General features: G+C 57.6%; 28 protein-coding genes and 10 pseudogenes. 16 read left to right on the top strand and 22 right to left on the bottom strand.

The annotated features are described in order from the left end of the window. Positions 1-135: 135 nt before the first annotated feature. Positions 136-399 (bottom strand): annotated as a pseudogene (locus AC0L2Y_RS30960) (transposase); the annotation flags it as partial. 267 nt (positions 400-666) lie between these two features. Here AC0L2Y_RS30960 and AC0L2Y_RS30955 point away from each other — a divergent pair. Both AC0L2Y_RS30955 and AC0L2Y_RS30950 read left to right on the top strand, forming a co-directional pair. Continuing rightward, positions 667-822: pseudogene (locus tag AC0L2Y_RS30955) on the top strand (IS5/IS1182 family transposase); the annotation flags it as partial. 423 nt (positions 823-1245) lie between these two features. After that, a pseudogene (locus tag AC0L2Y_RS30950) lies at positions 1246-2558 on the top strand (IS256 family transposase). Here AC0L2Y_RS30950 and AC0L2Y_RS30945 read toward each other — a convergent pair. Together AC0L2Y_RS30945 and AC0L2Y_RS30940 are read right to left on the bottom strand one after the other, a co-directional pair. Then, positions 2473-2844, bottom strand: coding sequence for a CapA family protein (locus tag AC0L2Y_RS30945; RefSeq protein ID WP_473561708.1), 372 nt, complete (start codon positions 2842-2844; stop codon positions 2473-2475). The pseudogene AC0L2Y_RS30950 and the gene AC0L2Y_RS30945 overlap by 86 nt on opposite strands. Before the next feature lie 225 nt (positions 2845-3069). Next, positions 3070-3345, bottom strand: coding sequence for a CapA family protein (locus AC0L2Y_RS30940; protein ID WP_473561706.1), 276 nt, complete (start codon positions 3343-3345; stop codon positions 3070-3072). Between the two features lie 339 nt (positions 3346-3684). On the opposite strand from AC0L2Y_RS30940, the gene AC0L2Y_RS30935 reads away from it, so the two are divergent. After that, positions 3685-3837, top strand: coding sequence for a hypothetical protein (locus AC0L2Y_RS30935; RefSeq protein WP_473561705.1), 153 nt, complete (start codon positions 3685-3687; stop codon positions 3835-3837). A 252-nt stretch (positions 3838-4089) separates the two neighbouring features. Here the strand turns inward: AC0L2Y_RS30935 and AC0L2Y_RS30930 are convergent, their stop codons facing one another. The 7 genes and pseudogenes from AC0L2Y_RS30930 to AC0L2Y_RS30900 form a co-directional block, all read right to left on the bottom strand. Continuing rightward, positions 4090-4590, bottom strand: coding sequence for a response regulator (locus AC0L2Y_RS30930; protein ID WP_473561703.1), 501 nt, complete (start codon positions 4588-4590; stop codon positions 4090-4092). Continuing rightward, entirely contained in the window at positions 4571-5875 is a 1305-nt protein-coding gene (locus tag AC0L2Y_RS30925) for an amidohydrolase family protein (protein ID WP_473561701.1), read from the bottom strand. Before AC0L2Y_RS30925 ends, AC0L2Y_RS30930 begins: the two co-directional genes overlap by 20 nt. Before the next feature lie 183 nt (positions 5876-6058). Beyond that, positions 6059-7030, bottom strand: coding sequence for a glycine betaine/L-proline ABC transporter substrate-binding protein ProX (gene proX, locus AC0L2Y_RS30920; RefSeq protein ID WP_473561699.1), 972 nt, complete (start codon positions 7028-7030; stop codon positions 6059-6061). A 577-nt stretch (positions 7031-7607) separates the two neighbouring features. Next, positions 7608-8181 (bottom strand): annotated as a pseudogene (locus AC0L2Y_RS30915) (HupE/UreJ family protein). A 53-nt stretch (positions 8182-8234) separates the two neighbouring features. Further along, positions 8235-10832, bottom strand: a complete 2598-nt coding sequence (locus tag AC0L2Y_RS30910; protein ID WP_473561697.1) for a CehA/McbA family metallohydrolase — start codon at positions 10830-10832, stop codon at positions 8235-8237. 121 nt (positions 10833-10953) lie between these two features. Then, positions 10954-12201, bottom strand: a complete 1248-nt coding sequence (locus AC0L2Y_RS30905) for a M24 family metallopeptidase (RefSeq protein ID WP_473561695.1) — start codon at positions 12199-12201, stop codon at positions 10954-10956. A 115-nt stretch (positions 12202-12316) separates the two neighbouring features. Next, complete coding sequence (locus AC0L2Y_RS30900; RefSeq protein WP_473561693.1) at positions 12317-12538, bottom strand: tautomerase family protein; 222 nt, start codon at positions 12536-12538, stop codon at positions 12317-12319. A gap of 320 nt (positions 12539-12858) precedes the next feature. Between AC0L2Y_RS30900 and AC0L2Y_RS30895 the strand changes: the two genes are divergently transcribed. From AC0L2Y_RS30895 to AC0L2Y_RS30885, 3 genes and pseudogenes are all read left to right on the top strand, one after another. Next, a complete protein-coding gene (locus tag AC0L2Y_RS30895) occupies positions 12859-13620 on the top strand; it encodes an SDR family NAD(P)-dependent oxidoreductase (RefSeq protein ID WP_473561691.1) in 762 nt (253 codons plus the stop codon). 9 nt (positions 13621-13629) lie between these two features. After that, the gene (locus AC0L2Y_RS30890; RefSeq protein WP_473561687.1) at positions 13630-14442 is read left to right on the top strand and encodes an SDR family NAD(P)-dependent oxidoreductase; all 813 of its coding nucleotides are present in this window, start codon (positions 13630-13632) and stop codon (positions 14440-14442) included. A 156-nt stretch (positions 14443-14598) separates the two neighbouring features. Further along, a pseudogene (locus AC0L2Y_RS30885) lies at positions 14599-16573 on the top strand (hydantoinase/oxoprolinase N-terminal domain-containing protein). Between the two features lie 202 nt (positions 16574-16775). On the opposite strand, the gene AC0L2Y_RS30880 reads toward AC0L2Y_RS30885, so the two are convergent. From AC0L2Y_RS30880 to AC0L2Y_RS30860, 5 genes are all read right to left on the bottom strand, one after another. Then, entirely contained in the window at positions 16776-17831 is a 1056-nt protein-coding gene (locus tag AC0L2Y_RS30880) for a GlxA family transcriptional regulator (RefSeq protein ID WP_473561685.1), read from the bottom strand. Between the two features lie 180 nt (positions 17832-18011). Further along, a complete protein-coding gene (locus AC0L2Y_RS30875; protein ID WP_473561683.1) occupies positions 18012-19532 on the bottom strand; it encodes a trimethylamine methyltransferase family protein in 1521 nt (506 codons plus the stop codon). A 110-nt stretch (positions 19533-19642) separates the two neighbouring features. Then, positions 19643-20695: a quaternary amine ABC transporter ATP-binding protein gene (locus AC0L2Y_RS30870; protein WP_473561681.1), complete on the bottom strand. Its 1053-nt coding sequence runs from the start codon at positions 20693-20695 to the stop codon at positions 19643-19645. Positions 20696-20769: 74 nt separating this feature from the next. Continuing rightward, the gene (proX, locus tag AC0L2Y_RS30865; protein ID WP_473561679.1) at positions 20770-21804 is read right to left on the bottom strand and encodes a glycine betaine/L-proline ABC transporter substrate-binding protein ProX; all 1035 of its coding nucleotides are present in this window, start codon (positions 21802-21804) and stop codon (positions 20770-20772) included. 19 nt (positions 21805-21823) lie between these two features. Then, positions 21824-22813 (bottom strand): ABC transporter permease, encoded by a 990-nt coding sequence (locus tag AC0L2Y_RS30860; protein WP_473561677.1) that lies wholly within the window; start codon positions 22811-22813, stop codon positions 21824-21826. A 352-nt stretch (positions 22814-23165) separates the two neighbouring features. Here AC0L2Y_RS30860 and AC0L2Y_RS30855 point away from each other — a divergent pair, with 352 nt between their 5' ends. Further along, entirely contained in the window at positions 23166-23456 is a 291-nt protein-coding gene (locus tag AC0L2Y_RS30855; RefSeq protein ID WP_473561675.1) for an SDR family NAD(P)-dependent oxidoreductase, read from the top strand. 165 nt (positions 23457-23621) lie between these two features. On the opposite strand, the gene AC0L2Y_RS30850 is transcribed toward AC0L2Y_RS30855, so the two are convergent. The 4 genes and pseudogenes from AC0L2Y_RS30850 to AC0L2Y_RS30835 form a co-directional block, all read right to left on the bottom strand. After that, positions 23622-24620, bottom strand: coding sequence for a LysR substrate-binding domain-containing protein (locus tag AC0L2Y_RS30850; protein ID WP_473561674.1), 999 nt, complete (start codon positions 24618-24620; stop codon positions 23622-23624). A gap of 35 nt (positions 24621-24655) precedes the next feature. Continuing rightward, positions 24656-25294, bottom strand: a pseudogene (locus tag AC0L2Y_RS30845) (SDR family NAD(P)-dependent oxidoreductase); the annotation flags it as partial. 223 nt (positions 25295-25517) lie between these two features. Continuing rightward, positions 25518-25817, bottom strand: a pseudogene (locus AC0L2Y_RS30840) (NAD(P)-binding protein); the annotation flags it as partial. Between the two features lie 108 nt (positions 25818-25925). After that, positions 25926-26969: a GlxA family transcriptional regulator gene (locus AC0L2Y_RS30835; protein WP_473561672.1), complete on the bottom strand. Its 1044-nt coding sequence runs from the start codon at positions 26967-26969 to the stop codon at positions 25926-25928. Positions 26970-27144: 175 nt separating this feature from the next. On the opposite strand from AC0L2Y_RS30835, the gene AC0L2Y_RS30830 reads away from it, so the two are divergent. From AC0L2Y_RS30830 to AC0L2Y_RS30795, 8 genes and pseudogenes are all read left to right on the top strand, one after another. Continuing rightward, positions 27145-27849: a GntR family transcriptional regulator gene (locus AC0L2Y_RS30830; RefSeq protein ID WP_473561670.1), complete on the top strand. Its 705-nt coding sequence runs from the start codon at positions 27145-27147 to the stop codon at positions 27847-27849. A 37-nt stretch (positions 27850-27886) separates the two neighbouring features. Then, positions 27887-29374, top strand: a complete 1488-nt coding sequence (locus AC0L2Y_RS30825) for an aldehyde dehydrogenase (protein ID WP_473561668.1) — start codon at positions 27887-27889, stop codon at positions 29372-29374. A 1-nt stretch (position 29375) separates the two neighbouring features. Further along, positions 29376-30263 carry a dihydrodipicolinate synthase family protein gene (locus AC0L2Y_RS30820; RefSeq protein WP_473561666.1) on the top strand — a complete coding sequence of 296 codons (888 nt, stop codon included), beginning with the start codon at positions 29376-29378 and terminating at the stop codon, positions 30261-30263. Beyond that, entirely contained in the window at positions 30263-31600 is a 1338-nt protein-coding gene (locus AC0L2Y_RS30815; RefSeq protein ID WP_473561664.1) for an NAD(P)/FAD-dependent oxidoreductase, read from the top strand. The genes AC0L2Y_RS30820 and AC0L2Y_RS30815 overlap by 1 nt, the downstream gene beginning before the upstream one ends. Before the next feature lie 94 nt (positions 31601-31694). Beyond that, positions 31695-32305, top strand: a pseudogene (locus tag AC0L2Y_RS30810) (electron transfer flavoprotein subunit alpha/FixB family protein); the annotation flags it as partial. A 350-nt stretch (positions 32306-32655) separates the two neighbouring features. After that, positions 32656-34443, top strand: a complete 1788-nt coding sequence (locus AC0L2Y_RS30805; RefSeq protein WP_473561662.1) for a ThiF family adenylyltransferase — start codon at positions 32656-32658, stop codon at positions 34441-34443. Then, a complete protein-coding gene (locus tag AC0L2Y_RS30800) occupies positions 34431-34931 on the top strand; it encodes a Mov34/MPN/PAD-1 family protein (protein WP_473561660.1) in 501 nt (166 codons plus the stop codon). Before AC0L2Y_RS30805 ends, AC0L2Y_RS30800 begins: the two co-directional genes overlap by 13 nt. A 458-nt stretch (positions 34932-35389) precedes the next feature. Continuing rightward, on the top strand, positions 35390-36112 hold the full coding sequence (locus tag AC0L2Y_RS30795; RefSeq protein WP_473561658.1) for a LuxR family transcriptional regulator: 723 nt from the start codon (positions 35390-35392) through the stop codon (positions 36110-36112). 398 nt (positions 36113-36510) lie between these two features. Here the strand turns inward: AC0L2Y_RS30795 and AC0L2Y_RS30790 are convergent, their stop codons facing one another. Next, positions 36511-36792, bottom strand: a complete 282-nt coding sequence (locus tag AC0L2Y_RS30790) for a DNA -binding domain-containing protein (protein WP_473561656.1) — start codon at positions 36790-36792, stop codon at positions 36511-36513. A gap of 116 nt (positions 36793-36908) precedes the next feature. On the opposite strand from AC0L2Y_RS30790, the gene AC0L2Y_RS30785 reads away from it, so the two are divergent. Beyond that, positions 36909-37142: a helix-turn-helix domain-containing protein gene (locus tag AC0L2Y_RS30785; RefSeq protein WP_473561654.1), complete on the top strand. Its 234-nt coding sequence runs from the start codon at positions 36909-36911 to the stop codon at positions 37140-37142. Between the two features lie 620 nt (positions 37143-37762). On the opposite strand, the pseudogene AC0L2Y_RS30780 reads toward AC0L2Y_RS30785, so the two are convergent. Next, positions 37763-40068: pseudogene (locus AC0L2Y_RS30780) on the bottom strand (S9 family peptidase). Positions 40069-40666: 598 nt separating this feature from the next. Then, a pseudogene (locus AC0L2Y_RS30775) lies at positions 40667-40871 on the bottom strand (hypothetical protein); the annotation flags it as partial.

Genomic DNA, 40871 nt, shown 5'->3' with positions numbered 1-40871 from the left:
TTATTGGGAACGGCGTGCGCGGATCTCATCATGGCCTGGCTGCAACAGCAGTCCACTCGCGAGAGGCCGGATACATTATGCAACTGGAATCGTCATCGGCGATGTCGCGAACCCTTGCACGGACGGGGCGGACCATACATTCTTTCCCACAAGATCCTTCAACGCGGCATTGTCGAGCATGGCGTCGGCCAGAAGCCGCTTCAGCCGCGTGTTCTCGTCCTCCAGCGCCTTCAGTCGCCGAGCCTCGGACACATCCATCCCGCCGAAGCGGGCCTTCCAGTTGTAGATCGAGGCGTCGCTGACCCCGTGCTTGCGGCACAGATCGGCAACCGATACCCCGGCCTCGTGTTCCTTCAAAATTCCGATGATCTGCTCTTCAGAGAAGCGGCTGCGTTTCATGTCCTGGTCCTCTCGATGGGCCAGAACGAACTTCAAACCGGATTAGATCAGAGGGGCAAGGTCAACGGCATGCCGATCCTGGAGCCGTTGCAGGCCGGGCTACATTCCTCCACCGCGAGGTCTGCAAGAGAGGCGCGCAACGCCTTCTTCGGGCGGGTGCAATCTTGCATTCTGACGGGGACGGATCCGCCACCTGCGACGGCACAAAGGAGATTGCTGCGCCTGACCGCAAGCTCCATGAGAAAGGTGCGCGCGGGGACTGCTACCGAGGTCGAGATGTTGTTCCCCCACCTCAAGCGGATCCTGAAGTTCGATAACTTCTGATTGCGAGGACCGAATGGTGCCGAGGATGAGTTCCACCTCGCAGCCGCAGCCCAGAACCTCCGCAAGCTCCCGAAACTGACCCTGATGCCGACTCCCTAACTCAGTCCGCCTAGGTTCTTGGCGATCAGGCTATAGGCCTCCTTATTCATGTCTAGCTTAGTCCCAAACGGCCGGGAGAGGGCTGCGAAGCGCTCGAGAATGATTGATGCCATTTCACCTGAAGCCCGTCTCGGCCTGCCCCGGCGATGACGAGCTTCGCCGAGACCCAGCCATACTGGGTGGACAGTCTGGGAAACGAGCTCATGATCTTGAAATTTCGCAGATTGGTAATACAGTCTGCCAATATCGAGGATATGCAGGAAATCCGATGCGGTCACTATCGGTAGGCTTTTTGATTAAGGATAGTGTCCTGAAGGTTCTGCAAAAGCTCTGGAGAGAGAACAGCCCTTACTCTGAGGCGAGGGGCGGCCATGGCACGCTGGTGACGTTGCGATCACCGATTCCCGTGGAAGGGTAAGTGCCATGACCAAGCGAGACGTTAGACTGAGCAGAGGCGAGTTGAAAGCGTTGCTGTTGTCGGATGAGGACGGCTTCCGCAGAGTTTTGCAGACTGTGGTGCAGGAGACTTTGGAAGCCGAGATGACGGAGGCGATCGGGGCCGAGAAAGGCGAGCGGACGACGGAGCGGGTTGGTTACCGGTCCGGCTATTACGAATGCAAGCTTGTGACGCGGGTTGGCGTGCTGGAGCTTCGGGTTCCGCAAGATCGGGCCGGCCGGTTCTCGACGGAGTTGTTTGAGCGTTATCAGCGCTCGGAGAAGGCACTGGTATCGGCGCTGGTCGAGATGTACGTGCAAGGTGTGTCGACCCGGAAGGTCAAGGCGATCACCGAGGAGCTGTGCGGCCATTCCTTCTCGGCCCCGACGGTAAGCCAGGCGACGGCGCGGCTGGATGAAGCCCTGAAGGCGTTCTTTGAGCAGCGGCTTGCCGAACCTTACCCGTACCTCATTCTGGATGCGCGCTACGAGCGGGCGCGCGAGGCCGGCGTGATCGCCAGCCAGGCGGTCTTGGTGGCGATCGGGGTCGACTGGGAGGGCCGGCGCCAGGTGCTCGGTGTCGAACTGGCCAACCGGGAAAGCCATTCGAGCTGGCGCGCGTTCGTGGCAGGGCTCAAGCAGCGCGGGCTCGCCGGCGTCGAGTTTGTCGTCTCCGACGAACATCCGGGGCTCAGGGCAGCGATCCGGGAAGTCCTGCCCGAGGCTGTCTGGCAGCGCTGTTACGTGCACTTCCTCAGAAACGCGCTCGATTATGTGCCGCGCAAGGTCGATGACGACTGCCTGATGGAGCTCAGATGGTTCTATGACCGGCGCGACCTCGCGAGGTCAAGCGCGACCTGGCGCAGTGGATCGCCAAATGGCAGGCCAAATACCCGAAGCTGGTGGATTGGGTGGAGAACAACATCGAGGAGACGCTGAGCTTCTATCGGCTGCCGCTGCCGCATCACAAGCACATGAAGTCGACGAACATGCTGGAGCGGCTGAACCAGGAGATCAAGCGGCGCACCCTGGTCGTTCACATCTTCCCCAACCCGCAGAGCTGTTTGCGGCTGGTTCGGGCATTGGCGGTGGAGATCCACGAGAACTGGCTCGAGGCGACCCGCTTACCTCAACATGGATCATCTGCGCGAGCACAAGAAGGAGAACCTGAGGGCACTGGCCGCCTGAGACGCGGCCGCCATGTCCGCCGCTCCGCTAAACACGGGGGCTGCGCGGCGGACACGCCAACATCACCGCTGAATGCCACGCCATTTTTGCAGAACTTGACGCACACAACTTGATTAAGCCGCCAGGTGTAAGGTTTTCCTCTACCCGGAAGTGGCCATACGAATCTCCTGGCAGACTCTGTACTAGCTCATTCTGCCCGATAAAATTTCCGAGGCTGTAAAATATCGGTTTCTTCTTATAGAACTCTAGGCCTCTTACAACGTGCGGTCCATGACCTACAAAGACATCGGCCCCGGCATCTATACACGCATAAGCAAACTTAGAAATAAATTCAGCAGGTTCATCTTCAGCCTTCCCCTGTTCGTGCGCGTGTATGCTCACTGATACTATGTCATACATGCGTCGCGCCTCTTCGACCCATCGCAAGATATCGAAAAGATCCTGCTTGTTGGGCTTCTGGAGATGCCTGAGCTGAGCACCTGCCCGGAAATTCATCCCATTGAATGGAAAAATGTCGACTGGCGCCTGGAAGCCAAAACCGAGATCGAATCGAGGCGCCGGAGCTGCTCAATCTCCAAATCCAGAGCGATGCTCTTTATTTGCTCAAGCTGCTCTGGTGAGACCTCATATAGGTTTTTCAACGCGAAGCGGGTTCAGACCAGGCCTTCTTTGCATAGCCCTCGTCTGCCTACTTGCCTGTTGCCCTCTGGCGAAAGTCGAAGCACACGCAACCATTCCTACAGTTGCGGATGGCGTTGTGAGGTACGAAACCTGTCTGGCTTCCTCAAGATGCCGACCACAACCGGCGTGACAAAGATGTCGGCGGTCTAACTGATCAAGGGCATATTCGAGGCCGGAAATGCTGTAGTCCAAGCTATGATTGGTCGACGTGGCGAACATGTCAAAGCCGGCCTCCACCAACTCGTCAAGCACCCAGGCCGGTGCGCCGAAATGTGATCCTCCGCTGTCAAACGCAGGATCACCTCGATAATCGTTGGCAGGACTTCGAGATTGGTGAAGGCAGCATCGGCGTCACGAACGATATCGAACAACGGAACAAGATCGGGGTCCGTGGTACTGTTCAGTCGCCTTTGGATGATGCTGTCGCCGGTGAGGGCTAACGTTGTCATTCGACAGTGGTCCTTGTTTGATCTGGTGGATTAGAAGATCTGGCGTTGTCCGCCTTCGGAAACGGATCGCCAAGTTCCCTGTGGGCTGGGCGTCCTTGCTGATCATCGCATGATCGTGCTTGATACGGCCTTTTCCAATGATATCCGCCAAGCGTGGACGGTCCGCGCATTCCCCGGCGGCTATCTCATCAACGCCGCGTCGAACGGACATTTCGTGAGATTGTCAACGCCGCTCTCGGTTACTGATAAAGTCAGGCGGTGACCTCGACGGCCAGGTGACGAAACTTCGCGACTGAATGCATGCTGACTCCGTTGTATATGTCTATCTAGGGGCCCTCGGAGGGTCATGTGGTTCGCCATCATATTCAGAGAAAGGGCGAACCACTTCACAGCCGGCAACCAGAAAGGACATAAGGTCTTACCCACATACAGATGTCGACCTCGCATCTCGCATCGACAATATCCTCGGTTTTCCTATGCCATCGCCTGCTTATTCAAATGATGCCACAGAGCGTCAGGCTTTTAATCGGGATGCTGTCGGGCAAATCGTCGGAATCTGCACCATGGCCAAAGCTGAAGAGAAGCTCTGCTCCCGCACGCTAATCGCGAGATATGAGATCAGGTTCTCCAACACCCCTGTTAGATGGCCGATGTTGACAGGCTTTTCAAAGCGATCCGTATCGCCGAATACCTCAGGGAAATCATTAGGACCTACGAGGAATACGAACGGTATTTGACGCCGCACCAGGTGCTCGGCGGCTGCGAACGTCGTTTCTCCTTGCAGGTTCACACTGAGAACGGCACCGTCAATAGAGGACGAGGACATGATGACGTCCAGGGCGTCCTCAATCGTATCGGTCGGATAGATGACGGTCGCACCTGCCTTGACAAGGGCGTCAGTCAATTCGAGGTCCAGCGTATAATTATCGTCTGCGATAAAGATGCTGCAGTCCTGAAGCCTACGACTTTCCACTTTATCTCGCACTGGGCCGCCCTTACCCACAATTGGCGCCATTGGAGAATAATTCCTCTGCATTGCGGTGCATGAGACGGGCAATCAAGTCGGGGACTGCGCCCCGGTCAATCCAGCCGCCATGAACCATTGCTGAAATAGCTTCCCCGATGCCTCGGCGGGCGATCTTACTATGACCGACAATATTTTCCGCGATGATATAATCACCGCCGAACGTGAGAATCTTGTTGGCTGGCACTGAGACCATAAACTCTGCCAGGAAACGAGCAGAAGCGACCGGGTTGATAATCCATGCCCAGCACATGTCGACATACGCATTGCTGTATTGTTTTGAAAGCGCAATATATTCGTCTTGGTATGGATAGCCGATATGCATAAGTACAAATCTGATCTGTGGATAAGACTGCAGTAACCTACAGGCATCATTTGCGTTCTCCCGGACTCTGGCGAGAGGCATAGCATTTTTGCCGGCATGATATCCTGTGTGGATTTTCACAGGCAACCTATAGTCCTGAGCCTTCCTGAGACAGTAGTGAAACAGGTAATCCTCAAGTGCCTGAGCGCCTTCTGGGCCGATGAAGGGACGTGGTGCGATGAGTGTAGAAAAATGACGCTCCGCATCATGACGATCGACCTGTGCGAAGTTTAAGGCCCTGTAATACGCCCCTACGTACTTCACCGCGACGGCGCTCCTTCCAAAGCGCTCGAAATAGCGGTCGATTGCCGCCAGCCAATCACCGAATGAATTAATCTCGACGCCAAGCTCTGCTTTGACCTTCACAATGTCTGCAAGACTGCACCGGCTCAGCTCCATAATGCTAAGGTCTTGCTGGAGGAGAGATGGTTGAGCCGTCTCCATGTAAATCCGCTCCAAGGAATTCACTTGACATAGCGAAATGCGACAAACTCTCTTCAAAATATGCTCGTAAAAACCAGGCTTCTTTATTGCATGATATTGGTGGGCGAGCAGATCGATGTTTTCAAGAGTAAACGACTTGACGCCGTAGAGGTCCTTGATCGTTAGACTGAATGCCTGAGCATAACCTGTGTGTTGAACCCGCTCCCAAAAGGGCGAGACTATATTGAACTTGACCGCTGCGGAAACCTCCGGATCATAAAACCGCCGCTCGGCCGCCAGGCTCATTCCCGCTGAATGAAGATCGTCCTGAAGGTATTCTCTAAAGAGCAAAGACCAGTCATCGCAGGGTAGAAGCCAATCGCTTTGGTGAGATGTGCGCCTGGATTCCTCAACCAAGTGCTCATGGGTGTCGGCGAGAACGGTCTCGCCAACTTGGTCAGATATCCAAGCCGCGGCTTCAGAGCCCATCATTCCCATCCCTCAGTCATTCCTGTATCTGCCCAATATACGAGGCGCCCACGGGCACGATGCCGGACACGAGGTAAGTTCTCGTAGGGCTTCCTGAGTATGCGACACCCCGCTGTGCGTCGGCTCGAAAGGCTGGCGGACGGCGGTCTACCGCGGCGAATGGCTGGCGGCGCCGCTGTCTAACTACTTGGCCGCCTTTGCCTCCGAAATCCACATATCCCATTGGGATTTGTGGGCGGCGATCCAATCTGTCGTGTGCTTCATGATCTGTTCGTTGGATTTTTCGCCCTTGGATATGAGAAGGTTCTCAGCATTGATGTCCTCAATCGGAATCTGAACAAGCTCGAAAAACTTCTTGGCCGAAGGATTGGCTTTGAGGAACGCAGTGTTTGCGATCACCTTCACGTCATTCACCGGGAAGCCCAGATTTCCGAGCCCGGGCACTATCGTATCGCCTGTCTGGCCATCGGGAAGCTCGGTATGCTTAACGTTTAACCATACTACGTCTTTGCCGGGTTGCAGCACAGCTGAAAGCCAAAAAGGCGTCCAGCTGTAATACAACACAGGCTTGCCTTCCTTGAAGTGCTGAATCATGTCTGCAATGATTGTGAAATAACCACCCTGCAGATGCTCGACAGTGCCTCGAAGACCATAAGCGTCGAGTTGGTGTTCGATGACGCGCTCGCATCCCCAACCTGGGTCGCAGCCGTAAAGGTCCGCTTTTCCGTTTCCATTTATGTCGAACAGCTTCGCCTTGGCTGGATCCTGCAAGTCTTCAAGGAACTTGATCCCGGCTGCATCAGCCGTCTTCTTGTCAATCAGGTAGCCCTGCACAGCACCGCTAGACAGCTTCCCGACGCGCATGAGCTTGGCATCTCCACCGGCCTCCTTCCAAAACGCGTCATGAAGAGGCTCCCAATGCTCCGCGTCGAAATCAAGGTCGCCGTTACCTATGGCAACGTGATATAATTCAATTCCGAGCTGGCTCGGTTCGGCCACGTCGTAGCCAAGGTCTTTTAGCCCCTGCATTACCGCGTAAGTTTGAAAGAGACCTTCGGTAACCCCATCCCAAGCAGGTCTGACTTGTTGAGCCGCATGGGAAATGCTGGACATACCCAACAGAAGCGAGGCAAGAATTGCAGTCTTGATCTTCATAGCTAAATTCCCTTCTTTTTAGCTGCTCGAATACTGGAATCAGAGTCCGTTGGGCCCGGCGCGTCAATTAGGCGGACTCCCCACCCCCCCCATCCAGCGGTACTTACCTTATGCGCGGCGTCTAGCCACATCGATCTGGCATTTGTCAACAATGACCGCTAGATAGACACCATCCATTGTCGAGTTGGAACACATTCCGTCGCGGTCAACTATGAGCCTCCGGAACCTCATGCCTAGAAAGCCGGCCTACAGCGATGCAGAAACCTTGGGGTTAACCTGTACGCTCTGGGGAAGAGCCCATCAAATGAGTATTAATTCTCGCCTGGATAACCACAGGTAATGACCGCGTCTGGGGATAACTTCCGAAGTCGACGAAACAAGCGCGGTGAATCGTCAAATGGCGCGCCTCCCCCTTGAAGCCTGTTGGAGGAGTTGCGGGACGCCGGCGGAGCCGTTCAGTTGTGCACATCAGTGGATCTACGCGCACTAAACACGGAAGCCTTCCTCGAGCCCAAGCCGATCCTTCCGGCCGCCCAGAATATCGGTGAAAGCTCGCTGCCGCGGCAAGGACCGGTCGCTATCGCGCACCCACCATAAGACCTAGGCCTGCTGCGACGGTCGCGGCGCCCTCCAGTCGCACCAGGCCGCGCAGCCGCCGGCCCCGCGAGAGCGCAAAACCGACGCCGGCGCCGTGCAGGAGCGCCGTCGCAAGGGCGAAGCCGGCGAAATATTCGAGGCCCCCCGCCGTGGTCGGAATCTCGGTGCCGTGTGCGTGGCCATGAAAAAACGCGAAAAGGCCGACGACAATCGCTCCTACTGCAACCGGCAGGTCCACTGCGTTTGCAACTAGCAGGCCAAGCGTTACCAGTGAGGCAAGAATAACGGGCTCGACGAAGGGGAGTGGGACATCGAGCACTCCAAGCGTGCCGCCACAGATCATGAGGCTAACAAACGCAGCCGGCCAAGCCAACATCGCGCGGCCACCCTTTAAAGCCGCCCACAGGCCTACGGCAACCATGGCCGTAAGGGTGAGCAAATCCAGCAGCAAAGGAATTGGCTGATCCGATCCCGATATGCGATAATGCAGGTCTGCATGCGGCTACAAGAACGATTGCCACCAAGGCGAGTCTGAGGGATTTGGCTCGTATCATCGGATCTCCATAATGCTCTCTCCCGATATCTGTAGACGCCTTACAGTAAGCTGTCATTCATCATGCTCTGAATGGTGCGTGGCGACATTGTGGGCGTGATAAACTCCCATTTGATGCATACGATTGTGAAGACGCCGATGCGCGGACTGGAGCATCAGTCGCATCTCCTTATACCGTGACGTTTCTGCTCGCGTTCCAATAGTTTCAATGTACGCCATGGATCCCTCAATCTGGTCCAGGATCGTCAGTGCGTCAGCCGCCGCGAATAGTGCAGAGCCCTCAACGTTGATCATGATTGCCGATGAGTGTGCGGCAATCACCTCAGGTTTATCGTCGTATCTCGCGCGTACCAGCAATGCGATCCAGGAGCTTTTTGTGACACGGAAAGACCAGCTACCAGCATCCTCCCCAGGCTTAACGGTACGGCTTTCTCTGACTTCGCCGTTGACAATCAGGTCAACCTTGGTCATCGGCATAATAACGCTTGCTACGTTCCAACAGACATCGACCAATCCACCCGATGAAGATAGATTTATGGTGCTGCCCATTGGAGCGCCGTTAACGTTGAAATCCAACAGCGGTCCATACGTTATAAAGGTATGGCCAACGCGGACAGAATCCATCCATGTTTCATAAGTAAATTGTAAGTTATTTGGAATCTTTGAGTAGGTTCGTACTGTGCCTATGGCGAACTCTGCGGACATCTTGTCGGTTCCGGCCACTGCCGGTATCAGAAATCCATTGTTTAGATATCTGTACCAGTCGGAGATGGAGTAGGGATCTATGCCACTGTAAAAGTCTGCAAATGATGCCATCTCGACGGCGTCAGCTTCTCCCAAAATTATTGTAGCGGCATTCTCCATTCTGGGATCCGGGAAGTGGGGCAGAACAACTAGTCCTCCTTGCCTCCGACATTGCTGAGCCCATTCGGTAAGAAGGACATTAACGGGATCGCCAATGGCCGACTCCTCCGGGCCTCCGGCGCACAACGGCGTGATGATATTGCCCGAGTATCCTAGCAGCGATATGTGACCGAGGACGCGTTGTCGGTTCTCCGTACCAACGCGGAGGAGGAACTCACCGTCACCCCCGCTAGCAATACTTCCGAACGTTGTCGAACCGTCGAAGTCGGCGACATTGGCCATCATTTCTCCCATCTGCGTAGCTAGGAGATTGACGACGTTCACGCCCTCAGCCGCGCCTTCCAGCGAAGCTGTTGCCGGTGCAAGGAAATGGACATGTGTATCGGCCGTAACCCACCCATCTTCGCGCCAGCGAAGCACCTTTTCCAGCTCTAGCGTCACCTGCTCTGTTTGCCGAGTGACCGTCAACTTCCGCCGGATTGGTTTGATCTCAAATCCTTTGGTAATCTCTAGGTAAATGTCACCCAATGGCAATTCGATCGCCGTTTCGCCTGAGATGTATGTGGAAAGATGTGGGCCGTGCCATTGCTCCATGCTATAATTTTCGAGCACTCTTGGGCTCGGATTGCGGTTGCGGTCAATCGGAGCCAGATATTCGCCTATAGAGCCATGCACGTGGAGCTTTACCGGAACGGGCTTATTCTCTCCCTTTTCGACGACACGAAGGACGACACGTTGGTCCGCTGGAATGATCGACTGCAGCGTGGTCTTGCTTTGCGGAATGACGGCGTCAAGATCTCCAACTGAAATAGTTTCGGTTCCGAGGACATGGAAGCGGGCATCCGGATGCGCCGAATATTCAACGACTATTTCGTTCGGGCTCATTTCTGGTTGAAGGTTTTGGCGAGTATTTTCCCAATCCTGTGATGGGTACACTAACCTAGGTTTGGCTGAAATAACTTGTCCGAGATCGAGTTGAAGCTGGCTTAGGAGACTGTGCTCGTCAAGCTTAGGGTCAAAGCTGAATTCGGACGGCATTCTGAATAAAGCTTTTTTGCGCCTATTCCAACGAAGTGGCATTGAGTGGGTGTTGCCTGCGGAAACCCCAGAGACAATCAAGCTGCCACACATGGGTTCAAACCGAATCGCTTCCACGGCCTTCTCTGGGCAGGGGTTTTCGAAGGCCCAGAGAAAATTCATCCATTGTCCGTCCTCGAAAATAACCTGCTGCTGGCGAATTCCCCACTCGATTGGGTGTCGATAGGCGGACGCGTCGCTAATGGGCCTCGGCTGGCCAGCCTCATTGATAGCTAAAGGACGTGGCTTGATTGCCCCGACGGCACGGGTGCAATGCTCGCCCCATCTAAAATGAAACGACCCCACCTGATGGCGCCGCCGGATTTTGGCCCCTTCCTCTGAGCCGTCGTTGTAGATCAGAAAATAATTAGCCGCATGTTCGCTTAGTTGGCCAATTCCTCGCATTGGAGAGATCATGCCGGTCCGGTCAGGTGTAAGCGGACGAATGTCAGAGGCGTGCATGAACACGAACCACCGAGCCGTCACAGACGGAATCTCGACTGTAATTGACTTGTTATAGACTATAAGTGGGCGTTCGATCTCGAATGGTATACCCCAGGCCACACAAGATCCTGAATGTGCAAAGGGGACTGCCTTAGCTAAATCGGCGGATACGGCTTCATGCTTTGCAAGGTCCTCAAACGTTAATGTGCCATCAAATCGCACAGGTCGGAACAGCGGCGATGCCGGGCCGTCGCGTAGAGCGCTCATAGCTTTATCCTCAATGCTCGGGGTCCTGAGCTGCCGAAATGTGATTTCATCTCTCTAGGGCAGGAATTGAATCTTCCTTTGAGGTTGACGGGAATTCACGTTGGGTCCGGTCTTGTTAGATTTAGTTCAGCAGGCGCTCTTCGAAAGGGTAAGTCGACAGCAATTCGTACCCGTCAGCCGTTACCAGAACCTGTTCCTCAAGCTTCACACCATCACGTTCCCCGACTGCGCCAATGTAGGATTCAACGCAAATCACCATGCCAGCTTCAAGGGTCGCTTCGTAGGCGATGGGCCCTCTAAAGATTGGCTTAACTTGCGGATATTCGTCGCACATTCCGACTCCGTGAATTAGGCACGTGTAAGCTTGCTCTTGGAACTCTTCCGGCACTGGCCAAGCCTGCGCTTGCAGGTCCTTCATGGTGAGACCCGGACGGATGAGCTTCATGTTGGTATGCAACTCATCATAGGCATACCTGTAGAGTTGGCGCTGCCGGGCGCTAGGCCGGTCTTTCCCGTAATAGAATGTCCGGGAAACATCGCAGAAATAGCCGAATGGACCGACCATGTCGGTATCGAATCCGACCAGGTCTCCGGGTTCGATGACCCGCTGGGTGGCTTCCTGAAGCCACGGATTGATCCGCGGGCCGGACGCCAGCATGCGCCCCTCGTGCCAGCCGCCCTGGTTGGCCAAGTTGGTGTAGTTTAGGATCCCCCAGAGCTGAACTTCAGTTACCCCAGGCCCAATGCTTTCCTGCATCCGTGCTATGCCGTGCTCGGCAACGGCACACGCCCACCTGATGCAGGCGATTTCGTCGTCCGACTTGATGATGCGAGCCCCTTCGACGATGTCGACGGCGTCAATGACCTCCAGCCCGCGCTGCAGCAGCGCCTGGGTAATACTCGGGTTCACATATTCCACCGCCACCTTGCGGTTGGTGGTGCCGATTTCACTCAGAAACTCCACGATGTCGTCGGCGAAAAGCCTCGCGGCCTCTGGCAGTTCGTACCCGCCCTCGAAAAACGACAGGGGCCTGCCAGCTGTGACCCTGTCTGCGGAAGAGCCGCGGCTGTAGGCCTGGTGAAGGGTAATCGGCCCGTCGAGGGGCAAAAAGAGATATGTGACCGGGATATGCGATTGGAACAAAGGGAAGGTATTGTAGTCAATTGCGTAACGGATTGTGATCGGGCTCACCAACACACACATGGCAACACCGGACTCGCGCATTGCAGCTCTAAGGCGATCCTTACGGTAGTTATCGAGCCGTTGAAAGTCGATGTCCGGCATTTGCCGAAACTGTCGCAGATCACTCCAGGTGTCTCGCAGAAGGAACCCGTCGGGATCTGGTGAAATCAATTCGAGATCGGTCATGGATTCCTCTTCGGTGTTCCCATCCAGCCGTGGTCTATCCCGCTGTGCTGTCAGGCTAAGGGACCAGATTGCCGACGTGACGGCTGCCTGTTGGGTGTTTCAGACGCTGATCAAACTACATCCGTGACCAGAGCTTACCGCCGGTGGCCCAGTTATTCGGCGCGTACTCGTCGAAAACCACATGAACCTGTTCTGGTTTTAGGTCAGACTTCTCGCAGAATAATTTGGTGATCTCGGCCGCGATTTCTGCCTTCTTGTCGTCGTCAGCTTTGAACGTTTCGATGTGGATAACCGGCATAGCACGCTCCTTGTTTGGTCTGCGGATGAGCTTGATCATAGCTCGTCAGAACCACTGCGCGGATCGCAGCACGAGCCAGGCAGCATGCGCGGCCACGCAGAACGCCGCGATATAGCGAGCTATAGGCGGCGGCGGACCTTCATTCAAATAAGTATTACTGCCGGGCTGGATAACTAGGAGTCATGACCATGTCTAAAGTCTGTGATAGGCTCAATCGCCGCTGTGGAGGCGTCATGACTTCAGCTTGTCCGACGCATGACTTTTTGGTCGCTTGCGAAGGAGCGGTGTGGGGGCCTAGATCACGAAGTCTGCCCGGCGGCACTTCCGTCAGGCCTAATCGTTTTACGGGCAATCGGCATATGACGCATTCCAAGAAGACAGTTATCGTCACGGGCGCTACGTCCGGAATAGGCGAAGCCATCTCAGAGGCCTTCGCCACAGCGGGGGCGTCACTGCTACTGGTTGGCCGCGATCGGGACCGGGGTCACCGAGCCTTGGAGGTTGTCGAGAAACTGGGTTGCACTGCACAATTGATGCTAGGGGATGTGGGTGACTCGGCGTTCGCGGACCATGTCGTGAATACTTGCGTAGAACACTTTGGCAAGGTTGATGTGCTGGTTAACAGCGCCGGCATCATCAGGCGTGGAAAGGCCGTGGACACTACGGATAACGACTGGCTGCAGACCTTTGAGGCCAACGTCAACGGCGTGTTTTACTTCAGCCGCGCCGCCGTGAAATCCATGCGAACGACCGGCGGCGGGAGCATTGTCAATATAGCTTCAAATGTTGGTTTGGTTGGCTGCCCAGGGCTGGTTGCCTACTGTGCCTCCAAGGGTGCGGTCGTTCTAATGACTCAAGCCATGGCCCTTGACCACGCCAAAGAGCAAATCACCATCAACGCCGTGTGCCCTGGTGCCGTTGATACACCGATGCTCATCTCGGCCCATAACAAGCCTGTTACTGCCGAAGAAATCCTGCAGAGAAATGTCGATTCCATACCGCAGGGACGTGTGGCGACCGCCAGGGAGATTGCATGTTTGACGCTTTTCCTTGCGAGCGAGGGTGCCAGGCACATCACGGGGGTAGCTATTCCGATAGATGGCGGTTTCACGGCAGGATAGGAGGACGTTTTGGGTAATCGGGTATCAGGCAAGGTGGCCATCGTTACAGGCGGCAACCAGGGCATTGGGCGTGCGATCGCGGAGAGGCTTGCTGACGAAGGCGCCATCGTTGTGGTGGGCGATCTGCGCGACGATCGGCCTTCCGAAAACGGCGGCGCTGGTGGAATTACGACTATCGGTCTCGACGTCTCAAAAGAGGTTTCAATCCGCACCTTTGTCGATGACGTCCTGCAGAAATGCGGGAGCATCGACATTCTGGTGAACAATGCGGGCTTGGTCATCCACAAGTCCATTGATGACCAGACAGCCGACGAGTGGGACCGGCTCATGGCGGTCAATCTGCGCGGACCCTTTCTGATGACAAAATACGTTGTCCCTGAAATGAGACGGCAGGGCGGAGGGACCATCGTCAACATCGGCTCGGTCGAAGGCTACATGGTCAACCCATGGCATACCGCCTACGCGGCCTCGAAAGCCGGCGTGCATGGGCTGACGCTCGGCCTGTCCGTGGACCTGGGGCCTGATGGTATCCGTTGTAACACGGTCTGCCCGGGTTGGATCGACACCGACCTAAATCGTGCCTACGTCGAGATGCATCCCGACCGGGATTTGATCGAGCGCGAATTGGGGCAGCTTCACCCGGTGGGGAGGATTGGAGCTCCTAAGGAGGTAGCCAACGCAGTCCTGTGGTTGGCAAGTGACGATTCCAGTTTCGTGAGCGGCGAAATGATCTCCGTCGACGGTGCGCGCACCAAGAAAATTTCTTTGCCCGCCATCTTGGATGAAGAGTATCGGGCCAAGCTGACAAAAGCCCAAGCATAGCGGTGTGCGGGTGCGTCATGGAACAGGTTACGGCGGGTCGTCCGGCTCGCTGAGGAACTTATCGATGCCCGCCATGTGCGTTTTGCAAAACGGCGGATTTGCTGCGTCCGAACTGAGGCGTGAGACCGGCGGATCCCAGCCGAATGGCTATCGGTCGTGAGGACCAAGACCAAGGCTAAGCCGCTGTTCCTCGGCATCGACACTGGCGGCACATACACTGATGCCGTGCTGTGGTCTGAGACCGAGGGTCCCCAGCTAGGGCCCAGCAAGGGCAAGGTCTTGGCCAAGGCCAAAGCGCTGACGACGAGGCATGATCTCGCCGTCGGCATCGCCGGCGCTGTCGACGCCGTTCTGCAGAGGGCGGGTACCGATCCGACCGATGTCAAACTGGTCTCGATGTCGACGACTCTTGCGACCAACGCGCTGGTCGAGGGCCAGGGCGGCCGCGTGGCCCTGATTATGATCGGCTTTTCCGAGGCCGATCTTGCGCGTGACGGGCTTGGGACCGCCCTCGGCACCGATCCGGTCGTGTTTTGTCCGGGAGGGCACGACGTTCACGGCAATACTGCAGGACTAGACCTATCAGGCCTGCAAGCGGCATTGCCAGAGCTTGGCGGCTCGGTCTCTGGTTTCGCTGTCTGCGCATATTTCGCTACGCGCAACCCTGCGCATGAGATCGCTGCCCGAAACATGATCCGTGAGAAGACTGGGCTACCGGTCACCGCCAGCCATGAGCTCTCAGCTAAGCTCGGCGGCCCGCGCCGGGCGCTCACCACATTGCTTAACGCCAGACTGATCTCAATGATCGACCGCTTGGTGGCGGCGACCGAAGGCTTTCTCGAGCAGCGCAATATATCCGCTCCCCTGATGGTGGTTCGTGGTGACGGTGCGCTGGTGTCGGCGGCCTTTGCCCGCCAGCGGCCGATCGAGACCATCCTCTCCGGTCCCGCTGCCAGCCTGGTAGGCGCCCGCCACATGACCGGGCTCGATAACGCAGTTGTCTCCGACATCGGTGGTACCACAACCGACGTCGCGGTGCTGGACAAGGGCCGTCCGCGGCTTGATCCCGAAGGCGCTACCGTCGGCGGCTTCCGCACCATGGTCGAGGCGGTGGCCATGCGCACTTTCGGCCTTGGTGGCGATTCCGAAGTTGCGCTGGAAGAGGGCGTGCTCAACCCAGAAATCCTGCTCGGGCCGCGCCGCCTGGTCACCCAATCCCGGCCGTGCAGACGGGCGCTTTGCCGTGCGCACGGGCATGCCGGAAAAGCTCGCTGCCGGCCTTACTGCACCCGAATCCCGACTTTACGAGGCAATCGGCGCCACAGCGGTGGCTTTGGACAAACTGCTCACCGCAAATGCCCGAAACGCCACACTCAAGCGGCTGGTGGCCCGCGGATTGGTGCATGTCTCCGGCTTCACGCCCTCGGATGCCGCCCATGTGCTTGGCAAGCAGTCGAACTGGGATCCTTTCGCTGCCCGGCTGGGTGCGGAACTGTTTGCCCGCAAGCGCGACGGCCGCGGCCATCCCATCGCCGCCTCCCCTGAAGCGATCTCCGAGCGCGTGCTGGTGACGCTGACACGCTGGTCGGCCGAAGTGATCCTTGAGACCGCCTTCGCCGAGGACGGGCTCAACGGTGCCGCGACCGTCGCGCACGCGCTGGTGCAGCGCGCTGTCGACGCGCACCCCGGCATAGCCCGCTTATGCGTTGCGCTCGACCGTCCAGTTATCGGACTCGGTGCCTCGGCGCCGTTGCACTATGCAGGGTTGCCGCTGCTCATCGGCAACGACTGCTTGGTGCCGGAAGACACCGACGTCGCCAATGCTCTTGGGGCTGTTGTCGGCCAGGTGCGTGTGTCGGCCGAGGCACAGGTCAGCCAGCCCAAAGAGGGACTTTTCCGCGTGGCTTCTGGGGGGAGAGTTCGCGATTTCCTTTACGAGGCTGCGGCCATCGCGGCCGCCGAAGCCGATGTCCGCGCTATTGTCGCACAAACGGCAAGCGATGCAGGCACCGACAGTGCTGAGATCGACACCGCTATCGAATATCGAGTTTCGACCGTCGAGGGTCAGCGTCTCTTCATTGATGCGCAGGTCGTAGCGGTCGCGTCGGGAAGGCCCAGGATTGCGGTGTAGGCAGTCTTGCTGGCCAAAGTCTGTAGCCAACTGCTCCGCTTGATGCTTGTTGACGCCATGCACCTAACGTCGGTACGCAATTTGAAGGTGAATACGACATCGGATGCATAGTCGTTGCTTTCGCTGCAATTTCACCGAGTTGAGTTATCCCATGGCTGCCGTCGCCACCGACGGTATTGCGGATCGCAGGCGGCCGAGTCAATCAACCTAAGCCAGGCCCGACCCACGCTGGTAACGCGATACGGCATTGCTGCGGAGAGACACCGTGGAAAGTCCTGAAGCACTTTGCAAAGTGCGACGCAGAAATGAACCCGCAGGCAATTGCGATGTCTATTATGGGCAGGCTTGTGCCTTCGATCAGGCGCTTAGCGTGCTCGACACGGATACGAAGGTAATGACGTACAGGGGGCATATGCACGTGATTTGCAAACAAGCGCTCCAATTGACGTCGCGATATGCCGACTCTACGCGCAACTTCACTCATGCTCAGTGGATATTCCACGTGCTCTTCCATCAGCCGCATGGCCATCAGAAGCTTATCGCTCGCACCGGCAAAGGCCAAACCTGACGGGCCGGTCTGGCGGTTCGTACCTGAACGTTGACCTTCCACCGTCGCGTACCGGCAAACCTCCTGGGCGGCCAACCCACCGACATGACCGGCGATCAGATCGACAGCCAGGTCGAAGGCCGCAAGTTCCCCGGCACATGTCGAAAACTGACCGTCTTTCACAAATAGTGCATCACGGATCTGGGTTTGACTGAACATCTCTGAGAATGCAGCCAGTCGCGACCAATGAATGGTGCACCGGGTGCCTGCAAGCAAGCCCGTTTGCGCCAGAAGCCAGGTGGCTGTTCCAAGCGCAGATATTGCAATTCCGCGCCGTGCAAATGTCCGCAGGACGTTGTTGATCTGGGCCGGTAGCCGCCTCACCACCGGCTCGCCTGCGATGATTGCAAGATGATAGGGTCCCCGGCCGCCGATACATGTGTCCAATTCGTCGATCGTCATATCAACGGCCACCGAGATGCCGCTCGCGCCCTCGACCGGGCGCGAGTCAAGTCCAGCTATTCGCCAGCGGAACAGCTTTGCCTTCCCGAGCATATTGGCTATGCGAAACGGCTCAAGGAACGCGTGGAGTGCCAGCTGCGAAAACCCTGGCACCAATAAGACAACAAGCTCGACCGGTTGGCCACCGCGCAACTGATCGTCAAGCGTGAACAACGGCTTCATGGCATTCATGTCGGGAGGTGCGTTCATCAGGTTCGTCCATACCTTTCGGAAGGACTTGCCGAGCTTTTCCCGGCAAGCCTGGTGCGATTTCGGTTAAATCTAGAGCAGGCGGTTCATGGGCGGGCAGGGGCAGCCATTCGTCGTCTGCGGCCTATGATCGTTTTCATGCCCGCAGTACGTCCCTATGCGTACCTCCGGCCTGCCTGCCTAAAGGACAGCGTCGCCGATTTGAAGTTCCTTGCGTTTCATGAAGTCGAGAAGCTCGTCATCAATGGCTTGGTCGAGCGGCGGGGTCTCATATTCTCTGAGTGCTTTTGCAGCGGCGTCCCGTCCGCGCGTATCAGCGTCCCTTGAACCTGCGAACGACCATTGCTCGTAACTGTCGTGGTTCATGAGATCAGGTACAAAAAACGCCTGTTCGAAATTCTTTAGCGTATGCGCGGTTCCGAGATAGTGGCTTCCCGGCTCACTCTGTCGGATCGCATCGAGCGTCTCATCCAGTTCGCTCTTCACCAGGCCCTGCCCAAGCTTGTAGAACATCACCATCTGCTCCGCATCCAGCATGAACTTGCTGTAGCTTTGCGTGAGGGCGCCCTCGAGATAGCCGGTGGTAGAGAGAACGAAGTTCGCACCCGCGATCAGCACGCCGTACATATTGCGGGCGGCCTCGTATCCCGCCTGGGCGTCTACGAGCTTCGAACTCGTGCACATGCCGCTGCAGCGCCATGGCAGCTTATAGTGTCTCGCGAGTTGGCCGACCAACATGTTCATGTGATCGATTTCCGGCGTTCCTGCCATGGGCGCGCCGCTCTTCATTGAAACGGTCGCCAACCACTGGCCATAGATGGCAGGGGCTCTAGGCCGGACGAGCTGCGCGAAGGCAACCCCGGCGAGGGCCTCGGCATTGAGCTGCGCGACGGCCGCCAGAGTGCTTGCCGGCGTGCTGGCGCCGGCAAGCACGAACGGGGTGAACAGGATCGCCTGATTGCTCGCCGCATAGACTTTGACCGCATCGAGCATCGTTGAATCCCACACCAACGGCGAATTGCAGTTGGCAATTGATACGGTCACGGTGTTGTTGTGGACAAATTCCTCACCGAAGACGATTTTGGCCATCGAAACAGTGTCTTCCGCCCGCTCGCGCGAGGTGACGGCGCCCATGAACGCTTTGTCAGAGTACTTGATCAGGCTGTAGTTCATATGCAGGTGGCGCTTGGGGACTGCAATATCCATTGGCTCACATAGGACCCCCCCAGTCATGTGCATGGCGGGCGCCTGATACGCGAGCTTTGCAAAATTCACGAAATCGGCGATCGTCGAATTACGCCGCTTGCCTTCGAGATCCAACACATTCGGAGAGCCATATGCCGGCGTAAAGATGGTTCTCCGGCCGCCGAGGGTGACCGTCTTGGCAGGGTTGCGCGCGTGAACCGTGATGGTTTCTGGAGCCTTTGCGACCAGTTCCAGAAGAAGGTTTCGGTCAATCCTCACGCGCTGGCCGGACACGTCGGCCCCGGCTGCTTGCCACAGCGCAATTGCCTCGTCATCGCGGAATTCAATCCCAATTTCTTCAAGTATCTGCATCGAATAGTCATGAAGCCGCTGCAATTCGTCCGCGCTGAGCAATTCCATATAAGGCAGGCCCCGGTCCATCGGGGGCATGTATGTTACGGCCCTCTCGGAACGCATCTTTTGCCGGGCGTCACGGCCACCTGATCGTGCAGACATACTCTTGATCCCTATTTCACGTTAGTTGTAGTTCACAAATCAGCTGATAACTAACTATAAAAAATCATCTCTGTTATGAACTGAGGTTATGCGCAATGATGCTTTAAGGCCTAAAGTCTGTCCTGGATTCCACGCAGCAGGGAGGATGCGGTCACAATTCCAACGTCAACGCCGGCATCATCAACCACAACCAGCGGCTTGTTGTGATTTCGGTTTGACAACTCGACCAGCTCCTTGATGACGACGTTCAACTTGATCCGTGGAGCGTCTGCCGGCGCCCCGGCGCCTGCCGAATTCTCATAGTCGCTAAGGGGGAGAATGACTGACTCGGCTTTCAACAGCTTCAGGCGGCTACTGCCTTGGACAAATTTCTCGACATACGGATCTTTCGGGTTGCCGAGGATGTCTTCGGCAGACCCGATTTGAAGCATCTTTCCGTCTTTCATGACGCCGATATGATGGCCGAGCCGCACCGCTTCATCCAAATCATGCGTGATGAAGAGCGTCGTTTTGTTCAACTTGGCCGACAGTTCTCTGAACTGATCCTGAAGCTCACGCCGAATGAGCGGGTCGAGCGCTGAAAACGGCTCATCCATCAACAATATGGCGGGATCGGCTGCCAGTGCTCGGGCCAGACCTATACGCTGCTTCATTCCTCCTGAGAGCTCATCCGGATACCTGTCGCCCCAGCCGGCCAATTGCACCAGCTCAAGCTTTTCCTCAGCAATCTCACGGCGCTGCCGAGCATTGATCTTCCGAAGTTCCAAGCTCAGGGCGACATTGTCACGGACCGTGCGATGAGGGAGAAGCGCAACATTTTGAAAAACCATTCCCATCGAACGGGCACGGAGTTGTCGCATCTCGTCTTCGGATTTCAGATTGATGTCTTCGCCGCTAACAATAACCTGCCCGGCGGTCGGTTTGATCAGCCGATTCACATGCCGAACCAACGTCGACTTCCCGCTCCCGGATAGGCCCATGACACAGAATATCTCGCCCACCTCGACCTTGAACGAGACTCCCGCCACGGCTACCACGCAACCATGTTTCTCAAGCAGTTTAGCCTTCGAAAGATGATCGCCTTGGACGCTCGCCAGGTCGAATTTCGGGCTCGTCCCGAAGACTTTCCATACGTCCTTGAATTCTATTGCATGCGCTTTCAAGTGAAGCTCCCAGCTTGAGGTGTCGCCCGGTACGGTGCAGGATACCGGGCGGCTCTATATCCCCGTAGTTCAGCTTACTCGGCTGCTGCCTGTTTCGCTTGCGCTATCCAGGCATTCCACTGGTCGATGTGGGCCTTCTTCCATGCCTCTGCATGACCATGGATCGCGTCGTTGGTTTTTTCCCCTTTGTGGATAAGCAAGTTCTCGTTATCGATGTCCTGAATCGGGATCGTGACCTGATCGAACCACTTGTTTGCGGCTGGGTTTTTCTCGAGGAAAGCCGTGTTCGCAAACACATGGTGGGTGTTCACGGAGAAACCTAAGTTTCCGATGCCCGGGACTGTTGTGTCAGCCCCAGCCTGCTCGTCAGGCAACGCCGTGGAAGGAACCGTAAGCCAGACCACTTCCTGACCGTGCCGAAGAACGCCATTCACCCACATAGGAACCCAGCCGTAATACAACGTTGGTTTACCGGCCTGAATTCTCTGGATGACGTCTGCCAGGAGCGCGAAATATTCGCCCTGCTTATGGGTCACCGTATCCCGGAGGCCATACGCGTCAATGTGATGTTCGATGATACGCTCACAGCCCCAGCCCGGATCGCAACCATAAAGGTCGGCCTTGCTATCCCCATCGACATCGAACAGTTTGGCGAGTTGGGGGTCTTTGAGCTGATCGATCGTCTTGACGCCGTATTTGTCGGCCGTGGTCTTGTCGATCGAGTACCCCTGGATCGAGTTCTTCGCGAGAGTCCCAACCCGATGAGCCTTGGCGTCGCCGCCGGCCTTCTCGGCGAACGTTATATGTAGGGGATACCAGTGCGGCGTGTAGTAGTCGGCATCACCGCTAGCTACGGCCAGGTGGGCCAGAGTAATCTGTGCCGAAGATGGCTCCTCGACCGTGTAGCCCAGATCTTCAAGCCCAATCTTGACAATGTAGGCCTCGAACATTTCTTCGGCGATGCCGTTGACCAGAGGCTTTACGGTGACACCTTTGCCCGGGAGATCCTCAGCAGAAGCGTACCCTGCAGACAAGGCGAGAGTACTCAGCAGGGTTAAAGCTGCGGTGAATCCCCGAAAATGCTTCCCCACTTTAATCCGATTGTTCATAAGTTGCTCCCATTGGTTGTTAGTCGTGTTTGTCGCTAATTCCTGCCGGCCATTTTAATCCCCCATGCCCCGCTGGGGAGGATTGGAAGTTATTGAAGACGGCGGTAACGAGCGCCGCTGGTCCCCGCTTGTGCCAAGCAGCGCCGGCAAAGGATCGGCGCCGTGACATCGCGGATTGGGCCAAGCGATCTAGAATAATTGCGAGAAAGACAATGCCGATGCCGCCGGTTGCGGCCAAACCAATGTCCAGGCGGCCGATGCCGCGCAGAACCATCTGCCCCAGGCCGCCCACGGCAATCATGGAAGCTACGACAACCATCGAAAGCGACATCATCAACGTTTGGTTCACACCTGCGACGATGCTCGGTAGAGCCAGAGGCAATTGGGCTTTGAAAAGAAGCTGCCGGTTCGTCGCTCCGAAAGCGCGCATAGCTTCGACGACTTCCTCGGAGACCTGTTGGATGCCCAGCGTTGTCAACCTGATGACGGGTGGAAGCGCGAAAATGATGGTTACGATGACGCCAGGCACGTTGCCGATGCCGAACAACATGACCACGGGCACCAGGTAGACGAATGAAGGAATGGTTTGCATTGTGTCGAGGATCGGCCGGCAGATGGCAGCTGCGCGGTCGCTGCGGGCGGCGAGTACGCCTAGCGGTATTCCGATGATCGTGCAGACGAGCACTGCAGTGAAAACAAGCGACAATGTTGTCATTGTTTCACCCCAGATGCCGAGGAAGCCGATAGTCACCAGCAGGCCTACGATCTGAGCAGCAAGCCGCCATCCCGCCAGTTGCCACGCGACAAGACCGAAGCAAAGAATCGTGACCAGGGGTGGAATGCCATTGAGCGCAAGATCAAATGCGGTCAGGAGCTTGTCGACGGGCCACTTCAAGGTTTGAAAGAGTGGGCGGTATTCTTGAACGATCCACCCCAATCCGGAATCGACCCAGTCACCAAACGGGAGATGCCACTTTTTGAACGGGTCTAGTACATCTTCAGCGTTCACAAATCGTCCTTTCAGCCAAGATCCGAAGCTGCGGTGGTGCAAGCGCCTGGGAATCCCGTAGACAGCCTACGGCCACCGCTAAACAACCTACAACCCTACGGCTGGGAGCGTGTAAAGCTGAGCTAGCCCCGCGTACCCTGGGTACGGCTCTCCTGTTCCGCACTGATCAGCCGGTCGGCAGCAGGAACTTCAGCAGGGCCTTGAATGCGTTCCGTCTGACTGTTCCAGGAACGCTACCGACGCGAGGGCTACAAAACAACCGTATAAAAACTTATGTCGCTGAGGAAGAAATGTTATCAGGATGACAGCCGCAGATGAGAGCTCGGCTTTGCGCCGCGGTGAGCCAGGGCTGATGAACGCTGCATCAAAAGGAGCCGTCCTTGCTCTCAGCAGATCTCTAGCCAAGGAACTTGCACCCGCCATCAGGATCAATACGGTATCTCCCGGCACCATTAACTCCCGGATGATCGAGGATTTGCTGCGCCAGAACGGGGATAAGTTTCTGGACGCCACGCCCGCCGGCCGCGTCGGATCCGCAGAGGAAGTTGCTAATGTCGTAGCGTTCCTATGTAGCAGCGCGTCTAGCTATGTCGTCGGCGAAGCCGTCCACGTGAATGGGGGATATTACAATGGGCTAGCTTAGGACGGCCTCGCTGCTGCTGCGGGAAGGTGGCGTTTGCTGCGCGAAGGTGGCGTTTTCTCAATCCCCAGGCACGTGCCCGAAACCGCCAGGAGAATGCGATGCTGCACCATCTTGGGATTTCACCTTCACCGCCCGGTAACGTTTCGACATTTGCTCAGACGATGGCTAATCCTCTGGCGGCAGGCCTTGTTGGCTTGACGTCGCCCCCGTCTGACCAATCACCGTCGAGTCTGCCACCGCTGCAGGCGGGTTGAGGTCTGCGACCTGTGCAAGCAGCCAGTTGCGGAATATCTGAACGTCTTCCCGCTCGATGGCGGTATCTGGGATGACGAGATGATGTTTTCGGCCGGTGAGGCAGCTCTCAGACAAAGGCCTGATGAGCGTACCCTCTTTGAGGAAATCGCTGACCAAATGACGCCAGCCAAGCCCTATGCCGTGGCCTCTGATCACAGACTGCATCATCGTTGGGTAGTTGTTGAACGTGATGATGCGCTTGAAGTCGGACGAGATCCCGAACTGTCCGAGCCAATGCACCCAATCAAAAGGTGACCAGGGGTAGGCGGACCAATGTTGGTCATCCATAACAAGGAGAACCTCGTTCACCAAGTCCTCCGGAGTACGGATTCCCGCAGAATGGGTCTGGTAAGACTTGCTGCAAACTGGGAAGACTTCCTCTCCAAAGAGTTCCGTTGCCGTGAAGCCTGGGCGTGCCAGATATCCCATCACCACGGACACATCGAAACCGTCTGTCGCCGGGGCAGGGCTCCGTTCAAGCGAAACCAGATGCAGGTCGACGTCCGGATTATTTGCGACAAATTCACCAATCCGATGGCTCATAAAAAGGGTGGCGAACGACATTGGCATGCCGACCGTCAAGCGTCGGGCCTTCTCGCGCCGCTTTACGCTGTCGAAGGCTGCCGCAATATGAGCGAGGCTCAAAGTCGCAGCTTCAAAGAGCTCCTCGCCAGCAGGCGACAAAGACACCTTTTGGTTGCCTCTGTTAAACAGCTGAATGTCGAGATGGTCCTCCAATGTTAGAATATGGCGACTGACCGCCGCTTGAGTAACGGAAAGCTCGTTAGCAGCCTTGGTAAAACTCATATGCCGTGCGGCAGCTTCAAATGCCCGCAAGGCGCTCAACGGAAGCCGTCGGTAGTTGGACATAGATAATTGTTACTCCAGCGCTACAGGGAAGTAAATTAAGACCGCAGCTTTCGCCGCGCCGGGCGTCGTAGTCGGCCCGCCAAGTCGCTGAGTGCGAAGTCAGGCATCGGCGGCCTGGGGGCTTCCGGATCACCGCTCCAGGGAATCCAGTTGAAGACTGTCCATCCGCCATCAGGCACGATGACTTGGCCAGTCACGTAACCAGATTTGTCAGACGCGAGAAAGAGAACAGTTTCAGCAACATCACGGGGCTGGCGAAACTGGCGCATCGGCAATTGGTCCATGTAGGCCTCGGGGTCCATGTGGCCATCATTTAGCATCCCTGTCTCAACCATGCCTGGGCCTACTGCGTTGACCCGGATCGCGTAGCCGGCCCACTCAATGGCGAGCACCTTGGTCATTGAGATTACGGCCGCCTTGGCCGCGTTATAAGCGAGCCGCATTGGAACATTCGAGAACCCACTAATCGACGAAATGTTGACGATGCCACCGCCACCATGGGCTCGCATGATTTTTCCAAATTCACGGCTGCACAGAAATACGCCCGTAGTCATCACGGCGAAGGACGCTTCCCAATCCTCAAGGAAGAAGCTCATGCTGGGTCCAATGCGGGGAATGCCGGCGTTGTTGACCAGGATGTCCACGCCCCCGTGATCGCGGACGATCATCTGTGCCCAGCTACGACATCCTGTTCCTTCGTGACATCAAGACGATAGAAGCGAATGCCTGTGTCGATCGCCGGGGGAACGAGATCTAGGTTGATCACCCTGCCGCCTTGGTCGGCAAAAAAGAGCACAGATGGCGGCGCCGATCCCTCGGCTGCCCCCGCAAACCTTCCTGCGACTTGGCCGCTCATCCCACCGCCTGACGTGTCTTCAGGCTTTCGGAGCGCGCTTCGTCACGCAGAAGATCGAATTTGTCCGCGACATGGTTTGCATACTTCAAAATCTCAGGCTGTGATGCGTAGCGTTCGCTCCAGTGCCATTCCTGCTGCAGTTCCTCGGAGAACGAATAGGAATATTGCATGCTCTCGACATCGCATCGCGCGCCGGGATAGCGGTTCCAGAACCACGTACCACCGACACCGGCCGCGGGTTCAAGAACTAATGCCGGCAATCCAAGTTCACGGGCCTGGTGCAGCATATACATTCCCGCGAATCCGGCGCCGACAATAATGATGTCGAATTTGCCGGCCATATCAGCTCCAGAGCGGGGTTCCTTACCGTCAGTATTTTGCACAGGCCACTCCTGGTCTATGCCTCGATTAATTCATCAGATTGCGGACCACGTGCCCTTCGGGCAGCTTCACCGCGTTACTTCAAATCCTTGGGAACACACGGCAGGAGTGTGCGTGCTCGGGTCATCGTCAAGCGTTTTTGCGGGTCCAGCGTTCTCGGACGAAATCCCGGAGCGTCTCCAGACGCTGGGTGGTTGTCCGTAAACGGTACGGAAGACCCTGCCAAAGTGAGACGCATTCTCGAACCCGGCGGCAATCGCGATCTCGATCAAAGGGGTATCGCTTGCCCGGAGTAGCTGCTTGGCGCGTTCGAGCCGCACGCGCCGGTAAACAAGTGCGGGAGAGGTGTTCAGCTCTTTGAAAAACAGCCGTTCGAGTTGTCGCCGCGAGATGCCCAATGCTGCTGCCAGTCTGGAAACCGATAGAAGGTTTTCGACATTCTGCTCCATCAGGATCAGCGCAGCGCGAAGTCTCGGGTCATGTATCTCCAGCGTCAGCGGTCGCCTCGGCTGGACCCACTGCGCATTGCGAACCCTGTCGATTTGCAGCACCTCGAGCGCATTTCGCTCTGCCGCATCACCGATGTGCCGCCGAACCAACTCTGCCGCTAGGTCGGCAGTGCTGCTGCCGCCCGCACACGATCCGCGGGTGGCATCCAGGTTGTAGATCCTGTCAGCCTGAACTTGAAGGCCGGGAAAGCGCTCCCGGAAGTCAACATAATGCAGCCAGCTTACGCAGGTTTCATGGGCGGCCATAAGTCCGGCTTCCGCCAAAATAAACGTCCCGGTGCAGATGCCGATCAGGCGCGCGCCTTTGAAGGCCGCTTCCCGAAGGTACCTCATGGTCTCATTATCGACCGCTTGACCAGTGGACAACCGTCCTCCGACCACGACGATATAATCGAATTGCATTGGGTCACGCAGCAGTGACGTCGGCAAAACCTGTACGCCGCAACTTGAGGTGACGAGTTGCCGGGTATTTGACAAGACCTGCCAGTCCGCGCTGACCCTGCCGGACCTGTCCGTTTCATCGCTGGCCAGTCGAAGCGTATCTACGAAAAGAGCGAACGCGGTCAACGTGAACGAGCGGGCCAGAATGAATCCGACCTTCAACCGGACGGAGGGCCCCTGCCTGCCCCGTGGCGATGAATGAAACACGGTCGATGCTCCGGCCGATCGCGACGTGAGAGACACCTTCAAGTCGCTGCACCAATGGTATATGGCTTTACCTATCTTGACTCATAGTCTTTGTCTACAATATGTCTATCCATGAAAATAAGGACACGCAATGACCCTCGATGAGCAACCTGCGTCGACAGACCGCAAAGGGATCCTTGCTGAAACTTTGGTGCATCGCATCTTGACGATGCAGCTCGAGCCGGGCGCCGTCCTGGACGAGGTTGCTCTGAGCGAAGAGTTCGGCCTCTCCCGTCCGCCGGTTCGCGAACTCATGCGCCAGATGGCGGGTGAGGGCTACGTTGACCTTGAGGCCAACCGCGCTGCGCGCGTATCCATCATGTCGTACCAGACGCTTCGGGATTTTCTGATCGTCGCCCCCATGATCTACGTCGGGACAACGAAGCTCGCGGCTGTCAACCGTACTGCCGGGGACCTGGACGTTCTCAAGGCAACCCAGCAGAGGTTCCGCCAATCCATCGCTGATGATGACGTCGAGAGCCGGGTGATCTTCAATCACCAGTTCCATCTGAACATCGGCAGAATGGCACACAATCCGTATCTACTTCCCAGTCTCAAGAAGCTGCTGATTGACCACGCTCGCATCGGCAAGATCTTTTACCGCCAAAACGGCGGTCCGCGGATTCAAAAGGATCAGGAGACCGCTGCTCAGCAGCACGATCAGATGGTTGAGGCCATCGAGGCCCGCGATGCGGACCGAGCCGGCGACGTGGTGCGCGCCCATCTCGACGTTTTCCGCAGCGACGTGGCGCTCTACGCCGTTCCCAGCGGTATGCAAGGCGAACTCGAAGGATAGGCTTTATCGGTGTCAGTGGACACGAGGGAGAACAGAAATGCTGAACAAAGTCGACTACAAGAAGCAGGCAAGCGCACTCAAACTGCCCACCAAGATGATTGTGGACGGGGTGGCGGTGGCCGCCCTGTTGGGCAAAACGTTCCCAACCCTGAACCCGGCAACGGGCGAAGTCCTGGCTGAGCTTCCGGCGGCGGCCTCGGCCGACGTCGACAAGGCGGTTGCAGCGGCTAGACTAGCATTCGAGGACGGCCGGTGGTCGAAGCTGCCGCCGGCAAGCAGAAAAAAAGTGCTCCTCAAGCTGGCGGCCGTCATCGAGGAAAACGCGCTTGAGCTGGCCCTGATGGAGAGCCTGGACAGCGGCAAAACCATCCATGACTGCATCAACATCGACGTGCCCGAGGCGATTAACAGCCTGAGATGGCATGCCGAAGCCGTCGATAAGATATATGATCAGGTTTCGCCTGCGAATGACGCTTCCCTGGGCCTTATTGTGCGCGAGCCGATCGGCGTCGTGGGCCTGGTCCTCCCATGGAACTTTCCCCTTCTGATGCTGGCGTGGAAGATTGGTCCCGCGCTTGCCGCAGGATGCACGATCGTCGTCAAGCCCGCTGAAGAGACGTCGCTCACCACATTGCGGGTTGCTGAGCTCGCCCTCGATGCGGGTGTGCCAGCTGGCGTCTTTAACGTCCTGACAGGTGACGGCCCGGACGTTGGTGAGCCGATCGGCCGGCATCCAGATATTGACGCTGTTTCCTTCACCGGCTCCACCGAAACCGGTCGCCGCTTCCTGAAATACTCCTCGGAAAGCAACTTGAAGGAGGTCGTGCTTGAAATGGGCGGCAAGAATCCTTGCATTGTGATGGACGACGTTCCCGATCTTGACGCCATGGCCTCCCACATCGCCAACGGCGCGTTCTGGAACATGGGTCAAAACTGCTCGGCCATCTCGCGTCTCTTCGTCCACAAGGACGTGAAGGATCGCCTCCTCAAAAAACTAACGGAAGTAGCTAGGACTTGGACCGTGGGCGACCCGCTCGATCCAGGCACCCGCGTCGGTCCGCTTGTCTCTACCACGCATTTCGAGAAGGTTAGCGCCTACCTGGAAGGCGATGGCAAGGTCGTGGTTGGCGGAAAGGTCTCCAACGGGACCACGATCGAGCCCACGATCATGGAATTCGACCGCCACGACAGCAAGCACGTCCGGGAAGAGATTTTCGGGCCGATCCTTTCTGTCATTGCGGTAAACTCTCTCGCGGAGGCGGTCTCGCTCGCCAACCAGACCGAATATGGCCTAGCCGCCTCTGTTTTCACCGCCGATGGCACACGGGCGCTTCGGGCCGCACGGGCGATCAAGGCGGGCACCGTGACCGTGAACTGTTACGGGGAGGGGGACGCCGCCACCCCGTTTGGCGGTTACAAGCAATCGGGCTTCGGCGGCCGGGACAAGTCCCTCCAGGCGCACGATCAGTATTGCCAGACCAAGACCCTTTGGATCGATTTGACTAGCTCAAACGGGGGTTTCTGAAATGTCATCATTTGCGTTCGCCGGTCTTAATCTCGCTATCACGGCGCCGTTCGACTCGGACGGGCGTATAGATTTCGATCGTTTCCAGGAACTGATCGAGCGGCACCTGGCTGCGGGTGTCGATGGTTTCGTTTTCAGCTCGGGAACAGGCATGCATGTCTATCTGACGCCCGAGGAATCCAAGTCCCTTATAGAACATGGTGCGCGCATCGTCGCCGGGCGGGCCAAGGTGATTGCCCAGGCCTCGGCATTGCTCACGGCCGACGTCGTCGAACGAACGCAGTTTGCAAAGGACTCCGGTGCGGACGGTGTCATGATCCTTCCGCCCTTCTTCGAAGGTCCGTCGGACGACAACAGCGTCTTCGACTTCTATGCCGAAGTTGCCAAGGTCGGATTGTCCATCATTGGGTACAATGTGCCCCAGGCGGTCGGTGTGCGCATAACGCCGGACCTGCTCCGCAGACTCTGCGAATTGCCCGAATTCCGCGCAGTCAAGGACAGCAGTGGAGACTTGATCGGACAGGTCAGGCTGATCGGCACCGGCCTGGATGTCATCAACGGTGCCGATCCGCTCGTCCCGTTCTCCCTTTTCGCGGGTTGCTCCGGTCTGATCTGGGGCGGCGCGAACATTGCGCCGCGCACCTGCGTGGCGATCGTCAAGGCCGCTCGGGAAAAGCGTTGGGACGATGTGCAGTCGCTCTGGCGGCAACTGGAGCCAATTATGTCCCTTCTTTGGGACGGCGACTATGTCCCAAGCGTGTATGCGGCCGCGGAACTCACTGGATATGGGTGCGGTAACGCGAGAAAGCCGTTCCGTCCCCTTTCGACGGACCGCATCACGGCGCTTCGGACGGCGCTGGGCGCGCTAGTCGAACAAGAAGCGGTATGATGACCAGCAAGACTTTTCGTGCGTGTCGCCTCCCCGCCCATGGCGTGGAGTCCGGCTGGGCGGCATTGCTCCCTCCGAGGACGCCAACGCCCGAACTGGATCGGACCATCACTGTCGATGTCGTCATCATCGGCGCGGGTTTCGCCGGGTTGGCGGCCGCTACGAGATTGGCCCATCTCCACCCAGGACTTTCCGTCGCCGTTATCGATGCCGACGTGGTCGGGAACGGGGCCAGTGGCCGTAACTCCGGATTTATCATTGATTTGCCCCACGACATTTCGTCGGGCAATTTCGGGGTGGACGCTGTTACCAAAAGCCACAATGAGATAGTGGTAGCACGGACGGCCATTCAACATTACGCCCGACTGGCGGAGGAAAATGGCTGGGACAAGTACGTGTTCGATCGTAGTGGCAAATACAGCGTGGCCATGACCGATGCCGGCACGGAGCATCTCGCGACGTACTCGTCCAAGCTCAATTCATTGAGTGAACCGCACCAGCTTCTCGGCGCCGAGGAGATCGAGGAAGTCACGGGCACGCGATCCTTCAAGTCCGGGCTCTTCACTCCCGGCGCGGTCATGGTGCAGCCTACAGCGCTGGTGAGGGCCATTGCGGATTTGTTTCGGGAACCCGTCAGGCTGTTTGAGCGGACGCCGGCCCTGTCCATCGAAACATCGTCGAGCGGCTGCACGGTAAAGACACCCAAAGGCGAGTTGAGGGCCGGCCGGGTGATCCTGGCAACAAACGGCCACGCAGAGAGCTTCGGGTTCGGGACCGGTCAACTTCTTCACCTCTTCACCTACGCCTCGCTGACCGAACCGTTCGATCCCTCTACGCTTGCCGGATCGCGGAAATGGGGAGCGACACCGGCCGCGCCGATGGGCACGACCGTCCGACGTATCAACGAGGCCGATGGCGACCGAATCCTCATCCGCTCGCGCTACACCTACAACCCTAAGATCGAAGTTGGCGCGGGCTCGATCAAGTGTGCGAGCGACCTCCATGACCGCAAGTTCGCCGACCGCTTTCCCGATCATCGTCACTTGAAGATGCAGTATCGTTGGGCTGGCGCAATGGCGCTTACTTGGAATTCGGTGCCACTGTTTGGCCAAGTGGAAGACTGCATCTTCGCAGCATGCGCGTGCAACGGCATAGGGGGGACTAAGGCCACGGCCGCGGGCATCGCAACGGCCGAACTCGTAGCGGGGCATCGATCTCAGCTCGGCGAAATATTCCGCTCATTTGAGAAGCCTCAGGCATTGCCGCCGCAGCCGTTTACCGACGTGGGTGCACGGTTGAACCTCGCATACAGACAATGGCGCGCGGGACGCGAATAGGGCTCCTCTGCAGGCTGACTTCGCTTCGCGTGGGCCGTATCTTAACGGGAAGAACAGCCGGCGTGCTGTAAGCGATCGGAACGGAGACAAGAACATGGCTATTCTGCTCATAGCCGAACCCGACAACGCAACGCTTTCCGACCAGAACGCCAAAGCGCTTTCGGCGGCACTGCAGATCGGTTCGGATGTGCATGCGCTGGTCGCCGGCAAGGGCGCCAAGGGAGCTGCCGATGCCGCCGCCAGGCTCAATGGCGTCAGCAAGGTGCTGCTCGCCGAAGCCGACGAACTCACCGCACGCCTTGCCGAACCACTGGCAGCGCTAGTCATCAGCATAGCCGGCGCCTATGACACCATCATTGCGCCGGCGACCGCGTCGGGCAAGAATGTCGCGCCGCGCCTGGCCGCACTGCTCGATGACGCGGAGGTCTCCGACGTCATCTCGCCCGACACCTTCAACCGGCCAATCTATGCCGGCAATGCCATCCAGACGGTGCAGTCTCGACCCACGCCAAGAAGGTGATCACCGTGCGCACCGCTTCGCATCCAAGCGCCTCCCAAGGCAATGCGGCTGCCGTCGAGAATATCTCGGCGGCAGCCGACCCGAGGCTTTCCATTTTCATCCAAAAGAAGCTCTCCGAAACTGAACCCTGCCGGCACGAAGCTCCGAACGTCGTGTCGCCATCAACAAGGGCGAGGAGGTCCAATCTTCGAGGTCGTTGGCTACGGCCTCGTCGGCGACCTTTTCGTTATCCAGCGGAAGATTTCCTCGCGACTGACCGCGATATCGAAAGCCGGGTGAGAGGCCGATTATGCTCAACGGGAACAAAAAGATCGTATTCTCAGCTTAACTGAGAACGCCGCGATGTGACTTTACCTTCCACCAAACACAAATGGAGAATCAACATGGCACGGCCACCAACCCCCGGCAATCCAGGCCACACCCCGCCTGGACCGCCCGACTGGATCCCAGGCCCGCCGGATGGCGTTCCGGGTCGTCCCCCCGGCGTTCCTCCTGGCCCCAAGGATCCACCTCAGCCGCCGGATCGGCCGGTAGGATGACCTGGATAGGCTATGGTGATCTGAAAGCAGGTATGCTCCCCCACTGGGAGCATACCTGTGTAGGACGATTGGATTTCGAACTTCGTGACCTCGCATTCTTCGCCCGAGACTCGCTGCGAATCGACGAAGATCAACTGAAAAACGGGGTGCTCTGCCTCCAGTTCGAATGGCCGCTTGCATCCAGAGAAGTCTGCCAGCTTCGCGCAGTTTTCCCCGACAGCTATCCCTTCGTCCGCCCGCAAGTCTTCCTTCGAGGAAATCCGGAAACCTTTCCGCACAAGCATTGCTCACCGACTGACGGTAACCTTTGCTTGTTGGGTCGTGACACGGGACTGTGGTCCATCGAGTGGACGTTGGCGAAACTTCTTGAGAAACAGCTCACCAACGCTCTGAACGGCACGGGCGTTGAGGATCCGCAGGGCGAACCGATGGAAGTCTGGTGGAACGGCATTGCCCCAGCATTCCCTGGCTATGTCGATGGGAGCTACATGTTGATCGACTCCGACTGGAACGTAGCAGATCAAACAGAGGGAACGCTAAGGGTGTCCTACACCCTGCAGAAGATGGACAACAGAATCAGATTCAAGGGTGCGGTTGAGGAAATTAAAGCCAAGGACGGAACCGTTCTAGCTACTCGGACATATCCTCTCCCCCACGGACTTGAATCGAAGAAGGTCACAGGCACATTTCCGTGGAGGCGCGTAGGTCGTTTCGCGCCGCCACCGCGCGAGGGTTGGCGTGATCGACAGGTGCAGGACCAGATTGCCTTCGGAGGGCGTGCGGTCACTTATGGCTCGCCCCCCATTTCAATGTCCGTCACCGTCCAGTCGACGGAACTCAGCCACGGTACGCACGGCGACACATGGCTATTTCCACTGCGTTACGGACCGGCAAAGTCGTTCCGGCCTGTGAAGCAGGGGCAGAGAGGTACCAGCCCCTCGATGATCATCGTGCCTACGCTCCGAGCCGGGGCCACCGACATCGGCGCCCGAGTTCCGTCGGTGGGCATCTTGAAGGACAAGGTGATTGCCATCTTCGGAATGGGAGCTATTGGTGCCCCAGTTGCCATCGAGCTTTCCCGCAACGGCTGTTCTCATCTGACCGTCATCGACCATGACATCGTCGAGCCAGGAAACTCCATCCGATGGCCACTTGGTGCGACGGCCTGGGGAATGCGAAAGACCACTGCCGTCAAGCAGCATGTGGAGTCCGAATACCCGGGGGTCGAAGTCGAGGCGATCCATCACCACGTGGGGATAGCCACAGCGGCCGACGGGAACGGAGGAGGAGGAGGAGACCATTCAGTTCTACCGCCGATCTTTGCGAAGGCCAACATCGTCATCGACGCAACGGCCTCTTCCGGGATCTCACGTTTGCTGGCCGATCACTGCAAGTCCGCAGGCAAGCCGATGATCTCACTTTTCGGAACGCTATCATTGAAGGGAGGCGTCGTTGCGGCCTACCACCCGAAATCCGGCTGTCCAACCTGCCGCGAATTCTCCTATGCGAAAGGTTTGATCGATAAAGCTCCTGGGTCAGGAGAAGCGTCCGGCCTGAATCAGCCGGCTGGATGCGCGGAGCTGACCTTCACTGGGGCTTCGTTCGACCTCCATGAATTATCTTTAGAGGCTGTCCGGTTGACTGTGGATATTCTTTCCCAGCCAGAAGACTTCAAGGAGTCCTTGGTTCACACCCTCACATTACATGACGGGGTCAGGCGGGTGCCGCCGTCTTGGCGGGTCGATCGCTTGCCTCCGATGAAGGAATGCGGATGCAACCAGTAGTCTGGCTGCCTCAAGCGATCGTGCAGGACATGCAAACCGATGCCGACCTCTGGTATGATCGGGAAACGGGTGGGACCTTCATGGGATACTGGGCCGAAAACGACGCTGCCGTCGTAACAGCAATGATTCCGGCCGGGCCCAAAGCATCTCACGAACGAAGCAGCTTTGTCCCTGATCAAAGCTGGCAACAGGCGGAAATCGCAAGGCACTACGAACGTTCCGGGAGGTTGGACACATATCTCGGGGACTGGCACACCCACCCGGATGCCGTTTCGAACCGCCTGAGCTGGACGGATCGAGCATGTCTGAAGACGATCATCAGGACACCGGCAGCGCGCAATCAGAAGCCCCTCATGGTACTCATGTGCGGCAAACCGAACGAATGGCTCTTGCATCTATGGCTCTGCCAATTGCGGACCAGGTTATTTCTCTTTGAAGTATTAGACGCTGATCAAATTCTGACTGTCTCAAACCGGACAGCAGAATGAGGGCAAAATGAAACTCACGCACTACGAACTGCGGCAGTGTCATCGTGGCCAGATTATCGGGATCACACTCACATCGGGCGCGATCGCCCGATTGCTTGAGAAATTTGAGCAGCTACCGGCACGGGCAACGACATCAATCCATTGCAAAACAATCCGCAGTCCAGTGCGGCACGCGACGGCAGCGCACCTCCTCGCCCGCAGGCTGGATATTCATTCAATGACGGCGCGGAAAGGGAGTCATCCGCCGGCATTGCGCCACTTGCAAATTGCGTCTTTGTTCGAGCGAGCACAAGGTCGGCGCGACGTTGTGCCGACTCAAGACGTTGGTCTGGCTTATGACGTGCTGCATTCCCGGCGAGTTAGGCCGCTAGTCTACCCGCTGTCTGCCCCGCGGTATGCGCCGTTGCAGCGCTTCGCTGCCCGTGGATCGGGGGTAGCTTAAGGTAGGGCCCAGATACGTGCGAGCTGTCTTCGAGAGATTTTTGGAACGGCTTTCAGAAAGCGTCGATGAGGCTGATCTCCGCAGCGCTATGGCCGATGTTGCCTCTGGATTCGATCTGCTCGCTTTTGCCTACCTCTGGTTGCCACCCCGTCCTAATGGCAAGCCCACGCTGATCTCAAATTATCCGGCGCCTTGGACAGCACACTATCTCGCGAACCGGTATCAGAGTGTCGACCCCGTCATTGTGCGTGCACGCGGTGGCGGATGCACATTTCAATGGGAATCCGATTTGAGCGGTGTAGAAGGTGCTTCAGGGGCTAAGGTGTTCGAAGAAGCGGCGCAGTTTGGCATCTGCTGCGGCGTGACGTTCCCGATTGTTGATGGCCGAGGCAATTTCGCGGCAATGACGTTTGCCGGTGAAAAGCCTAATCCTGCATTTTTCCGCGCAGCAGAACGCTATGAAGAAGGTCTGTCGTACATCGCGAGTTGTTTCCATGTGTTCGTTCGCCGAAAACTGACCGCCAATCGAATGATCGACGGTGTCTTGCTGACGCCGCGGGAATACGAGTGCCTGCAGTGGGCAGCACAAGGCAAGTCCGATTGGGAGATAGGCTGCATCCTAGGAATCACGCAGCGCACGGCCGCCTTTCATCTGGGCAACGCTCGCCGGAAGCTTGGGGTGACGACCACGAGGCAGGCAATCGGGCGCCTGGCTCGTTCGGGTTTTTCGGTTCAGTGACAAGTTAAATTTAGCTTCACCTATGTGCAACTGTACTGGCCGCCCTGGCGCGAATGTTGGCCTTCAATGGCCGGGAATTTCCCCGCGAGGACGCTACGTACGGAAGCAAGCCCTCTGGGCACTCGAGTGCCTCAAATTTATGCGCGAATTGCCTGCCCGGTTTTTCCGCCGGAAAAACGCGGCCCTGAGTGAACATCGTTCTTCGGTCATCGACGAATTACTCGCCGGAGGGTCACACCGCGAAACCGCCGAAGTGCCGATGCGGGAAACGTCGCGTCCCACGCAGATTGGAGGGATCATTCGCGATCACCTCCAAAACCCATCCGCCACGCCGTCTCTCGCGGCCGTGCGCTCACAATTGCAGCTATCGTGAGTTCCTTGACAGTCCGCGCCGCGCGTCAGCCGGCGAACAGTTCCTTGTAGCCGGTTGTCACTATCCAGTTCGCGCGATCGATATAGCTGCGAACAGCCTTGCGGGCGCGTACTGGTTCAAGGGCCGGGTCGATGCCGAGAATGAGATCTGCCATCTCCTCCAGGGTAGCATTGTCGGCGCAGGCGTCGAGGATCCGCAGATAGACCTTGAAATGCTGCCTGTCGTAGGCCGTGAGGCTCTCCGACCAGGGGACCTCATCGAGCAGTGTCGAGCTTTCAGTCCCATCTATTCCCGTTGATCGATTCATGTCTGCCGCGAACCTCGCATGTTGATCACTGGATTCAAGACAGCATATCCCAAAATGGGATAATCCGGAACCGGGATTAGTGGCTGAGCCGGTCTTTACCTGACCGGTTCGCCTACATGCCCAAATCTCTTCGATCTCCCCGCCACCAGCGGTTTCTGGACCAGCTGATATCGCTGCGCAAGGCCAGAGGCATGACACAGGCGCAGGTGGCTGAGAAGCTTGGCCGGCCGCAATCATTCGTGGCCAAGTACGAGGGTGGAGAGCGGCGTCTCGATATCATTGAGTTTCTCGACGTAACTATGGCACTTGACGCTGACCCGTGCGAGATTCTGTTGAGCCTGCGGTCATAGCTGGCGCCGGCGCGCGTCGCGGCGCACCGGCTGCCGCGGACCAGCCGGTTTTATTTGGCAATCTCAGGCGTCTCAGCCATTCTGCTCTCGCCCTGGCGCGGGTCGTCAGACCCGCGAAGCTCTTCTCTGTTGGGCCTTTCGTGCGGAGCAGGGCAGGCGACACTCCCTTCTAGGCCCGCCGCGTCATCCCGCAACCCTTCGCTCTCGCTTCGGGTCCTTCTCTTCGTTTCGGTCGTTCGGATGCGGTGCGCCTCAAAGGCGGCCCTTCCGGTCGCAACTCGCCGCCCACCCCCGGTTCCGTCCCGCTTCCGAGGAAAGCCGCGATCGGCGAGCGGAGGCAAAACGAAGCATGCAAGACAGAAGCGTACCGTCATCGAAGAGGCAGGTAGAGGCCGGGCGCCAAGTCCTCAATTCCCGCTTTGCGGCCGTCGAGCGTCCGAATCGTTCCTGTTTCCGTCCTGCTAAGGCCCGTTGCGCAGGAATCGACGCAGGCCCTCGTCCGAGCGGTTTTTCGCTCGCTCGCCGCCTCGGTCACAGCCAACAAAAGGGGCGCGAGGATTGCTATAGGCGGAAGCTGCCGAAGCCAATCATCGTGACGATTTGCTCTTTTGCAGCTCGGTTCATTTAGCGTCCCAGTCGGGCGGGGTCTGTCCGAGAATGTTGCGAACGAAGAAGTCCAGGAGTTTGCGCTCAGTATAGATGCCTGGCGCGCCGTGATCGGCACCAGGCACATAGACCATGTCGAAATCTTTTCCCGCCTTGATGAGTCGGTCGGCAAGCTGCAGCGAGGAGGACGGGTCGACATTGTGGTCCATTTCGCCGACGACGATCATCAGCTTGCCCCGCAGCCTGTAAGCATTGTCGATGGCGGAGGATTGGGAATATTCAATGCCGACTGGCCACCCCATCCACTGTTCGTTCCACCGGATCTTGTCTATCCGGTTGTCGTAGCAGCCGCTGTTGGCGACCGCGACCTTATAGAATTCGGGATGGAAGAGCAGCGCGCTCACCGCGCTCTGGCCGCCTGCGGACCCGCCGAAAATGCCGACATTGGAGATATCGTACCACGGATACCTCGCGGCGGCCGCCTTGTGCCATAGAACGCGATCGGGAAAGCCTGCGTCCTTCAGATTTTTCCACGCAACGTCATGAAAGGCGCGCGAGCGGTTGTTGGTACCCATGCCATCGATCTGCACAACGACGAAGCCCAGCTGCGTGAGCGGCTCTGTCTGCCTTGAGAAGGATTTTGGGACGAACGAGCCATGGGGCCCGGCATAGATATGCTCCACCACCGGGTACTTCTTCTTCGGATCGAAATTGGCGGGCAGGTGGATCACGCCCCAGATATCAGTCTTGCCGTCGCGCCCCTTGGCGTGGAAGCTGAGTGGCGGCTGCCAGCCGGCGGCGACGAGCTCGGAGATGTCGGCGGTCTCCACCTGCATGAGTTTGACATCGTCGCTGGCGCGGTAGAGCATCATGCGGGGCGGCAGATCGATGCGTGACCAGAGATCGACATAATAGCGGCCGTCGGGAGAGAAATCGACATGGTGGTTGCCCGGCTCGGGCGTGAGCTCAGTCAGCCCCTCACCGTCGAAGCCGATGCGGTAGGCATGGACGAAATAGGGGTCCTCACCCGGGTTCCTCCCGCTCGCCTCGAACCAGATCTGGCGCTTGACCGGATCGACATGGTTGACCCCCCGCACGACCCACTCACCGCTGGTGATCTGGTTCTTGAGCGCGCCCGTCTGGCCGTCGAACAGATACAGGTGCTCGTGCCCGTCGCGTTCGGACGCCCAGATGATCTCCTTCCCGTCGTCGACGTCGTAACGAAAGATCTTCCCGGTACCCTCCTGATCCATCACCAGACGCTGGTAATCAACAAATGTCTTGCTGGTCTCGTCGATGATCGAGCGCGCACGGGCCGTGGCGGCGTCTACCTCGACCAGCCGATAGAGCTGATGCCCGCGCTGATTATATTCGAAAGTAAAGCCCCGACCGTCCGCCCACCACCGAAGAGGGGAAAGTTCGAAGGGGTTGGAGAACAGGGCGTTGTCGATCACGACCTGGCGGCGGCCGGCAATGTCGAACAGGACCGGCTGGGGCAGCGGAAGGACATCGCCCGGCTTGGGATAGACCAGTGTCGAATGTATGCGCTGCAACTGGTCCGTCGACGAATCGAGGTAGTGGAGCTCCCGCTTGAAGCCGGGGCGAACACGGTAAGCCGCGAGGTGGCGCGAGTCCGGCGACCAGCTCAGTGTCGAAAAGACATAGTAATTGCCCTCGGATCCATCCCGGCTCAGCGCAACATCCTGCAATCCGTCCTTGCTGCGCAGGAAAACATTGTAGTTTTTTATATAGACGGTCCATTTGCCGTCGGGCGAGACGCTTCTCTGGTTGGGTTTATTCTCAGCCGGTGGCGTGTAGCGGTGGCTGAGCTGAAAGTCCCGGGCTCCCATATCCAATTTTGTGCGGGTGCAGGCATAGCTTGCAAGGTCGCAGCTCCACCGGACCTGCTCAATCATGAAGTCCAGCGTGCGACCATCCTCGGTCAGTTCGAAACGCTCGAAGGGAAGATCGCCGGCCTGATAGCTCTTATGGCTCGCTTCATTTAGCGCCGCCGCCAGACGGGCCTGATCGAAGGCGGCCCGTTTCAAACCCGTGGCAGCATCGACCCGCATGAACTGCCGCTCGCCATGGGTAGTCCGGCGGTACACGAACGCTTTGGCTCCAGTTAGCCAGAACGGCCCCTCGGGGACATTCACGGTGAGTCCGCGATAGCGATGGTGGATCGTCAATGCCCGCTCCAAATCGCTCAGCCCTAGCGGTGGATGTGTACCGTTCGAACCGTTGGCATCGCCAGAGCGGTTGCCGATCCCGATGCCACTTGAATTGATAACGCGAGCGCCAAAGCTCCGATCTTGAGCATATCTGTTCACCTCTTTCGGTTTTCGGAAGACGCATTGTTGGAGTCTGGCTTTTCATCGCCGGCATGCAGCAGCGTTGAGCGTTGCTCGAGGGAGTCAGCACGCGGGTGCGGCCGAGACGGCAGTCAACATGACCCGTGCGCCTACGCCAGGAACTGGCCGGGTGAACCAGACTGAAGAGTTGGCATCCGAGCCAGCAGGGTATTTTCCATGTCACAAATATTCAAAGCCCGATGGCGCCTTGCAATCACACTCCATTGCTGTTCCTGCGCCGGAAACGGCCGGAACGGGCCCGGCACGAAGCGTTAGCGATCGACATTCTCTGCATGGCTGGCGTCAGTCCGTTGATCCCTGTCCGGATGAACGATGCAATATGCGCGCCAAAGGAAAATCCCTTTAGATCAAGGCCGTCGATCGGACCGGCTGTGTCGGACGACCGACATTAACGTCGCATATCGACAGATCGGATAACCCCAAGTCACATTGACCTTGGGTGTATGTCGGGTTGACAAGAGTGGACCGTCGGGCCGACGGAAAAAGGGCGCACGAGGCGCCCTTCAATCGACTCGGCTGTGCCTAAGCCGCCTTCGCCTGCCGTTGTCAGAAGCGGCAAGTGACACCTGCGCCTATCAACCAGGGATCGAGCGTGGCCTTGCCTGTGAGCTTAGCGCCGGCGACAGTGACATCGAAGTCTGGCTTCAGGAAAAGCTTCTTCACGTCGAAGTTGAGTAAGCGCCAAGCTGACCCCATCTGGCGCGGTTTGAGGTGATGAGCGAGAGATAGTGACACTGAAGGAGCTGAGGAG

Source organism: Mesorhizobium sp. WSM4830 (genome assembly GCF_055811495.1).
This window is presented reverse-complemented; position numbering and strand designations above follow the sequence as displayed.

What these genes read in the sequence shown, in the direction of transcription:
- AC0L2Y_RS30945 (WP_473561708.1), bottom strand. Translation starts at nt 2,844, where the DNA reads ATGTATGACATAGTATCAGTGAGCATACACGCGCACGAACAGGGGAAG.
- AC0L2Y_RS30940 (WP_473561706.1), bottom strand. Translation starts at nt 3,345, where the DNA reads ATGTTCGCCACGTCGACCAATCATAGCTTGGACTACAGCATTTCCGGC.
- AC0L2Y_RS30935 (WP_473561705.1), top strand. Translation starts at nt 3,685, where the DNA reads ATGATCGTGCTTGATACGGCCTTTTCCAATGATATCCGCCAAGCGTGG.
- AC0L2Y_RS30930 (WP_473561703.1), bottom strand. Translation starts at nt 4,590, where the DNA reads ATGGCGCCAATTGTGGGTAAGGGCGGCCCAGTGCGAGATAAAGTGGAA.
- AC0L2Y_RS30925 (WP_473561701.1), bottom strand. Translation starts at nt 5,875, where the DNA reads ATGGGCTCTGAAGCCGCGGCTTGGATATCTGACCAAGTTGGCGAGACC.
- proX (WP_473561699.1), bottom strand. Translation starts at nt 7,030, where the DNA reads ATGAAGATCAAGACTGCAATTCTTGCCTCGCTTCTGTTGGGTATGTCC.
- AC0L2Y_RS30910 (WP_473561697.1), bottom strand. Translation starts at nt 10,832, where the DNA reads ATGAGCGCTCTACGCGACGGCCCGGCATCGCCGCTGTTCCGACCTGTG.
- AC0L2Y_RS30905 (WP_473561695.1), bottom strand. Translation starts at nt 12,201, where the DNA reads ATGACCGATCTCGAATTGATTTCACCAGATCCCGACGGGTTCCTTCTG.
- AC0L2Y_RS30900 (WP_473561693.1), bottom strand. Translation starts at nt 12,538, where the DNA reads ATGATCAAGCTCATCCGCAGACCAAACAAGGAGCGTGCTATGCCGGTT.
- AC0L2Y_RS30895 (WP_473561691.1), top strand. Translation starts at nt 12,859, where the DNA reads ATGACGCATTCCAAGAAGACAGTTATCGTCACGGGCGCTACGTCCGGA.
- AC0L2Y_RS30880 (WP_473561685.1), bottom strand. Translation starts at nt 17,831, where the DNA reads ATGAACGCACCTCCCGACATGAATGCCATGAAGCCGTTGTTCACGCTT.
- AC0L2Y_RS30875 (WP_473561683.1), bottom strand. Translation starts at nt 19,532, where the DNA reads ATGTCTGCACGATCAGGTGGCCGTGACGCCCGGCAAAAGATGCGTTCC.
- proX (WP_473561679.1), bottom strand. Translation starts at nt 21,804, where the DNA reads ATGAACAATCGGATTAAAGTGGGGAAGCATTTTCGGGGATTCACCGCA.
- AC0L2Y_RS30855 (WP_473561675.1), top strand. Translation starts at nt 23,166, where the DNA reads ATGAACGCTGCATCAAAAGGAGCCGTCCTTGCTCTCAGCAGATCTCTA.
- AC0L2Y_RS30850 (WP_473561674.1), bottom strand. Translation starts at nt 24,620, where the DNA reads ATGTCCAACTACCGACGGCTTCCGTTGAGCGCCTTGCGGGCATTTGAA.
- AC0L2Y_RS30830 (WP_473561670.1), top strand. Translation starts at nt 27,145, where the DNA reads ATGACCCTCGATGAGCAACCTGCGTCGACAGACCGCAAAGGGATCCTT.
- AC0L2Y_RS30825 (WP_473561668.1), top strand. Translation starts at nt 27,887, where the DNA reads ATGCTGAACAAAGTCGACTACAAGAAGCAGGCAAGCGCACTCAAACTG.
- AC0L2Y_RS30820 (WP_473561666.1), top strand. Translation starts at nt 29,376, where the DNA reads ATGTCATCATTTGCGTTCGCCGGTCTTAATCTCGCTATCACGGCGCCG.
- AC0L2Y_RS30815 (WP_473561664.1), top strand. Translation starts at nt 30,263, where the DNA reads ATGACCAGCAAGACTTTTCGTGCGTGTCGCCTCCCCGCCCATGGCGTG.
- AC0L2Y_RS30805 (WP_473561662.1), top strand. Translation starts at nt 32,656, where the DNA reads ATGACCTGGATAGGCTATGGTGATCTGAAAGCAGGTATGCTCCCCCAC.
- AC0L2Y_RS30800 (WP_473561660.1), top strand. Translation starts at nt 34,431, where the DNA reads ATGCAACCAGTAGTCTGGCTGCCTCAAGCGATCGTGCAGGACATGCAA.
- AC0L2Y_RS30790 (WP_473561656.1), bottom strand. Translation starts at nt 36,792, where the DNA reads ATGAATCGATCAACGGGAATAGATGGGACTGAAAGCTCGACACTGCTC.
- AC0L2Y_RS30785 (WP_473561654.1), top strand. Translation starts at nt 36,909, where the DNA reads ATGCCCAAATCTCTTCGATCTCCCCGCCACCAGCGGTTTCTGGACCAG.